This window comes from Putridiphycobacter roseus (assembly GCF_003234935.1).
Lineage (GTDB): Bacteria > Bacteroidota > Bacteroidia > Flavobacteriales_D > Crocinitomicaceae > Putridiphycobacter > Putridiphycobacter roseus.
Map to the genome: position 1 here is coordinate 1 of NZ_QKSB01000008.1, position 57,671 is coordinate 57,671.

Consider the following 57,671-nt stretch of genomic DNA (forward strand, 5'->3'; position numbering starts at 1 on the left):
TTTGAGTTGATGCGTAGGATGAAAAAAGCAAGAATTAGGGTTCCTGAGCTTGCCGAAGGATCCCCGCTACTTAAAAAGCATTTATCGAAAGGTAGATGCTTTTTTTTTGATAAACTTTTTTTTTAGAAACAGGACGAGAACCTATGGTTGAAAAAATGAATTGTTTTGAGTTTATGCGTCGGATGAAAAAAGCAAGAATTAGGGTTCCTGAGCTTGCCGAAGGATCCCCGCTACTTAAAAAGCATTTATCGAAAGGTAGATGCTTTTTTTTGTGATAAACATTATTTTTTGGAGACAGGACGAGAACCTATGGTTGAAAAAATGAATTGTTTTGAGTTGATGCGTAGGATGAAAAAAGCAAGAATTAGGGTTCCTGAGCTTGCCGAAGGATCCCCGCTACTTAAAAAGCATTTATCGAAAGGTAAAACTAAATGTATAAAGTTGTTATTTTAAAATAAAAAAGCCCTTCAATTCGAAGGACTTTTCATTGGAACATCATCCATTATTATTTTTCTAAACATAATTTAATGACAGCGACGATAGTTTCCATTTCAAAATTTATAATTTATAATTTATTTTATCATAATGAATTAATATGAGTTGCTAAGTCAATTAACTTATTAGAGTAACCTACTTCATTATCGTACCAAGCTATCAATTTGAAAAAAGTCGAATTTAATTCAATACCTGCACCAGCATCAAAAATACAAGTATGCTTATCTCCCACAAAATCTTGAGAAACAACCTCATCTTCAGTATAAGAAAGCACCCTCTTTAACTCTTCGTTTGCACTGGACTTGAATATTTTCTTTATCTCATCATAACTCGTTGACATATTCAACTTTACAGTTAAATCAACTACTGAGACATTTGTTGTTGGCACACTAAAAGCCATTCCTGTTAATTTGCCAGTCAAGCTTGGAATTACTTTTCCAACTGCTTTTGCGGCACCAGTCGTAGAAGGAATTACATTGTTCATGGCAGATCTACCCAATCGATAATTATTCTTTGCTGGAGTATCGACGGTAAATTGTGTAGACGTCGTGGCGTGAATCGTTGTCATTAAAGCTTCTTTAATTCCAAAATTATCATTTAATACTTTTGCAAGCGGTGCTAAACAATTAGTTATGCATGAAGCATTTGATACAATTTGATCTTCTTTTTTTGCCCTTCCCGACCATAATATATCTTTTATTGACATACCTATACATAACCAAAATGATAATTCATTATTCGTAACGGGTAATTTTCACAAATTAAAACATAAGATAGTCTGAATACACAAAATTTTCCCTATTCAATTGCTTAAACTAAAACGCAATATAGTTAAGAAGTCCTACTAGGAAATGTAAAATATAAGAGCATAAGGGACAACTACAAAATGCAAATTATTTGTATTTGAGAAACTATAAAAATTTTTATTAAATTTTATTATTACTGTTTAGTGATTTACATGTACTATTTACTTTAAACAACTACAAAACTTAAATTTTAATCTTCCTTATTCTTTTTCACCAGACTTTGCATATCTACTATTTTATCAGTTTCATCTATTATTTCGTACCCTAAAATAGTTTCCAGTAAGTCTTCCATAGTAAGCACGCCGGTAATACTACCATAGGTATCTTCCACAACAAACATATGGGCCGTTTTATCGTAATTACTTTTAAAAAAATCCGCCAAAAACATATCTTCGCTCACACTAGAAAGTGGTCGAACCAATGCTTTTACTTTCATCTCTCCCTTTTTCTGTACGAGCTCCCAAAGCACTTCACTTTTAAGTACCATCCCTATAATCTTCTCTTTATTGTTATCGAAAATTGGAATTCTTGAAAATTGCTTAAAACGTTCGTCTTGTCTTAACTCGTCTAACGTTTCATCCTCCAAGGCAGTATACAATACAGAGCGAGGTGTCATAATATCATGAATGGTTGTATTGGGTAAATTCAACACGTTTTGAATCACATTGGTTTCAGAATTACTCAATTGCCCTCCTTCATTTGTCGCTAAAGTAAACGCCATCAAATCTGCACGACTCAAAACACTTTTATTTTTATCATTTTTAAGCTTTTTGGTTATTAATTGACTCATCCAAACCAAAGGCATCAAAAGTTTCATTAATACTTTTAGTAAATTAACCGTTGCAGGAGCTAATTTCTCCCAATAATTTGCCCCCAATGTTTTTGGAATAATTTCACTTAAAACTAAAATAGCGAGCGTCATGACTGTTGCCACAATGGACTCAGCAGATATAGATAAGGAAAAAAGCTTAAGTTCAGTACTACCAAAAACAACTGCAGCTTGAGCACCGACACCAATAGCCCCTACCGTATGCGCAATTGTGTTTAAAGTTAAAATCGCAGATAAAGGTTTGTCAATATCTTCTTTAAATAAGTTTAAGTCATTATACAGAGGAATATTTGCATCTTTCTGTTTCCTTATATAAGAAGGCGTAATACTCAAAAGTACCGCCTCAAGAATAGAACATAAAAATGAAATACCGATACTTAACGCTAAAAATAAAAATAACATTCCCATAATTAATCTTTTCTTTGTGGATACAACTGTATTATACAGTCATAAAGATATAAATATTCCGTTCTTGTCTTAATTTTCTAATCAAAAAAGCTATCAAAATACAATTTCTCTAATATCTGTGACCTAAAATTGAGATAACCAATAGAAAATTAAAAACTTTAAAAAATATTATGAAACAATAATACAAACCATAAATAGACAAAAAAATAACCATTATTTATCCACCTGTTTTAAAACAAACGGACTAGTGAATAAAAACGACTTTTTATCAAAAATCTGACAAAAATCATTTGTTTTTATTTACCGTATTTACTTTTATAGGATTAAATTAGATACTTCAAATCCTTTGAAAACTATTTAAATCGACTATGCAAAATATTATCACAGGCACGGGTAGTTATATCCCCACTTTAATTAAAAGAAATAAAGACTTTCTTGAATATGAATTCTATACGGAAAAGCAACAAAAACTTCCCAATTCAAATGAAATTATTATCAAAAAATTTAAAGCCATTACTGGCATTGAAGAAAGAAGGTATGTTGAAAAGGATTTAAAGAATAGTGATATCGCAACTTTTGCGGCACAAAAGGCTATAGAAAAAGCAAATATTAATCCAGAAGAACTTGATTATATCATTTTAGCTCAAAATTTTGGAGATGTGAGACATGGTTTTACGCAATGTGACATGCTTCCGAGTATTGCGGCCAGGGTAAAACATAACTTAAAAATAAAAAACAACAATTGTGTAGCTTATGATGTTGTATTTGGCTGTCCCGGATGGATCCAAGGAGTTATTCAAGCGGATGCATTTATTAAAGCAGGCTTAGCTAAAAAATGTCTAATTATTGGCGCAGAAACACTCTCCAGAGTTGTCGATCCTTTTGATAGAGACTCTATGATTTATTCGGATGGTGCAGGAGCTTGTATATTGGAAGCTAATGAAGGCCAAGAAAGAGGCATTATCAGTTTTGCTAGTCAAAGTTTCACATTAGAAGAAGCTTACTTTCTTTTTTATGGCAGTTCTTACAACCCAAATGAAACACAAACTACCAATTATATTAAAATGCATGGTAGAAAAATTTATGAATTTGCCTTAACTAACGTTCCAATAGCAATGAAAACTGCGTTAGATAAAAGTACAATTAATATAAGCCAGATAAAAAAAATACTTATTCATCAAGCTAACGAAAAAATGGACGAGGCCATTATCCAACGGTTTTATGAACTTTATAATATGGAAGCACCGGAAGGAATAATGCCTATGAGCATACACAAACTAGGTAATAGCTCTGTAGCCACAGTACCAACCCTTTTTGATTTAATTTTAAACGATAAAATTGAAAACCATAAAATTAATGCGGGAGATTATATTTTATTGGCTTCGGTTGGTGCCGGAATGAATATCAATGCCATTGTTTACCAGTATTAATTTCAAAATATTAAAGCCAAATTCAATAGTAGTATTAAACTAGCAGGAATTAGTAAGCAAAAACATGGATTTTAATACCTGTAAAATGGATTTATGGCGGCTATAAAGTCTCGTAAAAAAACAGAACAAAAACGAATTTATCAAACTATAAACAAACTCAAAACAATTAACTTAACAAAGGAAATATAACTTTATAGAAGTATAAAAAGTGGGTTTAAAAATCCATTTTTTATACTTAATTTTGACACTACATAAACTGTTTCCATTGCATTACTTCAAAAGCCTACTTCTATATTTATTCATTTTGCCTGCATTTTTCTGCTATGGACAATCTGCCATCTATAAAAAATTCGGTATTAATGAAGGATTACCTAGTTCCGAAACATACGACCTATATCAAGACTCTTTAGGCTATATATGGATTACAACCGACAGAGGACTTAGCCGATTTGACGGAGAAACCTTTACCAATTACAACGTATCAGAAGGACTACCAAACGAAGTTGTATTTCATTTTTTTGAAGAATCAAACCATAAATTATGGTTTAGTGCAAAAAATAAAAAGCTCTATTATTTTGATCCGTTAAAGTACCCAATTAAATTTAAAGCTTTCGAATTCAATCACCTTCTAGATAGTTTTTACATACAATCACCGCTTGCTGGGCATATCAAAAGATTTAAACAAGTTGGCGATACTTTCTACATTTCCTATCCCAACATCCCTGGCTACTTGGCACTGAAAACAAACAATTCCTTCCATTTTTATCATGATAAATTCAAAAATAAAGAAACGAATAACCTACCCAATACAGAAATTCATATTGACCCCAATTTTTCATTTACAAAACTTAATTTATCGACCATTAAAAATGATTCTATACTCGTTTACAACCACAGCGACCATAAAACATACCGTACTATTCATCAAATTAAAACACCATTAGATATTGAAAAAATCGAATTAATAAAATGTAATTATTCTCCTAATGAAACCGTCTTAATTTTACATAAAGAATTAATTATTCTAAAAGCTGGTAAATTAATAGTGAAAAAATTAAATGGCAGCGGTAATGATATTAAAAGACTAAGTAATCACCACTTATTGGTCGCTACCGACCTTGGCTTATTAGAATATGATGCAGATTATAATTTGATACATCACTTTTTCCCACAACAATTTATCACCTCAGTCCTGATCGACCAAAACCAAGGGATTTGGGCCACCTCCATACAAAATGGCATTTACCACATTCAAAACACAAACATTTTAGAATTGACCGTAGATGGTCGTAAATTTCCAGGTCGTAAACTAACTTTTAATGGGGACTATTTATTTATCATAAATGGAAAATTTAACACCTCCATTTTTAAAAACAATCAACTATTACACCAAACCAACAAAACTTATTTTACAAAAAGAAATGATTTTATAGCTGGAAACGATAAAAAACTAAATGCGATACTTGGCCCAAACTTCCCCTTCTATATTAACACCAATAACGAATCTTTAAACTCATATTATGTTGGAACCTCCAAGGATAAATATTTTGTGAGTGCCAGTGGAAAATATTTAGGCGTTAAAACGAATACACAAAAGGTTCATTTTGAATTTATCTCCGCATTAGAAATATATGAAATTGTTGCGCTTAATGATTCCATTATCTATCTAGCAACTGATAATGGTTTTTACACTTATAATTACAATAGAAAAACTATTCTCGAGAAATCAGCAAATGCAGACTCCTTTTTCCATAAACCACAAAGAATTATTCGCACTTTTAATGACTATTATATTGCTGGAAGTGAAAGTAATGGATTAGCCATTTTTAACGATAGTGTTTTCTTCAAAATTAACATGCAAGACGGACTTCTAGATAACCACCCAACAGGTATAGCCCTTATCAATGACTCGGTATTTTGGATGAGCTCCTATAGTGGACTAAACAAAGTAACTTGCAGATTCAAAACCAATACATTTAACATACAATCATTTACGCAGTCTAATACTGGCTTCTTGAGCAATGAAATCACAGACATCAAACTCAACAAGGACACCTTATGGGCAACGACAAAGACAGGTACATTTTGTTTTCAAAAAGACATCAAAGTAAAACAAAACAAAACGTATTTCAACATAGATTCGATTAGTATTGAAAATACCAAAATCTTACCACAAGAAGCTATTTATGCAGAAGTTAACGAAGTAATTAGTATTTATTATCAATTTATTGATTACAGAATCGGTAAAAAACAAGACATTGAATACCGTCTTTCCAATAAAGAAAAAACCCCTTGGAAAAAAGTAAATGCGAATCAATTATTCCTACAAAGCAATAAATACGGAAAATATCACCTACAAATTCGTACTAAAAATGACCAGCGTATAATATATGAGCATGTTGTTTTCATCATGAAACCCTTTTGGGTAAAATGGGATTTTATCCTTTTAGCAATTATTCTTTTGTGTCTTGTTTTGTATATGATCATTCAAGTATTTGTATTTATCAATGATAAAAAAAGACAAAGGGAAATTGATAAAATAAAATTAGAAATCAAAGCTATAAATGCGCAAATGAATCCGCATTTTACATTTAACACCATCAACTCCATACAACACTACCTCATTCAAAACGATATAGTTGGAGGTATTAATTACTTAAACGACTATGCGAAAATTGTTAGAAAATCATTGGAATTTTCTAGAAGAGAAATCATTTCACTGCAAGAAGAAATTGATTTTTTATTTTTATACGCTAATCTAGAAAAGAAAAGATTTGAAAAAAACTTCAATTTCAAATTTGTATCTAAAATTAATTTAGAACCCAGCGCCATTTTCATCCCTTCCTTACTGCTGCAACCTATTATTGAAAACGCAATTATTCACGGCATAAACGCTATAGAGTACAAGGGAGAACTCGTTATTGGCATCCATGAAGAAAAAAAATGCTATCTTATTGAAATCATTGATAATGGTCTAGGATTCGACCATACAAACGTAATGCATAGCACCAACTCATATGGCTTAAAAATAGTGAATGAACGGTTAAACATATACAACGAAGGATTAAAGATAAAACAACCCATTACCTTTGAATTCAAAGATCCAATTAATCAGACAGGAACCAAAGTAAGTATAAGAATTAACAAGCATATTAAAAAATGAAAGTGATACTAATTGATGATGAAAAAAAAGCGAGAGAGGTATTGAGTTATCACATTCGTGAATTTACCGAAAACACTGAAATTGTAGGTAGTTTTTCAAACATCAATGATGCCAGTGCTGCAATTTCCAGTATCGATTACGACCTCATTTTTTTAGACATAAGTATGCCTGGTGGAAATGGATTCGACTTTATCGAAAGAAACAATTTAATAGACAAGCTTATTGTTTTTGTCACCGCGCACGAAAAATACGCCATTGATGCTTTTAAAGTAAATGCTTTTGACTACCTGCTTAAACCAATAGATATAAACGAACTAAAAAGGATTTCAACCAAAGCGCAAGAGTACCTTAAATCTGACCATTTGACAAAAAGGAGATTGATACAATTCAAAGCTGGCTATCAAAATGTAATCCTTAATGAAGACGATATCTTGTACATCTCATCTCAGGGTAACTACTCTACAGTTTACACCGTGAATAATGAGTCATTTATGATCTCCAAAAATCTAAAAAAAATAGCCGAACTGTACTTTTCATCCGCTAATTTTATTCGAATCCATCAATCACATATTATTAATTTGAACAACGTCGTAGAATTCAATAAAAATTGCATTTTAATGACCGACAAAAAAGAAATTCCATTATCAAAACAAGGTCATAAAAAAATAATGGAAAGACAAAAACAGGGCTAAAATGTCCAAATTTTAATTATTTCAAGGCAAACTTTAATTATTTTCTAAAATCTGGAATTCTACTTTTATATTTGAAACAGAATTAATAACTATTTAATTTTAATCGTAAAAAAAATGGTAGGTCGTCATAACGCCTACCATTTTTTATTTAAACTACTTTTATACTTAATAAGCACGTTCGTTACTTCCTTCTATATAATTAATAAAGGCTTTGTTTACTACTTTATTCCCTCCTGGGGTTGGATAATTACCTGTAAAATACCAATCTCCTGTATGATTTGGACAAGCAATTTTCAAATTCTCTACAGACTGGAAAATAATTTTAACATCCGATTTATTATCTTCTGGCTTCAATAATTCAGCCACCTTATTAGATATCTCTTCGTCCGTGTATATGGCATATAATTCTTTAACATAATTCTTAATTTGCTCTTTAGGCAAACCTTCCTGCTCCTTACACTTCTTGTACACTTCGTCAATCACGTTTTGTTTACCTTGCTCTTTTAACAACTCTATTGTTGCTGTAAAAGCGATAAAATCTCCCATTTTTGCCATATCAATACCATAACAATCAGGAAATCTGATTTGAGGTGCACTCGACAAGACTACAATTTGTTTAGGATTTAAACGATCTAGAATTCTAAGAATACTTTTTTTCAAGGTTGTCCCTCTAACAATAGAATCATCAATGACTACTAGGTTATCTTTATTTTCATTTACAGTACCGTAAGTAATATCATAAACATGTTCCACTAAGTCATCCCTACCATCATCTTGCGTAATGAAAGTTCTTAATTTAGTATCTTTAATTGCAATTTTTTCAATTCGTGTTCTTCTCGAAAGAATAGACTTTAATTCTTCATCACTTAAATTACCACCTTTTTCCTTTAACAAGTCAAATTTGACTTCATTTTGATAATCTTCCAAACCTTTAATCAGTCCATAAAAAGACGTTTCTGCAGAATTGGGTATAAAAGAAAACACGGAATTATCTACATCATTATCAATATGCTTCAATAATTGGGGCAGCATCAATCTTCCTAATTCTTTTCGCTCTTTATAAATATCTTTATCTCCTGGTCGTGAAAAATAAATTCTTTCAAAAGAACATTGTGTTACTTTAGTGGAAGGATTAATTTCCACTTCTTTTACGTCACCTGATTTTTTAATAATTAAAGCATGCCCTGGCTTTACTTCTTTAATATCCTCAATTGAAACATTAAAAGCAGTTTGAATAACAGGTCTCTCTGAAGTAACCACACAAACTTCATCATCTTCATACCAAAAAGCTGGTCGAATACCATTAGGATCACGCAATACAAAAGCGTCTCCATGACCTATCATTCCAGCCATTACATAACCACCATCCCAATCTCCAGAAGAACGTTTTAATATATCTTCAATATTAATTTGATCTGCTATGGTATTATATACATCACGATTCGAGTAACCAAGTGGTTTAAACTTTTCGTATAAACTGGTATTTTCTTCATCCAAAAAATGTCCGATTTTTTCTAAAACCGTTACTGTATCGGATTTTTCTTTAGGATGCTGACCAATTTTGAGTAACATATTAAATAGTTCGTCATTATTGGTCAAGTTAAAGTTACCCGCCACCAACAAAGATCGGGTCATCCAATTACTTTGTCTTAAAAAGGGATGACAACTTTCAATACTGTTTCTACCATAAGTACCATATCTTAAATGTCCCAAGAAAACCTCTCCCGTAAAACCTGCATTACTCTTCAAGTAATCCAAATCTTTCAATAAAGCTGGATTTTCTTTCTCAATCTCTTCAAATCGTGCGTTGACGTTTTGAAATATTTCTTGAATTGGTTTCTGACCATTGGAACGAACCCTACTAATATAGCGTTCACCTGGTTCCATATCTAACTTAATATTTGCCAATCCAGCACCATCTTGTCCCCTATTATGCTGTTTTTCCATAAGGAGATACATTTTATTTAGACCATAAAATGCCGTTCCGTATTTTTTTAAGTAAAAATCTAATGGTTTTTTTAACCTTAAAAGGGCTATACCACATTCGTGTTTTAAAGGATCACTCATATTGCTGTGTAGCTATAAATATATATATTTACAAAATTACAAAAAGCATTTGTAGGCGACCTAAAAAAATAAGAAAATAATTTTTTTTCAATATTCTTTGTTAATAAATATGAAGTTCGTACATTTGCACCCCCATTTTGGGATAATTATATATTAACTAAAAAGATTAATATTGTGGATACATTAAGCTACAAAACGATATCAGGTAATAAGGAGACTGCGAATAAGCAGTGGTTATTAGTTGATGCAGAAGGACAAACACTTGGTAGATTAGCAAGTAAAGTAGCATTTATGATTAGAGGTAAACATAAAACGAATTTTACCCCTCATGCTGACTGTGGAGATAACGTAATTGTTATTAATGCAGAAAAGATTTCTTTAACAGGAAATAAATGGGAGGATAAAACTTATATTCGTCACACTGGTTACCCAGGCGGTCAGAGAATGCTAAGTGCAAAAGAATTAATGGCAAAAAGACCAATTAGAATGGTTGAAATGGCTGTTAAGGGAATGCTTCCTAAAAACAAATTAGGAAATGCAATTTACAAAAATCTAAAAGTGTACGCTGGGACAGAGCACAATCATGACGCTCAAACACCAGAAAAAATCAATTTGGATTCAATTTTAAACAAACAGTAAGATGAGTGTAATTAATACATTAGGTAGAAGAAAAACATCTGTTGCTAGAGTTTATCTTTCAGAAGGATCTGGGAAAATCACAGTTAACAAAAAAGACTTGAATGTTTATTTCAAAACACCAATGCTTTTAGAAAAAGTGAACCAACCATTTAACATTACCGACAATGTTGGTAAGTATGATGTAACGGTAAACGTTGACGGTGGTGGAACAAATGGTCAAGCCGAAGCAATTAGATTGGGTATTTCAAAGGCATTAGTAGAAATTGATGCTGAGTACAAACCTGCTTTAAAAGCGGAAGGTTTAATGACTAGAGACCCAAGAATGGTTGAGAGAAAAAAACCTGGACAGAAAAAAGCGAGAAAGAAATTTCAATTTTCGAAACGTTAATATTCTATCTAAGAAAGTTGGTTTAGTATCTAAGTTAATGAGACTACAATTTTATTGTACTACTCATTAATTGGTTTTCACCAATAAGCGCAACGAGCGTTGAAAAATTAAAAAGAAAGTAAACAATTAAAAAAATTACAAAATGGCAAGAGCAACATTTGATGAGCTTTTAGACGCCGGAGTTCACTTCGGACATTTAAAGAGAAAATGGAATCCATATATGGCTCCATATATTTTTGCAGAAAAGAGAGGTATCCACATTATCGATCTAAATAAAACAGTTGCACAATTAGATATCGCCTGTGCTGCATTGAAACAAATTGCAAAATCAGGTAAAAAAATCTTATTTGTAGCGACAAAAAAACAAGCAAAAGAGATTGTAGAAGAAAGAATTAAACCTACCAAAATGCCTTTCGTAGTTGAAAGATGGTCAGGTGGTATGTTAACAAACTTTGGTACAGTTAGAAAAGCAATCCGTAAAATGACATCTATTGATAAAATGGGTGAAGACGGAACTTTAAAAACTTTGTCAAAAAGAGAACGTTTACAGTTATCTAGAACGAGAGCGAAATTAGATAAGAATTACGGTACTATAGCTGACATGACAAGAATGCCTTCAGCAGTATTCGTAGTAGATGTATTAAAAGAACAAATTGCAGTAAGAGAAGCTAACAAATTAAGCATCCCTACTTTTGCAATGGTTGATACAAATTCTGACCCTAGAAATATCGACTTCGTAATTCCAGCAAATGATGATGCTACAAAATCTATTGCCAAAATAATGGACATAGTAACAGGTGCTATCATGGAAGGTTTAGCTGAAAGAAAAGACGCTAAAGAAAAAACGAAGGAATTAAAAGAATCCAAAGAAACGAAAGAAGCAACTGAAGCTCCTAAGGCTGAAGCTGATGCTGAAAAATAATTTTTAAAAAGAGTGTACAAATGAAAATAACTGCGTCTCAAGTAAACGAATTAAGACAAAAAACTGGTGCTGGCATGATGGATTGCAAGAAAGCATTGGTTGAAGCGGAAGGTGAAATGGATGCTGCTATTACAATCCTTAGAAAAAAAGGACAAAAAGTAGCGGCTAAGAGAGGGGAAAACGAAACTTCAGAAGGTTTAGTAATCGCGAAAACTTACAACAATGACCAAACTGGTGTTGTTTTATCTTTAAGCTGTGAAACAGATTTCGTAGCAAAAAATTCAGATTTTTACACATTTGTTGAAAGCTTAGTAGATATTGCTGCTAAAAATAATGCTGCTACAGTTGAAGCTTTAAACAATACGCCTTATAACGATACACAATCAGTTGCTGAAAAGATTATAGAGCAAGTTGGTGTAGTTGGTGAAAAATTAGTTTTATCTAATTATGCATTGTTAAGCGGAGAAGCAGTGGTAGCTTATAATCACCCAGGTAACCAAGTGGCTACTATGGTGACATTGACAAAATCTACGGAAGAAGCAAAAGATGCTGGTAAACAAGTTGCAATGCAAGTTGCTGCCATGACACCAATTGCTTTGAATAAAGATGGTATTGATGAGGCTACTATTCAAAATGAAATTGAAATCGGTAAAGAATTAGCAATCAAAGAAGGGAAACCTGCTGAAATGGCTGAAAAAATTGCAATGGGTAGATTAAACAAATTCTTTAAAGAGAATACGTTGCTATCGCAAGACTTTATTAGAGACAATAAAAAATCAGTAGAGCAATTCTTAAAGGATACGGACAAGGACTTAACCATAACCGACTTTAAAAGATTCGCTTTAAAATAATTTAAAAAAAAGAGAAATTAAAATTTCTCTTTTTTTTTGTTTTAATTTTAAGAATACATGAAATATAAAAGAGTTTTACTAAAACTAAGTGGTGAAGCCCTTATGGGCGATAAACTTTTCGGAATTGATAATAACAGAATTGCTGAATATGCAGCTGAAATAAAAAAACTTTATCAAAACGTTGAATTGGCTATTGTAATTGGTGGAGGAAATATATTTAGAGGAGTTCAAGCTGAAAAAGGCGGTATGGATCGTACCCAAGGAGATTATATGGGGATGTTAGCTACTATGATAAATAGTATGGCTTTACAAGCTGCCTTAGAAAAAGAAGACATTAAAACAAGATTGGTTTCCGCAATAGAAATGCGTGAGATAGCAGAACCATTTATTAAAAGACGTGCCGTTCGACACTTGGAAAAAGGTAGAGTCGTTATCTTTGGAGCTGGAACTGGTAATCCATATTTTACCACAGATTCTGCTGCTGCGCTGCGCGCAATAGAAATGCAAGCTGATGTTATACTTAAAGGAACTAGAGTGGACGGTATTTATACTGCCGATCCAGAAAAAGATCCAGATGCAACAAAATACGATACCATTACTTTTGACGAAGCATACAATAAAGGTTTAAGTATTATGGACATGACTGCATTTACCCTGTGTAAAGAAAATGATGTACCTATTATTGTTTTCAACATGAATACCAAAGGCAATCTTGAAAAGGTTGTAAATGGTGAAAAAATTGGTACTTTAGTAGCTAATAAATAATATTTAAATCATTCAAAATGGAAGAAGAAATTGATTTTATTTTCGATTCATTAAATGAAGCCAACAATGGTGCCATTGAACACTTATCCGAATCGCTAGTAAAAATTAGAGCTGGTAAAGCATCACCAAGTATGGTTAATGGCGTTAGTGTTGATTACTACGGCTCCATGACACCTCTAAGTCAAGTAGCTAATGTAAGTACATTAGATGCTAGAACGATTAGTGTTCAACCATGGGAAAAAGCTATGTTGGATGAAATTTCAAGAGGAATAACCAACGCCAATTTGGGACTTAACCCACAGAATAATGGTGAATTAATCATTATTAATGTACCAATGTTAACCGAAGAAAGAAGAAAAGATTTAGCAAAAAAAGCAAAATCTGAAGGGGAACATGCAAAAATTAGCTTAAGAAACAATCGTAAAGATGCGATTGATGAAATAAAAAAACTTAAAGAAAATGGCTTGTCCGAAGATGCTCAAAAAGGGTTAGAAGAAGACGTCCAAAATATAACCAGTTCATTTACCACAAAAATTGATGAACTCACTGCAAAAAAAGAAGCAGATATTTTAACCATTTAATAAAACTAACAGTCGAAAAAAAATCTGTCGATTCAAAGACAGATTTTTTTTTCTAAAATAATTAAATCATGGGTGATAATTTTTATAACAAGCAATCTGACAACTTAGAAAACGATATCGTTTTTGGCGTAAGAGCAGTAATTGAAGCTGTTCGAGCAGGGAAAGAAATTAATAAAATTATGATTCAAAGGGGGATGCAAAAAACCCTTTTTAAGGAATTAAAAGAAGAATTGGCAGATAAAAAGTATAACTTACAATTTGTTCCTATTCAAAAATTAAATCGCTTAACCCGTAAAAACCACCAAGGTGTTATTGCATTCATTGCCCCAATTCAATACCAAGATATTGAAGCAATCACTACCCGTATATTTGAAGAAGGTGGCGTCCCAAATTTCTTGATTTTAGATAGTATCACAGATGTTAGAAACTTTGGTGCTATTGCAAGAACTGCAGAATGTACAGGTATTGATGCTATTGTAATTGTAGAAAAAGGAGGTGTATTGGTGACTTCTGACTCTATTAAAACATCTGCAGGTGCTTTAATGCGTATTCCTGTCTGTGTTGCAAAAGATTTATCTGCTGTTGTCTCCTCTTTAAAGAGTAGCGGTGTACAAGTAGTTGCTTGTACCGAAAAAACACAAACTTTTATTCAAGATGTAGAACTTGATTTACCCACTGCTATTATCATGGGGTCTGAAGAGGATGGTATTTCTAATGAATTACTTGCTGCTGCATCTTACAAAGCTAAAATACCAATGCAAGGTGATATTGCCTCACTAAACGTTGCTGTAGCTGCTGGAATGATTATGTATGAATCCTTAAGACAAAGATTAGGGTAATCTACCCTATTCTTAAAAATTCAATTTTTAAAATATTAAACAAAAAAAAAGACAGTGTTTCCACTGTCTTTTTTTTATGCTTTTAAAGAATTAGTTTTTCATAAACTGTTTTCTCACTGTACCATTTTCTGTATTCAATTCAACAATGTATGAACCAGAAGCTAATTCAGAAACATCTACTTGATTAGAAGTATTTGCTAATGTACTTACCAATTGTCCGCTTACATTATAAATATTTACTGTATTTACAGTTGCCATATCTACATTTCCTAATGTTAAAACATCCAATGCTGGATTAGGATATACCGTTAAAGCAGCTAATTCACTGTTATCAACACTAGCGAAATCTCCACTACCACCAATTTTGAATGAAAGAGATTCCCATGCCAAACCTAAACTAGTTAATGGTGTCCAAGAAGTTGCTCCAGCATCAAAAAAGTTCAAAGGATCAATTAACAAAGCACCTGCACCATTTCCTGTAGTCGCTAAACCACTCCAATTCCATCTAGATAATGAAGGCGTTGCTCCAACTACAGACAACCAATATGTTCCACCTGATAAATCCAAAGTTGAATTTAATACAATGTTTACTGCAGTATCACTTACAGGGGATGGGATAGGAGTAATTGTATGCTCTTCTGAATAAAGTGCTGTTGCCGCTGGCACACCATTTGCATCTGCAAATATTTCAACTTTCATACTAGTCATATCCACATCAGCATTATTTCTAAAACCTCTAACAGTAATATTAGTTACATGCCATACATCATTTGCACCAACCGTAAAATCATCTGCACTGGATACCGTTGTATCTGCAAGATCCGTGTATTTGTTACTCACAATACCACTTCCGTTGTTACCATTAGTTTGATTGTACAAATCTTGCGCAAATACAGACGTAGAACCCAAGATTGCAAAAAGTAAAATTTTCTTCATAATAATTATTTTTTAGTTTAGACTAAATTAGAAAAAATTATGCATACTCACTTATATTAACAGAATAAATATTTAAAAAGTTATCTTTATCCAATGAAAAGGAACCAATATATACTAATAATTATCATCCTTATTGGTTTAGGGTTGAGACTTAGTGTATCCTACACACACACATATACCAATGATGAATTAAGTGCTATAAAAAGACTTAGCTATAACACTTTTAGTGATCTAATCACAAAGGGGGTAAAGATTGGTGACATGCATCCCGCAGGTGTTCAATTATTCATGAAAATTTGGAGTGAAATCGTTGGTACATCTTCTTTTTTAATGCGTTTACCTTTTGTATTATTTGGTACAGCCGCAATTTGGCTTGTTTACTTAATTGGCAATATTTTTTCGAAAAAAACTGGATTATTGGCTGCTGGTATTTGGTCTTTTCTCCTTTTCCCTATTTTACAATCGGAACTAGCAAGACCGTATGCTCCGGGGTTATTTTTCACCTTACTCACTGGATTATTTTTAATCCGCCTATTATTTCTACAGAAAAACAAAAAGCAACTATTTAAAACTAGTTTATTTATTGGGCTGAGTATGGCTGCGGCCATGTATACCCATTACTTTGCCTTTTTAATGGTCGGTTTTATGGGATTAAGCAGTCTCCTTTTCATCAAACAATACAACTTAAAATACTTGATCTTTGCTGGTCTATCCGCCATTATATTATATGTTCCGCATGTATCTATTACGCTATACCAAACAGGTATTGAAGGAGGTATTCAATGGCTAGCTAAACCACATGCATTGTGGCTATTCGATTTTCTATATTTTGCTTTTAACGAATCTCTTCTACTAATAACTATTCTTCTTATCCCATTTCTTATCGGTGTTTTTAAACCGTCTATACCTGCATTAAAAAAACAAACCTTATTGCTCTTTATCTGGTTTTTTGGAATCTTTCTGGTGGGCTATATTTTATCTTATGTACAAACACCGATTTTAAAGTTTCCTGTCATGTTATTTTCATTTCCCTTTTTTGTGATTCTAATTTCTTATTACATTCAAAAAGTAAGTCCAAAGGAAGATAATTTATTACCAATATTTATCAGTATACTAGTATTGCTATCTACCATTATCCAAACAAAACCTTGGAGTAAATACCATGCTGAAGTATTACAAGAGCTACATCAAACTGCTTTTCAATGGCAAGAAGATATTTCTCCCAAAAACTTAAGCATTGCTATGAATGTAAATGACCCATTCTATATCAATTTTTTTGGTCAAGTCAAAAACCAAACTCTTGAATTCATTATTGATGAACTTAATTATGAAGATGAATTAAAATGGAAAACCACATTAGACACGCTGTCTACCGACTATCTAATTTTCGGTTATGCTGCAAGAACGACTCCTGTCTATTTTTTTAGTATTGCCAATCATTATTATCCTTATGTCAAAAAGTATAAAAAATATAATAATAGTGGGGTGTATTTACTATCTAAAAAAGCAAGGGACCAGGCAGTCGTTTTAAACAAAAAAATCATTGCTGACTTTCCTGTCAATACCAAAAACTGGATTTTCAAACCTACCGCTTTAAATCAACTCCATTATCGAGTAGATTCCACAGAAATGTACAGTCCACAAATATTACTGAATGTCACCCAAGAAATGGCTGCAAATAAAGTATATCTTTCTTTTGATATAAATAGTGTTAATATAGACTCGGCAGCACAATTTACCTTAGTAATAGCACCTGAAAATAATTCCCTGCAACCCATACTAGATGCCAATGGAAACCCCATTTGGATTGGCTTAAATTTAGAAACAGCTTTAATCGAAAATCAACATGCTTATTTTTCAATAAATTGTCCGACCCAGGTGAAACAAAACGACAAGTTAAAAATATATATATGGAATAGAAACCAAGCTAATATGACCATTGCCTCCATCAAAATTGAAGCAATTGAAAATATTTGGAACTAATTAACAATATTTTAAAATGAATAAAATATTCTTCTTTATATTATTACTACCTTTTTCAATTCATATTTTTTTGACAACACACCCATGAAATACTTACTCCTTTTTCTCCTCTGCCTCTCCTATTCTGTTTCCGCTCAGGTAAACCAAAAAAGTTTACTTTGGAAAATTACTAGTCCAGAAAGTGAAAAAACTTCCTATCTATATGGTACAATGCATATCAGTGGTAGATTAGCTTATCACCTAGGAGAAGAATTTTTTAATGCAATTGAATCGGTAGATGCCGTTGCCTTAGAGTCTAATCCTATTATATGGTTAGACGAAATTTTTAACTCAAAATATGCCAACGATTATTTGGGGAAATTTGGATTTCAAAGCCAAACATATAAAGGTTTTTACCAAGACGCCTTTAAATTAGAACGTCCTACCAATAAATTACTGAAACAATATATTGCCAGTGACCATTACTTGAGTAATTGGATGCTTTACCGTGAAAATAAAAGTCAACTTGATTTTGAAGAAGAAACATTTTTGGATCTATTTATATACCAAACGGGTAAAAAGCAGCAAAAAAACGTCTACAGTCTAGAGGATTTTAAAGCGACTACCAACTTAAGCAAGATGGGAAATTTACCAGACCCAAATAAAAAAGAAAATAAAGCTTGGTTTGAAAAATTAACCAAGGACAAAAATGCTAGAGATTTAATAGAAGATGCCTACAGAAATAAAGACGTCATGTTGCTAGACTCATTACATGGTCAAATAAATACCGATAACTTTTTAAAGTACATGCTTGATGTCCGCAATGATTTAATGGCAGCAAAAATAGATTCATTTATTCGTAAAAAAGATATCAGTCTATTTGTAGGTATTGGTGCAGCACACTTAGCCGGAGAAAAAGGGGTCATCCAATTTTTAAGAAACAAAGGCTACACCATAGAACCAATGACAACAACCATTACCGATAAAGCCAAGTCGATTAAAACGGTGTACGACCAAATGACGACTAAACTCGACTTTAATAATACCTATCAGTCCGATTTATTTTCGGTTAAAATACCTGGTAAAATGTATGAAACACCCCCAGAGACAAACAACCAACGCCAATTTTTCTCTCCAGAACTTACAAATGGCACTTATTTTTCTATCAAACAAATAAGCACTTATGGTCTTTTAAAAGGAAAAAGCGCAAAAAATTATGAAACCAAAATAGATAGTTTACTCTTTGAAAGTATTCCTGGGAAAATTATATCCCGTAAAAAAATTCAAAAAAACGATTTTAATGGCGTAGATATCCTTAATAAGACAGCCAATGGAAATTATCAACGGTACCAAATTTATTATACGCCCATTCACGTTTTTATTTTCAAAATGGGAGGAAAAAACGAACTAGTAAAAAACCAAAGTGATGCATTTTTCAACGCCATTCAATTAAAAGAAATAAAAACAGATTGGACAACAACAAGAAGTTTAAATAATGATTTTTCTACGGCCACTCCTTCTTATTATCACTTCAAAAATAACGATCGTATTACCTCACTCTATAATCACCCAGAACTGGAGGCTTTTGACCCAAAAACTAAATCTTATTATTTATTAAAAAGAGCTAGTCTACATGATTTTGGGTTTATTGAAACGGATGTCTATGAACTGCAGAGACTTACAGCTAAATTTTTAAAATCCAATGAAATAGATACCTTTTCCATTTCTTACCTCCAAAACTCTACCTACCCCTCCTCTATTACAAAAGCAAATAATGCCAATGGAGATTTTATCACACTGAAAATAATTATTAAAGGGCCATATTATTATTTACTAATGCGTACCACCCCCACAGAAACACCAATAGACTCATTCTTTACTGCGTTTAAATTTAACCAATTAGAGTACCAGTACCCATTTGAAAAATATGACGACTCTACCCTATTGTTCTCTGTAAAATCTAATTTTCTATACCCTTCTGCATTCAACGACCTTTATTCAAAGGCATATGCTATCAAGAATAAAAACCTTAAAAAGAATAAAACAGATAATAGTTATAAAAGTAACACCGAATCAAGAATATATTACTCAGAAAACTACGAAAGAGTTTATGTAGAAGCTTTTAAATATCATGACTATGCCCATTTCGATAAAATTGACTCCTTATGGGCGGAAGAAAAAAATTATTATACAAAGACTAAAAAATTGGTTATCCAACAAGAAGCATCAAGTAAAGATAACCAACAATATTACATGCAATTATCGCTTACAGATACTAATAGTAGCAGAATGATTTGGGTGAAAGAAATCTTACACCATGGAACATTATACACTTTAAAAGCTAATTTAGACACCCTTTCCACTCCCTCACCATTCATTCAAAATTTCTTTGATTCATTTAAACCCTTTGACACCTTAATTGGTGAGTCTGTCTTGGAAAACAAAGCCGATTTATTCTTTAAAAACATCCATAGCAAAGACAGCCTTGTTAAAGCGCAAGCCATTACTTCTGTAAAGGATTATATAACTTTTGAGGATAAAGATTTTCAAGCGCTAAAGGAAGTAATAAGTAATTATCTATTTTCAGAAAAACAAATGGATTATAAAAAACAATTAATTGAGGAAATAGGAAAATTAAAAAACCCCTTAATTTACGATTACTTGGTCTCCATTTATGAAAAATATGAAGATACGGCCAGTTACCAGTTGGCAATTTTACGTGGACTTACGAGCCAAAATACGAAGAAAGGAAATGATTTATTTTTAAAACTTTTAGAAAAAGACACGCCATTATCCAACAACAACTATGAGATTTACTCCATCATTTTTCCATTATTTGATTCGTTAAGTTTGGCCAGTAATCTTTATCCTGAATTACTGAATTATAGTTTTATCAAACAATACAAAACCCCAATCTACATGCTACTTTCTAGCTTAGTTACCGCTAAAAAAATTAAACCTAAAAAGTATAAACAAAATTACAAACAACTGGTAAGGGAGGCAAAAATTGAATTAAAAGAACAAATTAGTTATGAGCAATACGAACAAGGTAAAAAGCCTTCGGGCTACGGTTATGAATCTTATAAAAACCAAGGAAATGATTTACTCTCTAATTACATAACCTTATTGAAACCGTTTGAAAAAAAATCAGATGTTGCTTATTTCTTTCATAAATTAAGTCTAGTTCAAGACTATATCGTTCAAACAAATATTGTCCTTAATCAAATACAAGTAAAAGAACCGGTAAGCGATTCGGTATTGACATATTTGGCCGCAGATTTAATCAACCGTGAATACCTATATGGCCAATTAAAAGGCATGGATAAATTAACATATTTCCCAAAAAAATACAACCACCAAAATGCCCTTGTCGAATCCATTTTATACCAGGATAATTTCAACCAAGAAACGGATAGCATGATTTTTATAGAAAGAAAATGGCTTGAAATGCAAAACGATACTGGATATGTTTATTTTTACAAGAGTAAAAGGAAAAATGAAGACAATTGGGTACTAGACTATATTGGATTACAACCATTAAATGAAAACGAAATAAACTTAGATCCCCGTTTTATCACAGACGGGATAAAAATTGAAAAATATAAGGACCTTGAGGAAATAATTAAAGAAGAAGTAGCGTCTATTTTATTAGAAGGTCATAAAAGAGCTAAAAAAGAAACAACAGGATACGATTTAGATTGGTATTTTTAGTCCATACAAATGCAAGAAGCGATAATAAACATATTAATTTTCAATAACAATGACCAAGAAATTGAGTTATTAAAAGAATATCTTATACAACCGAGTAACAATATATTTATTGCCAAAACAGAAACCGAAGCGAAGTTGATATTGGATACAAAACATATAGGTATTGTTTTGCTTTCTACGGATATCAGTGACATCAATCATCTAAAATTTATAGATGAGATCAGTAATATCAACCAAAATAAGGATTGTTTTACAATTATTACTGGAACGGTAACCGATAGTGCTTTACACTTGGTGCAGGGGTTAAATAAAGGTGCAGTTGACTTTATTACCTTACCGTTTATGAAAAACATTGTTATTGCAAAAATAAATGTTTTTAAACGATTGTATTTTAAGAATAAAACCATTTTATCACTCCTTGAGAATATTTTACCAGAAGCGGTTTTAACGGAGTTTAGACAAAACAATAAATACACCCCAAAACGGCATTCAAATTGCGCCATTTTATTCACCGATTTCATTGGATTTTCAAAAAAAGCCCGAGATTATTCTCCACAAGAATTATTGAAAGTACTAGACTATTATTTCTCTAATTTTGACCTAATTTTTCAAAAATACAATATCGAAAAAATTAAAACTATTGGAGATAGTTATATGGCTGTTGGTGGCTTGAACGCAAATGAAGATGAAACGGAGTTAAAGATGACTTTAGCTGCCTTAGAAATTAAAGCATTTGTTAAAGAAGATATTAAAAAGAGAAAACAAGCTGGCAAAGATTTTTGGGAAGTACGCATTGGCATACATTCTGGTGATTTAATAGCTGGTGTTATTGGCAGAAAAAAGTTTGCTTTTGATGTATGGGGAGATTCAGTAAATGTTGCTTCTAGGTGCGAAGCGTTAGCTCCCCCAAATGAAATTAATGTTTCAGAGCATTTTATCCGTAAAATAAAAGATTTCTTCAACTGTACAGAAAGAGGTCCAATTGAAGTAAAGAACATGGGAAAGATTAACATGTTCCTTATTAACGACATTAAGCCAGAATTTAAATTAGACCAACAAGGCTTATTTGCCAACTTAACCTTACGTGCTAAAGCGCATTTGTCAAAAATTGACTTTAACGGCATTCGATCTTATATTATTGACAAGTTAACAAAAGAGCTTCCAAAAAATTTAGTCTATCATTCATTAGATCACACACTAAATGTAGAACAAGCAGTTATTAAATATGCTAACCTTGAAGGAGTAGATGAAGAAAAGATCATACTCCTAAAAACTGCCGCTTTATTTCACGATTCCGGATTTTTAGTGAAATATGAAAAAAATGAAAATATTGGTGTACAATACTTTAAAGAAGTGGCAAGCACCTATGGATACGCTAAAGCGGATATAGAATTCGTATCGAGAATTATTATGGCCACAGCCAGACTAAGACAACCTATTGACATCTATGAAAATATCATTTCGGATGCAGACCACGACTATTTAGGCAGAAGAGATTACCATATTACCGCGCAAAAGCTAATTCAAGAAATGGCAGCATATGGCTATGTTTTGACCGAAATTGAATGGTTAGAAAAACAGATTGATTATCTAGCGCATACGCATCAATACTATACCACATCTGCAAAAAACATTAGAAAAAAGGGAAAACAAAAACGAATTAATGAACTAACTACTTTACTAAAGAAAAAGCAAGTCTAATCATTATTTTACTTCATAAAACAAGTCTGAAAGGCCCATTATCTCTTTTACCTGGTAAACGATTTCAAGTACTTTAGCTGCATTATTACTCTTGTCTCTTTTTTTCCTCACGTTTGCAACAACTACATTCTCTAAAGAAACAGCATTACTCGTTTCCTTTAATTGATTTCGACTTTCCTTCCCACTCGACACTTCATTATAATCTGTTGTAGTAACCACTTCTTCTAAGTCTTGAAAACTAGCTTCAGCATCTTTCTCCAGGGAAAGACTTGGGCTAATCGCTAAGTCATCTTCCATTTCATCCGATTCAGGCGCTGTACTAATCATTCTTGGTGCTTCTGCTGCTATATCAAAATTTTCAACAGCTATTGGTGCTAATTTGCTTTTATTGGCTAAATCGTCGCTTACAGCTATTTTTTCTAATTCGGTTTCTGGTGGTGTTAATTTTGTATCTGGAAAAAAAACAGAAGAAGAGTCCAATACCGTACGCTCACTATTTTCTACTATTTTATTAGGTAATAATACCTCTTCCACTTTTGAATTTACAGCTAACTCCTGTTTTTGAATAGGAGATTCAAACAGATTGAATAATCCAAAAAGGAGTAGCGCCAAACCAGTAAATTGTATAGCGGGATATTGGTACCAAGGTTTTTCAGTTGGAAATAAAAAAGTAAAAAAAGAATGCCTCCAACTTGTACTTACCTGTTCAACACCGTGCAGTTCATGCATGAATTTTTCTTGCAAGTTTTCACTAGCTACAATTTTTTGATCTTGAACATAAAGCGCAGTTTGCCCTAGAAACTGTTTCAACTGCTCATATTCCTTTTCATTTGTAGCCATATCCTTTATCATATCAAGTTCTTCTACACTTAATTCATGATAGGCCTTATATTTTATCCATTCCTCTACACGCATCATTTTGCAATTAATTTTTGGTATACCGCTAATTGCTCGGCTAAATATTTGGTGGCATAATGTAAACGAGATTTTACTGTACCTTCATTCAAGGTTAAAACTTCAGCTATCTCTTTCATACTTAATCCATCTTCATGTCGCAACTTAAAAACTTGACTATGTTTTTCGTTCATCTCTGCCAATTTCTGCTTTAATTTTTGCCCAAAATCTTGTTGGTCATATAGTTCATCTGCAATAATATTCGAATCTTTTGGCTGATAATTGTCCTCCGGTTCTTCCCTTACATTTTTTCTAACCTCCTGTTTTTTATATTCATTTTTACAGCGATTAAAAGCAACAGAAAAAACCCATGTTTTAAAATTTTTACTGGCATCAAATAAAGCGGGCTTTTGAATCAGTTTTGAAAATATGTCCTGTGTGGCATCTTCCGCTTTTTCTCTATCTTGCCACAATTTATTATAAAAAAAATTGACTAAATGATTGGCATATCTATGGTAAATTTGTTCCAAGGCTTTCTTATCCCCTTTTTGAAAAAGTAGCATTAATTCTTCATCAGAATAGGTTTTATAGTCCTTTTTAAATAAACGCATTAAAATTTAATCATTTTCAAGTATTTCCTTTACTTCTTTTTCAACCAATAACTTTTTTGCCAATTTTAAAATATCCTTTTTTAAGGTAGTTAAATTACGATTCGTTTTATACAGAGTTATTAACGGAGGAAGCATATTTTTATATAATAATTTATCCGAATTTGTTAAGGACATTCCAATGACATTTGCATCCAAATAGGCTTGATAAAAAGCCATTAACTTTTGGTTAGTACTTTTATTTTGCGCCGCCACTGTAAGTCCATTCAAATAGTAATCTCGCCAATAAGACTGCTTAACCGTGGTACTGATAACTGCAGCAGGGTATTTTTTTAATACATAAAGGAGGTTACTCCTAGCCTCTCCTTTTTTTAATTTCAATTGTAGTGAGTTATTCACAAAGTTGCGGTATGCCTCTTCATCCATTAGTTTTAAACTAATCACATTAATGTCTGTTCTGTTTTTTTCTAGAACTTGAAGTATTTGAATTGGGTAAGTATCATTTTCAGCATTTGTAATTAATAGGCTATTTAAAGGCAGATTTTTTAATAGCAAGCGATAATAAGCAAAAGTAGCTGCATTGTAATAAGGAGCCAATGCCTTTGCCTTTTCTTGTAATACCGTGGGAGCATCTTGTTGACAAACAGCCAATTTAAAAGCATTTTTTTCTAAAGTCTGGCCAAAGAGTACTTGCGTCAACATAAAACACATAAAAGCCAATCGATATCCCATATTCCTCTTTTTTATTTTATGTACAATTTACTTTGAATAAAGTTCAAATTAATTTTAAAAAATACGATAACCAACTTTAAAAGCTCCCCAAATATTACTATCACTGTTCTTGTTAAATTGATAAGCAACCTCCAAAGACCAAGAGAATTTATTTCTTTTTATTTTATGTATACCAATAGGAAAGTATAGATTATGTTGGTATCCTTTACCGTCCTTAAAGAAAAAAGCATCCATAGCACCAAAATAAAAGGTAGACCCCATGATAAACTTACCCGCTAAATGGTATTTTGCTCCAGCAAAAAAAGAATAAGGATGTATACCATTTGTTTGAATCCCCATACCTCCTTCTAAATCTAATTTGGAATCAATAAAATAATCGGCCGATACAAATCCCCAGCCTGTAGGACCTAATATTCCTACATTTAGACCAAAAGGGTGTTTTTTTCTTCTATTTTTTAACCAATCCGGTTTTTCAATATCCGCAGCACTTAAAGTGCTCCATGGTCCAAGCGCCAATAATAAAACACCGACTAATAATTTACTCATTTTTGCTTTCATACTGCATTTAACGTAATTCTTATGCAAAGTAACAAAAATCAAGCCTTAAAAACGCCATGAAAGCGCGATACTTGGCATAATAGGCAATTGATAAACTGTTTCTGCAGTCACCCTATTGATGTAAAATATATTTTCTTGGCTATAAGCATTTGTAACACCAGCAATAATTTCCCAACGCATGCGCTCATGTTTTTTAGATTCAATAGTCTTTTTAATATTAATGTCCAATCGGTGATAAGCTGGTAATCTACCTGTATTTAGGTTTTCATACAATAAAGTCAAATCTGAATTATTAGCAGTCACATAATTATCACCTACGGTACTTATGGTTGGTACGTCTCCTACACCTGTCGTTTTCTTAAAAGGTAAGCCCGAACCTAAATTCCATCTTACACTTGCTTCCCAAGAGCCATCTTTACCAAAATTATAAGTGGAAATTACATTTACATTATGTCTTCTATCAAAAACAGGGTAATACGTATCAAATCCATTCCAACGGGTAACTTTCCCTAAAGAGTATGCTGTCCAAAAATAAAACTTTTTAGTACTATATTTAAATACAAAATCAACCCCCATTGCTTGTCCATTTTCAATGATAAATTCTTTTTTAAATAAATCACTTTCATTGGCATTTTCAAATGTGTCTTCAAATAATTTATTTGGATTCAAATTCGTTAATTGAGTAAACCATTTATAATAACCTTCAATATTCAAGGACATTTTTTTAGTCAGATCATACTCTGTTCCAAAAATCAAATGATATGCTTTTTGTAATCCATTTTCAATATCTACAGTTTCGCCATTACTTTTAGTAAATTCTTTAGGATAGTTACTTGGTGAATTTAAAAATCCATAAAATAAGTTTACCACATCTCGATCCGAAGTTGTACTTACATAATTTTGGGTGAAATATCCACCCGCCATTTTAATTCTCCAGTCTTCAGTTAAGTTATATTTAGCACCTATTCTTGGTTCTGGAGAGATAACATTCCCTTCAGGATATATTTGCAGACGTATACTAGGTTCAAAAACAAATCGGCCAGACACTTTTTTATAACTCAAATACAAACCTGCTTCCGGTTCATTATTTGTAAGCTGAATTGTTTTATTCTCACTATTTGACGTCTTATAATCTGTCAAGAAATAATTAAATTGAAATCCAAAATCAATCTGACTTTTCTCCTTTAAAAAGTAAGTAAAATCAAAAGCCATTTCAAACCCCTTAATTGCGGAGTAACGTTCTGGTAATTCTAATTCATCTAGGGTAATATCATACTGGGAGTAATTTATTCTACCTTTCAAATATATTTGAGAAGATTGGGGTACAAAAGCAAAATTTGTCCCAACCCCATAACTGTTCCAATTTAAATCACTTACTGCTTGGTATTTCACTTGGTCATTAAAGGAAAAACCAAACACATTAAATTGGTTCCCACTGCTTCCTGCAAAAGAAACTTTGCCATACAGATCCATAAAATTAAATGGAAGTCCGTCCCCATCATTCACATATGGATAAATTGCTTTGGATGTTTGTTCTAAAAGCGACATTTTAGAGGAAAGAATAAAAGAAACATTATCTTTTTTAGACAAGGGGCCTTCTAATAAAACTTTAGTGGTAAATGGTGATAAACCAACCAATCCTGAAAGTCTTTTACTGTTCCCATCTCTATATTTAACATCCATAATAGAGGAAATTCTTCCACCATATTTTGCATTAAACCCACCAGTATAAATATCTGCAGAACGAATTAAGTCGGTTTCAAATACTGAGAAAAACCCAATGGAGTGAAACGGGTTATAAATGGTCATTCCATCTAATAAAATTTTATTTTGAATGGGTGTCCCCCCTCTTACGTACACTTGTCCACCTTGATCTCCCGTAGAAACCACTCCAGGTACGGTTTGAAAGTAAGTCGCAATATCTGCTTCCCCTCCTGTTGTTGGGACTCTTAAAATATCTTTCTGTGTTATTTTAATCACGGAAGTCTGCACGGAAGTCTTTTTTTCTTTTTGTGCACCACTCACTTCCACTGTTTTCAGAAATTTCCCTAAATCTAAATCAATATTTAAATTTAAAATTTTATCTTTTTCAATAACAATTGTTTTTTCAAATTCAACAAATTCAACATTCGTCGCCGTTAGCGTATAGGTCCCAACTTTTATTTTTGGGATAGAATAAAAGCCATTAAAATCCGTATTCACTCCTAATTCTAATTCTTTAATATATACCCTTACAAATGGTATTGCGTTCCCATCTTCATTACTTTTAATAAATCCACGAACAGTTCCTGTTTGTCCAAATATTTGCAATGAACATAAAGTAATGCTTAAAAAAATAAATATTTTTACCATAAATTAACTTAAAAAGTCAAATATAGCATTTATATGTTTTATGCACACATTTTTTATCCTTCACTGAGTGATGTGTATTATTTTATATATTATCGGTAAAAAATAAGTGAATATCATTAGCTTTATACCTTAATTCGCACCATGATTGAACAACTTGAGCGCATAGACAGAAGCGTTTTTCTTTTTTTAAATGAGTTGGGACACCCATATTTAGACATGCCAATGTGGTATATCAGTTCCATTATTTTGTGGGTACCATTGTTTATCTTCTTCTTATACTATGCTTATAAAAAAGCTGGTTATCCATTTGTTTTGTATATCTTTTTTGGAATGGCATTTTGTGTTTTACTATCGGATAGAATTTCAGTTGAATTTTTCAAAGAAATTTTTCAAAGAGTTAGGCCAACACATAATGAAGATATTCAGCATTTAGTCCATACTATTATTAAACCAAATGGGCATGAATATAGAGGCGGATTATACAGTTTTGTATCATCTCATGCTACCAATTTTTTTGCCATTGCTACCTTTCTTTTTTTTAATTTCAAGCAGTATAACAAGTTTTGGTGGTTAATTTTCCCTTGGGCTATTCTTATTGGTTATAGTAGAATATATTTAGGTGTACATTATCCAGCAGATATTATTGGTGGTGCTATTTTAGGCTGTACAATTGGCATTTTCCTTTACAAAATTGGTAAATACGCTTTTAAATCGAAAACATGGTTAAAATAATACTCTATATATTTTTAGGAGGTGGCTTAGGTAGTTTATCTCGTTTTGCTTTGAGTAAATCTACCTTTACTAGTCTACATCCTAAATTTCCAATTGGTACCCTTTTGGCTAATTTATTTGCCTGTCTGCTACTTGGACTTATCATTTATTTGTCCAGAGAAAAACTGGATCAGAATATATTCTTAAAATACTTTTTAGTGATTGGATTTTGTGGCGGCTTCTCTACCTTTTCTACTTTTGGATACGAAACAGTTCAATTGATGAAACAAGGCATGTATCTTTTAGCGTCTCTCAACATAGTATTAAGCTTGGGACTAGGATTTACGATACTATGGGCTTTAGTAAAAGCTTAGCTTTTTGCCAATTTCTTAATCCTATCTTTTAATAAACGCCACAACAATTTAGCATCCTTTTCATTTAATTTTTTTCCAAATCCAATGGATTTTCCATTTGCATCAAATATCAAAGCATCCGTTCCTTGGCGCCAGAACGCATTTTCATAATCGAAACCAAATGAAAAGGTTTTGTGCTCCACTAAATCAAAGTTTTTCACATTATCAATAAAATATTTATTGGCTTTTCCATAAGAGAAAATCCCATGTTTAATGGTAATTTCATCTTTTGTGATTTGTATTAATTCCTTTCCTTTCCAAAGCCATAAAAAACCTTTGAGTACTTTAAATTCAAAATACATCCAGAAAGCAACAAAAACTAATAAATAAATCTTTTGATTTCTTAAAACCTCGGTAATATCTCCTTCAATTTGTGAATTATCAATACTATCCATTCCAAAGAACAACAAATAGATCATATAAAAACCGATAATGGTAAAAGCCATTAACCAAGCAAACAACAATGCTTCTTTCCATCTTTCTTTCAGCGGACTTATAATTACCTTACAATTGTCTTTTTCATCAATAACCAAAATTCGATTCCCAATTGATTTTTCCATTTTGCAAAAATAAAAAAAGGGAAGACCTAACTTCCCTTTTTATTAAAATATATTTCTTATGCGGTTATTTCATCATCAAGATTGTGCCTTTAAAATCGTATCTATTATCATTTACGATATCTTTTGCATCAATAATCCAAACATAATTTCCGTCGGGTACTAACTTTCCGTTATTCCCGTATGTTCCGTCCCATTCTCCATCTTTATCAAAAGATTCAAACACCAATTCTCCCCATCTATTATAAATGGTTAGGTGAAAATCGTACACATCAATACCGTCAATATAAACACGCCATGTATTATTAAATTGATCCCCATCTGGCGTAAAAATATTAGGTGCATATACATTCACATCATTCAAAACAGATATGGTACCGGTAGTAGCATCTGTACAGGCATTTTCATTCCAAACTTGTAATTCAATTGGAAATATACCAGGAACTCCTTCTGGATATTTAATCACTGGGTTTTGATCTCCACTACTAGAAGGTATTGGTCCCCCGGTAAAGGTCCACAACCATGCTGTAGGATCCCCTTGAGAAAGATCTGTAAAAGTTGCGACTGTGCTAAATATTGACAATGAATTTGGGGATGCCATAAACTTAGCTACTGGTAATTCAAAAACTTCAATATTATTATTAATGTCTCCATAATAATTACAACCATAATCCGAGGTCATTTCCACCGAAACACTATAGATACCAGGTTGCTCAATACTATGTTCTAAATTTGCAGCGCCATTGGTTGTTTTTGTTGCATTCCCTAAAAAATCCCATTTAGTGGAAACCAAACTACTAACCGGGCTTTGGGCAGTACCATTACTATAACTTACATTATTAATTATAAATTCTAACTCAGAACATCCTTCCACTTTATCTTTTCCAGTTGTATTGTCAAAATAATAATCAAATACAATTGGTGCAGGTGTTGAAATCACAACAAAAGTATCAATAGAAGGAGACCCACAAGCTTCGGACATATTAACAAATAAAGTATCCGTATTTTGAGGCACATAATTTACCGCAATACCAGTTCCTAAACCATTACTCCAATTAAAAGTATATGTTCCATTCCCTCCAGTTCCGGCTACTGAAAGTGCAATTGGTTCATCTGGACAGATAACTTCTGGTGGTGAGATATACGTAAAGGACAAAGGATCAGGCTCACCTATTATTACAGTAGTATCCGCTGTACATCCCGCACCATTCAAACCACTAGCGAGCACTAAGTCATAGGAACCTGCAAACAAACCATTAAAATTCATCATACTTTGAAAAGTCAACCCGCCATCATTAGAATATGAGTTCGCACTTGGTGAAGAAAGAACAATTGAACCTGTATTAAGTGTATAACAATCTACATCCGTTAAAACAACATTGATTGGCAATGCAATAATCGTCACATTAACAAAAGCAGACAAGGAACAAGTTAAACTATCAATTCTGTACTCATATAAACCAGCAACCATTGTACCTGGATCAACAGGCATGGCAATTGGGTTTCCACTTGGATCAAACCAATTCCCAGTATTCATTGGCGTACCAGCTAAGTGAGTAAATAAATCTTCCGGCATTCCATCCAAACAAAAACTAACCATAGTATCTTGACCTGGATCTAGAACTGGGCCTAAAAATACTTCCACATCATCTGTAGTTATACAATCAGGATGTCCAACTGGATAAGAAGTCAAGGTATAAGTGGTTTGAACTGGTGGATCCACTACTGGATTCACCACATTTGGATTTCCTATAATATTTGCAGTAGGTGTCCAAGAAAAATTAAAACCACCATAACAATCAGCAACCACACTTTGTGGATTAGTATTTGGAAATCCAATCACGCCATCAGAGTAAATTAAACTGCCATCAGGTGCATATAAATAGATTTCACATTCACCAATAAAATTCCCCGTATTGTTAAAATCGAGTGTTATCGTTTCACCATGTGTCATTGGCAATGTAATCCAAATAGAATCTGCGGGTGGACCAGGATAGTTAACTGTACCACCAGCCACTGTAGTAATATCAATAGTATTTCCATTCCAAGAATCCCCAAATGAATCAAATAATAACAATCTATAATCGCAAGGATCATCTGTTGGTCCAATTGCGATTGGAGAGCCACCACACATAGTAGTATCTAACCCAGCTGAAATATAAGTTAAACCATCCACTGTAATTGTAATCGTAGAATCAAAAGTACATCCAAAGTTATTGGTTGCAAAATAAGTATAATCGTAAGACCCTGCAATGGTTGGCGTAACTGTAATTGTATTTAGGTCTGCAGAGTTTGACGCAATATAAGGACTAGATAAATCCCAATAAGAGGAATCTGAATTACCACCTGTTGTAGGGGTAAATATAGTAGCAGGTGGATACAAAGCGGGATCAAAATTAATCGACCACCCAGGTATTGAACCATCATCTCCGCCCCATAAATCGGTAAATAGTAAATTCCATGTTCCGTTAATTGGACAACCATCTAGAGCTGCAAAACCAAGCGGGTCAACAGGTAAGTAATTTCCAGATGGAATGGAAGTCCCACCATTTGGATTTGCTACTGTATTTCCATTTGCAACAGCTTGAACCCATGTTTCTGTAGACGTTGCATCAAAACAGTAATTCCATGGCACACCAAAAGTTGTTGGATCTACACAGTCAATGGCGCTAGACGTTACCGGGCTACCCAAGTCTATTCCGCCGCCACCTTGCTGGTGTAAGGTCATGATTTGACCCGTTGGACATTGTACTTGCAATACAAAATCACCAATAAAAGAATGTTCAATATCTACACAAACACTAAATACATCTGGATTAGCATTATCTAATATTATATTTGAAAAACCAGTAATTGCCAAAGGCGTTGGTTGAACCACCCCAGTTACATCTTCCATACAATTATCACTATTCTGCACACTGAGTGGAAAACCAGACCATGTGGAATCATAATAAGTAGGATTTGCATTTAACGTAATGGATTCTCCAATACAAAGTGTAGTATCAAAAGGAAAAGGGATAAATGTAGGATAAGTTGAAACATAAACTCGAATGTCAGTAGCATTTGAGTTTACGCATCCATTATCATCTAACACCACTAATTGAACAATATACTCTCCCGGATTTGAAAAATAATGTGTAATTGGACCACCGGTACTTATGGTATCATTATCTGTTCCATCTTGCCATTGCCAAATCCATTTCTCTAAAGTAAAAAGTCCACTCGGACCAGCAGTAGAACCATTATCTTGGAAAGTAACTGTTTCCCCAACACAAATGGCGATAGAATCTCCAGCTGCATTGTCGGCATTTACAATCATGCCAATTGCATTTGGCGGATCACATGGTGTTGCACATGAGACCGTACAAGAAAAATCGCCAACCCCTTGATTATTGGAATTAAAAACTATGGTTAAGCAACCATTACCAGCAGGATTTAAAGCTAAATTTGCTCCAAAAACATCTCCAGCAGATAAATCTCCAGCATAATAAGTTCCTAAGGTAAAAGCTGGATCTGCTGTTGCAGCATTATAAATGGTAATATTATCTGCATTCGTAGTATTAGGAACAGTACTCGTATTTGTTCCATCAAGTGAAAAAATAGTCCAAACTAGAGAAATGTAATCTCCTGGTGTATTAGGACAAATGGTTAGCGTTTGATTTTCATTAAGACCGTAAGGGCCTCCAGCACCTGTACCCCCTGAATCAAAGACAGTTTCCTGACAAGTTGTCGAGTTAAAAGTTGTCCCCATAATGAGTTGGCCGTACGAATCCAACACAAAAAAGATGGAACAAAATAATAAAAATAGGTATTTCATGATACTAAGATAACAGTTTTATAGCAAAAAGACGAGACATTTTACAATCAGTTGCCAACAACGTGTTATAAAATTACCAAGAAATGAATTCTAAGTTATAATTTTTATAGGCAATGATACAAACCGCAATATTTTCTTTGCCATCCATTGGTGTGACAGCAGAAAACTCAAAATTATTTTGAACCAGATCTAATTGGTGCTGTGCCAAATAATTATCAAAATTTTCACCATATAAATAAAGGGCACTCAAAAAGTAATACCCAATATCAAACCCTTGCACACCTGAGACCGTTGGATCAATACCATATTTTTTTCTATATACAATATTTAAATTATTTACCTCATTGGAATCTTCGTTTAAGAAACGATAGGAAGCGTAATGCTGCTGTGTTCTCATGCGGTGTTTCATATCAATATCATCAATTTTATTCCAATCCTCCAATCCACAAACAATTACCTTTAAATTTTTTGCATAAGTATTTGAATTTAAAAAATTATTTAGTTGTGTAAAAACTGAAGTCACAAACGTCACATCAGTAGATGGTACAATAACAATATTTACGGTATCTTTTCTCAGTTTATAATTAAATTCTTTTCCGCTACTAGAAACCATATTAATCTCAACCAAAGTCGCAGAATTGGTTCCTGGTTTTTTAACCGCAGCATTATATCTTAATTTAGTATGTTCATACAAGGCCATATCCGAATCCAAATTAGGCTTTACAATGGCAATATGATACGGACTATAACTATCCACAATATAATCCACCATTCCATCCATCTGTGACATGTGTGAACCAGTAGTTTTATAAATAAATGGATTGCGATACAAAACTTGATTGGTAGTATTTACCGGTAACACCATAGGCACTTTATGGATTTTGCAATAGTTTGCTACAATATCAATAGAGCCAGAAAAGAAAGGCCCTACGATCATATCCATATCTGTAAATTCACTTTTCTTCAATATAGATTTAACCACTGTAGTGTCTCTTTTTGTATCATACACGTAAATTTGCGCGTTAAGTCCTGCTTTTGACAAAGAGTCAGCCGCCAATAAAAACCCATGGTAAAAGTCAGCTGCAATCGCCGTAATTGGATATAGTTTTTCTAATTCTCCAATCTTAATTGGCTTGTTCATATAAGACTTATTTACTTCGGTCATTAAAGGAAGCAATAAGGCTATTTTATAAACTGGTTTTTTAATTATTTCTTTTGAACCTATTGGTTTTGGAGAAAAAATAAAATTTGTATCCACAAGATTCGCATTAATATCATAATTCACCTTTTTGACGGGTACAATTATTACATCTCCCACTTTTAAATTTTCGACAGATTTTTTATTTAACTTTCGAATATCATCTGGCGTAACCATGTATCTTTTTGCAATAGCATACAAAGTTTCGTGCGCCAAAACGACATGCTCCACCAAGGTATCCTCCTTAAATGTGCTTAAGTCTTTTTTAGCGGTAACTTCAGGATCATCCAGTAAAACTTCCTTTACCTCCTCGATTTCACTTGACTCATTTTGTTTTGGCAAAATAATTATCTGTCCAATAGCAATATCACTTTCTTTCAAGGATGGATTAATATTTTTTAAAACAGGAACACTGGTATTATATTTAGCAGCAATCCGGTATAAAGTCTCCCCTTTTAAAACGACATGTTTTTGATAATATTTCTTATTATCATAGGATACGGGAACCAATAATTTTTGACCAACTTGTAGTCCGTTATCAATCCCCTCGTTTGCAGCCGTAATTTCTTCAATAGGCACATTGAATTTTTTATGGATACCATACAAAGTTTGCTTTTTCTCAACATAATGAACAAAATATTTCTTTCCATTAATTGTTTCTACGCTTTGCTGTGCAAACCCTGCAAGACTTATACTGATTAAAAATACTACTAATAATTGTTTCATTCCCATTCTATAGTTGCTGGCGGTTTAGAACTGATATCATAAGTCACCCTATTAATACCTTTCACACCATTAATTATCTTGTTTGATATCTCCGCTAAAAAGTCATAAGGTAGATGTACCCAATCCGCAGTCATACCATCTGTTGATTCTACTGCACGCAAAGCTACCGCTTTCTCATAGGTTCTTTCATCCCCCATTACACCAACAGATTGTACCGGCAATAGAATAACTCCTGCTTGCCAAACCTTATCGTATAAATCCCATTTTTTCAACCCACTAATAAAGATATGGTCAACCTCTTGCAAAATCCGTACCTTTTCTTTCGTGATATCGCCTAAAATTCTAATTCCAAGTCCTGGACCAGGAAATGGGTGACGACCAATAATTATTTCTGGAATTTCTAAAGAACGTCCTACTCTTCGCACTTCATCTTTAAATAATAAACGTAAAGGCTCTACCACCTTTAACTTCATAAAATCAGGCAAACCACCTACATTATGATGCGACTTTATGGTCGCTGAAGGTCCACCGGTAGCAGAAACGGATTCAATAACATCTGGATAAATAGTTCCCTGACCTAACCATTTAGCACCTTCTACTTTATGAGATTCTTCATCAAAAACTTCAATGAACATTCCCCCAATAATTTTTCTTTTCTTTTCTGGATCAGACTCTCCGACTAAGGCTTCGTAAAATCTATCGGCAGCATCTACTCCTTTTACATTTAAACCTAATCCTTTATAGGATTCCAACACGGTTGCATACTCATCTTTTCTTAACAAACCATTATCCACGAAAATACAATGTAAATTAGTACCAATCGCTTTATTTAATAGAAAAGCCGCAACAGATGAATCAACACCACCAGACAAGCCCATGATCACTTTATCATTACCCAACTTTTCTTTTAAAGCCTTCACTGTTGATTCCACAAAAGCATCAGGTGTCCAATCTTGTGAACACTTACAGATACCTACAATAAAATTCTCTAGTAATTTTTGACCATCTAAACTATGGTATACTTCTGGGTGAAATTGAATCCCATAAGTCGCTTCATCTTTAATTTTAAACCCTGCAAACTCCACATCATGGGTACTACAAATCTTTTCGAAATTAGCTGGCAACTTCGCTATGGTATCCCCATGACTCATCCAAACTTGTGAATTTGATGCGACACCTTTCATCAAGCTATCCTCACTAACAAAGTTTAAATTTGCACGACCATACTCTCTGATTTCGGAAGGCAACACTTCGCCACCAAAATTTTGGGCCAAATACTGGGCTCCAAAACAAACACCTAACAAAGGTATTTTTCCTTTATATTTTTCAACTTGCGGTTTTGGCGATTTCTCATCTCGTACTGAAAACGGACTACCTGACAAGATAACCCCCTTTACAGCATCATCCAAATCAGGTGCTTTATCCCAAGGATGAATTTCACAATAAACATTAAGTTCTCGTAATCTTCTAGCAATTAATTGCGTATACTGAGAACCAAAATCAAGGATTAAAATTGTTTCTTTCATTGGGCAAAGATAAAATAAGTATCATATTTTGACACTTAAATTTATCTAAAAAAACAAAGGATTATCAACAAATAACAAAAAGTGATAAAATTTTAGATTCAAATATCAAAACTCTGCACTAACCAATCTTCTAGATTATCTTTTTGAGGCTTTCCGTAAAACTCATTTAAATAAGAGGTTATTTCTCTTAACCTATCTTCTTTTGGTTTATCCCCACCTTCAGCAATAATAATATGCACTTCTGACTTTAAAATATCTAAATCAGGAAATACGGGCGTAAACTTTGCCAATTTCTCACCAGTTGCTTCATCCATATAATACAAAGACATCTCTAATTTCTGAACAGGTATCGCCTCATTGTCAATTTTAAAAATATTATCTCTATCCAAAATAACCTTGTTACCTGTAAAAGGCAGTTTTTTTCGAATAACTTCCCCTTTATATTCATACGCTAAATAAAAAAAACTTTTTTCATTTTGGGGGTACGCTTTTTCACTGATCTCTAGCGCTAACTTTTCTAGCACCAAATAATTCCCTGAAAAATGATTTTGTAGGTCAATTTTATTAATCAGCGCTCCTGATCTTGAAGCAATATTATTAGTTGCAGGCAACACAATAGGCTTACCTTTTTTGGCTTCTGACAAGACAAATCGCCCTCTAATTTTATTAATTATAGCAGCCCTTGCTTGTGCAGAGTTAAACTTTATTGGCGTACCTTCTACATAAGCATCACCTTGTTTCATATCTGATGCTGTTTTCACAAACATAATCTTCCCATTCACCCGAATTACTTTATAACTATTTTCCGTTAACGATTTCAAGGACTCTTGCTGATTCATCATTGAAAAAGCGCCTAATCCAAAGACTGCAATTGCAATTAAGTTTAATTTTGTTCTCATGGTCATCATCATTTAAAATTAATATTTTTATCTAAGCCCAGCGCAAACTCTTTTTCTAGCCAAGCATTTAAATTATCTTTTTGCGGCTTGCCATAAAATTCAGTTATAAATGCCGCTACTTCATCAATCTGTTTTTCTTTTGTTAAATCTTTCACTCCTTCTAACAGCACTGTCACTTCCGTATTCAAAAGTGCTTCCTTTGGAAAAACTGGATAAAAGGTACTTAATTTAGTCACGCTTTCCCCCTTCTTATAATACAACGTCATTTCCGTCTCAAAAGTTGCGACACGTTTGCCATCTATCTCAAAAAGCGAAGCTTCATCCAATAATACCGTCTGCCCATTCCTCATCAATTTCTTTGCTATACGTTCTTCACCATATGGATAAGTCACATATAAAAAATGGGATTCATTCAACGGAAAAGTCTCCTTACCCAGTTTAACATTTACAGGCCCAATAAAAACACAAGTATCTGAAAAGAAATTAACCACATCTAAATAGTTAATTAATGCACTTCCACCTGACCTCGGCTTAATATTATTTGTAGCAGGCAATACTATCGCTTTACCTTTTGGACTTGGCTGAAGAATAAATCTCCCCCTAATGCCATTCACTATCGCTGCCCTATCTCTTTTTGTCGAAAAACCAATTGGTGTTCCCTCCACATAAACGCCTCCAGTTTTTAAATCAACACCAGAACTAATAAAATAAATATTTCCATTCACTTTTATTATCCTAAATGCGGTTGCATCATAGGACTTTTCAGACACTGTTCGTTGCATGGACAACACTAGCACAACAGTCAAAAGCAAGCCAATAAAATTAACAATTCTTTTCATTCCAATAACCTTATATCAAATATCATTCCACATCAACCTTTAAAGCCAAGAGTTTTAACTTTAATTTCTCTAGTCTTTCCATCACCTCTAAATTTAAAGGAAGTTTTTCATTTTTCTTTGACAATTCTTTTTTTGCACCATCTAAAGTAAATCCTTTATGCTTAACCAATTGATATATCTTTTCAAAATTTCTTATATCATTTGGCGTAAACATCCTATTGCCTTTTTTGTTTTTCTTTGGTTTAATAACAGAAAATTCTTTTTCCCAAAACCTTATCAATGAAGCATTCACATCAAACATATCGGCTACTTCACCAATAGAATAATACAATTTAGTCAATTCAATGTTTGCAATTTGCATAATATCAAAGATAAAGAAATTAGGTGGATTCCCATAATTTTGCAACTCAAATTGAATAAAAATCTGTTTAAAAACCACTTACAAAATAAAAATGTCACTTTTTTACATTTTTCAATCCAGATTGGTGCTACTTTTTTTTCGTCAAACAAAGAAATGTGAACAAAAGACGTACATATTATACTGGAAAGCCAATAAGTTTAAATAATTTTGCAAATTAAATTCCTGCAATATGTCCACATATAAATTTAGGGTATTATTAGACAACTCAGATCACGAAGAAATTTTCAGAGATATTGAAATTGACGGTGAACATAATTTTGAAAATTTTTACCAAAAAATAATTGAATCTTTTTTCTTTCAAGGTGACCAAATGGCGTCGTTTTACGTCAGCAATAATGATTGGGACAAAGGAGAAGAAATTGGTTTGTTTGCACTTGAATCGGAAGATTCTTTCGAACCTTACCACATCATGCAAGAATCAAAAATCAAAAACTTTGTCGATAAAAAAGACCAAAGATTCATTTTAGTCTATGACTTCTTAAAAATGTGGATTTTCTTAATTGAACTAATTCACATTGACGAGACAGCAACACTTGCTGCACCAGAAATCATTCTCTCGATAGGTATTGCACCTAGAGAAGCGTCAAGAGAAATTGACTTTGGTTTGCCTTCCACAGATTCTGGAGATGATTTTGGACTAGGCAATGACTTTGATGATATATTCTCGGAATTTGAAGACGAGGAAGACTTTGAAGGTTTTGATAATATTGACGATTACGACATATAATATGTTTGACAAAGACCCGATTGGAAGAGCCATACAAGAATTCGAAAAAAATAACATTCTTGAGGATATTATAGTGCATTCAGATTTATGTGAGGATGATTTCATGAGCGTCCCTTATTTATTTCGTTCTTATGAAGAAATGCCACCAATTGAAAAAAAAGCTTTAGACCTTTGTAAAGGTAAAATATTAGACGTAGGTGCTGGAGCAGGCTGCCACAGTAAATACTTAAGCCAGCAAAACATGGATGTCACAGCAATAGACACATCCGCTGGAGCGATTGAACACCTCTTGGCATCAAACATACATGCTATAAATATTGATTTTCACCATTTAAAAAATGTGAAATTTGACACGGTCTTAATGTTAATGAACGGTATTGGTATCGCAGGGAAATTAGACCACTTAAATCAATACTTAACCCATGCTAAATCCTTATTAAACCAAAACGGTCAAATAATATGTGATTCTACAGACATCCAGTACTTATACGAAGACGAAGAAGGCGGTACCTGGATAGATTTAAACAGCCATTACTATGGCGAAATGGAATTTCAAATGTCATATAAAGACACAAACTCTGACTGGTTCAACTGGCTTTACGTTGACTTTGAAACCCTTACGGAAGCAGCTAACAAAGTTGGATTGAAAACTGAAAATTTAATCGACTCCGAAAACGGTCAATACCTTGTAAAATTAACCATGTTATGAAAGCAATAATCATCCCCATTTTCCTCTTATTATTCATCTTTTGCAGCTGTACCACAAAACCAAAAATTAAAGTCGCTAACAATGATAACTCTTTGTTATGGCGCGTGAGTAAAACGGGGTTTAAAGATGCTTATATTTTTGGCACCATGCACATGATCGAAGCCGAATACTACGACTTCACGAAGAACATGAAAGCCATGATTTTAAATAGTGATGCAGTAATCATGGAATTAGACGGCATGCCCAACCCCATTCAAGCCATTCTACTGTTAAAATTAAAGACAGGGACGCTATCAGATTATTTCACACCAGAAGAATGGTCAAAAATAAAGCAGTTTTACGAGAAAGAATTCGGATTATCCGAATCAAATTTTTTAGCTACTTACGAGAATTTTAAACCCTTCTTTCTATTTCAATCCATGACACAATCCTTTTTTGAAGGAGAGACAGAGTCATACGACATGAACATCATGACGTTGGCAAATAAAAATAAAATTCCAATCATAGGTCTAGAAACGTTTCAAGAACAAATTGGCTTTTTTGACTCGATTTCCAAAGATGAAATGTCCAACATTGTAATGGAAAGTCTAGCTTCCTTTGAAAAAGACAAACTTGAATTTAAAAAATTACAAGCATTATACGCCGCGCAAAACATTTCAGAAATGATGCCTTTAATGAAAGAACAATCACCTGAGTTTATGAAATTCGAAGACTTATTTCTAACCAATAGAAACAAATCCTGGATACCAAAGTTAAAAACTGAATTTGAGTCAAAAAGCTGTTTTGTAGCAGTTGGTGCGGCGCATTTGTTCGAGAAAAATGGCCTATTAAACCTTTTAACACAAGAAGGATTTAAAGTAACTCCTATTCACAAATAATGTTAATTATTCAATTATTTTATTAGCTTTAATCCCTGAAAAGAATAATTAAATTATAAACTGACAATTATCATGCTTTTTAGTGGGCAAATTCATTTTTAGTTTTCCACTTGATTGATATTTTTGTCGCAAATTAGATTTGTTATGCAAATTATATTCTTATTAATAGCTGTAAGTACTTTATTGGCCTTGTTTTTTTTAGTTTCCTTCATTTGGGCAAACAGAAAGGGACAGTTCGAAGACACTTATGGTCCTGCAGTAAGAATGTTGTTTGATGATGAAGATAACATCAAAAAGGATAAATAATGGAATCAGAAAAATTTTATTACGACAATAAAATTGTCAAGTATTTTTTAATCGCGACAGCGGCTTGGGGAATTACCGGTATGCTGGTAGGGTTGACGATAGCCTTAGAGTTAGTGTGGCCATCTATTAACATTACCAGTTGGTTAAGTTTTGGTAGATTAAGACCATTACATACAAATGCTGTAATTTTTGCTTTTGTTGGGAATGGGATTTTTACAGGGGTATATTACTCCATGCAAAGGTTACTAAAAACGAGAATGTTTTCAGATAAACTGAGTTATATTAATTTTTGGGGTTGGCAATTAATTATCGTTGCCGCAGTCATTTCTCTTCCTATGGGCTATAATACTTCCAACGAATATGCGGAGTTAGAATGGCCAATTGATATTGCCATTACTTTACTCTGGGTAGTTTTTGGAATTAATATGGTAGGAACCATTATTGTAAGAAGAGTTAAACACATGTACGTTGCCATTTGGTTTTATATTGCCACGTTTGTAACTGTTGCTGTTTTACATATATTCAGATCATTCGAATTGCCATATTCTTGGTTCAGTTCATACCCTGCATTTGCGGGTGTTCAAGATGCACTAGTACAATGGTGGTATGGTCATAATGCAGTAGCATTTTTCTTAACTACACCATATTTAGGTTTAATGTATTATTTTGTACCTAAAGCAGCTAACAGACCTGTTTATTCGTATCGTTTATCTATTATTCACTTTTGGTCATTAATTTTCATTTATATCTGGGCTGGACCACACCACTTATTATACACAGCTTTACCAGACTGGGCACAATCCTTAGGTGTTGCTTTTTCTATTATGTTATTGTTCCCATCTTGGGGTGGTATGTTAAACGGTCTTTTAACACTAAGAGGTGTTTGGGATAAGGTAAGAGATAGCGCGGTATTGAAATTTATGGTTGTAGCAATAACATGTTATGGTATGGCTACTTTTGAAGGACCAATGTTATCTTTAAAAAATGTAAGTTGGATTGCACACTATACGGATTGGATTCCTGCACACGTTCACATTGGTGGACTTGGATGGAACGGTATGTTAACCTTTGGTATGATGTACTGGTTAGTACCAAAAATGTGGAAAACGGAACTTTATTCAAAAACATTAGCGAATACGCACTTTTGGATTGCCACTTTAGGGATATTACTTTGGGCTATCCCAATGTATTGGGCTGGTTTTACACAAAGTTTAATGTGGAAAGATTTTAATCCTGATGGCACTTTAACACACCCTAACTTTTTAGAGACTGTTACACAATTACGTCCATTTTACATGATGCGTGCATTGGGAGGATTATTATATATTACTGGTGTAATATTAATGTCTTATAACTTAATTAGAACTGCAAAAATAGGGAACTTTGTTCCAAATGAAGCAGACGCTGCTCCGGCATTGCTTAACCCTAAAAAAGGTAACAAGGGAGAGCACTGGCACTCATGGTTAGAAAGAAGACCTGTACAATTTGTTGGTTTAAGTTTAATTGCCATTCTTATTGGTGGTATTGTTGAAATAATCCCAACCATGATGGTAAGTTCAAATGTTCCAACCATTAGTACGGTTAAGCCATACACACCATTAGAATTGGAAGGTCAAGGTATATACATTAGAGAGGGATGTAATAATTGTCATACACAAATGGTTCGACCATTTAGGGATGAAGTATTAAGATATGGTGGTTCAGAAGGTTCTCCTTCAAAAGGTGGAGAGTTCGTTTATGCGCACCCACACTTATGGGGATCTAAAAGAACTGGTCCAGACTTAGGTAAGTCGGGTAAAGGAAACGCATACAACAGGGGAGAATCTTGGCATTACAAGCACATGATTGATCCAAGAATTGTTTCTGAAGGTTCTATTATGCCTGCTTATCCATATTTAAAAAACCCATTGGATTATTCAAACTTAGAAAGTAAAATTAGTACTTTAAGAAAACTAGGTGTTCCATATCCAGAAGGGTTTGAAGCAGAAGCGGAAGGTTTATTAAAAACACAAGCGGAAGAAATTTACCAAGCAATTATCAGTCAAGATACTGAGATTAAAATGGCGAATCCTAACATGGAATTAATAGCGCTTATAGCTTATTTAGAGCGATTAGGTTCTGATGCAACCAAAGTGTTAACAACGGATATTCAAGTTCAATAAATAATAAGGATATGTTAAAATATATAAAAGGACATTTAACTTCTATTGATGGCATTGAAATTTACCCCATCATATCGCTAATCATATTTTTTGCATTTTTTGTGGGATTAATATGGTACATCATTAAGTTGGATAAAAATAAGATAAAGGAATTAGAAAACATGCCTCTAAATGAGGACTAAACAATATAATATGAAATTAATAAATATGTTAAAATCTAGTTTAATTTTAAGTTTTATTACTTTATTTAGCTTTATTGGTAACACACAAGAAGCAGCGCCTAAGGAAACAGCGCCTGTTACATTACCGATTTATGAACAATTAGGCATCAGTCCAACTATTCTGTTTGGAATCATGCTTGCTATTTCTGTATTATTAGTAGCGGCATTAATTTCCATGCTTAACATTACAAAAAATGTTTACTTTTTTAAGCGCATGAAAAACGGAAAAAAGGCAAAGATGCTTTTGGCTTTATTAGGTTTTAGCTTTTTTGCATCTGCTGCATCAGTAGAATCTCCTCTAAAACCGGAATACTTAGTTTCCTTTCCAGACAGTGCTTTTTGGGCATTCGTGATTTTTGACGTAATTGTACTTATGATTATGCTCTATTTTGTAGGCTTAGTAAAAGGTACAATGGTTGATTATGCACCAGAGAAAAAAGAAAGTAAATTTTGGAAAAGATGGAATAAAACACTAACCAACCCAGTTGCTATAGAAGACGAAGATTCTATTCTACTTGACCATGATTATGATGGCATTAAGGAATTAGACAATGACTTACCACCTTGGTGGAAATATGGTTTTTACATCACTATCGTTTGGGCAGTAGGTTACTTGGCATTTTACCATGTATTTAAAATTGGTGACTTACAAGGAGCTGAATATATTGCTGAAATTAAACAACAAGAAAAAGATGTAGCAGCATACAAGGCATTGAATCCAAATTTAGTAACCGAAGAGACGGTAACTTTATTGACAGAAGGAAGTGATTTAGCCAAAGGGAAAAAAGTTTTTGAATCGAACTGTGTAGCTTGCCACGCCATCAATGGTGGCGGTGGAATTGGACCTAATTTAACTGATAAAAATTGGATTTACAATGGCGACATTAAAGGGGTATTTCATACTATTTCTGAAGGTGCAAACAATGGGATGGCTTCTTGGAAAGATTTGTTAAGTGGAGACAAAATGCAAGCAGTTGCAAGTTATGTGCTTTCCTTACCACCAGCGGAAGGTGGAAAAGAACCACAAGGAGAAAATATATTTGAATAAAATAAGATGGATGCAAACGACTCAAATAAAGATGAATCTTTTAGAGATGCCATAGCTACTGTAGATAAGGACGGTAAAAGAGTATGGGTTTATGCAAAAAAAATAAAAGGTAAGTGGTTTAATAAACGACAGTACTTTGGGTACGCCCTTTTGGCTTTCCTATTTGTTGCACCTTTTATTAAGATTAAAGGTGAACCTTTAATCATGCTTAATATTCTTGAGCGAAAATTTGTTTTATTTGGCAAAGTATTTTGGCCAGAAGACTCTCATCTTTTTGCAATAGGTATGATGGCGTTTGTCATTTTAATTATTGTTTTTACGGTAGTTTTTGGTCGACTTTTTTGTGGATGGGCTTGTCCACAAACTATATTTTTGGAACTCATTTTTAGGCGAATTGAATTTTGGATTGATGGAGACTGGAACCAACAAAAAAAATTAGAAAAACAACCTTGGAACGCAGAAAAAATCAGAAAAAGGCTAATAAAATGGACGATCTATTGGATTGTTTCCTTTTTAATTGCTAATATTTTCCTAGCCTATATCATAGGGATTGATGAATTATTTAATATTATTACAGACTCTCCTAAAAACCATTTAGGCGGTCTTATTTCCCTATTTATTTTCACATCTGTATTTTTTGCAGTATTCACTTGGTTTAGAGAACAAGTTTGTATCGCAGTTTGTCCTTACGGAAGACTGCAAGGCGTATTGTTAGATGAAAACTCCATTTTAGTGGCTTATGACTATAAAAGAGGAGAAAGAGAAAAAGGTCGTTCTAAATTTAGAAAAAATGAAGACCGTGAAGCGTTAGGAAAAGGCGATTGTATAGATTGTCACCAATGTGTAAATGTTTGTCCTACTGGAATTGATATTCGAAATGGTACACAGTTAGAATGCGTTAATTGCACTGCCTGTATGGATGCCTGTGATTCTATCATGGAAGGTGTAGGCCTAGAAAAAGGCTTAATTCGTTATGATTCTGAAGCAGGAATTAAGACTGGCGATAAATACTCTCTATCTGGAAGAGCTAAAGCGTATATCGTATTAATGGTTGGTATTTTAACATTGTTAGTCGTATTATTAGCTACAAGAGCAGATATTGAAGTCAACTTTTTAAGAGAACGTGGTACATCTTATCAAAAAACAGGAGAAGATGAATATGCAAACATTTATAACTTACATCTTATTAATAAAACCCAAGACACCATTCCAATTTACTTGGAGGTAGAAGGAAACAATGCGAGTATTGACATTATAGGTGGACCAATCACCTTAGCTCCAGGTGCTCAAATCAAAAGAAAAACTTTGATAAAAATGAATGTAACCGAATTAAAAGGTACGAAAACACCGGTATTAATTGGTATTTATGAAAATGACAAAAAAATTGAAACCGCTTCAATAACATTTAGTGGGCCAGGGTTTTAAAAATTGAGATTATGAAATTTAATTGGGGACACGGTATCACATTGGCAATTTTGGCTTTTATGACCTTTATTATTTATATTGTGGTTCAAACTTTTCAGCTCAATGCCGATTTAGTGCAAGATGACTTTTATGAAGCCGAAACGCAATTTGATGAAAACAAACTTGCAAAGGAAAATTATATTAGCTTACAAGACCCTATCCATATTTCACAAAAACCAGAAGGCATTATTTTTGAATTTCCAAAAAACTTAAAAAATATTGCCGGTACTATTTTGTTTTATAGAAGAGATAATAAAAGCTTAGATAAACTATTCGACATTAAATTAAACCCTTTTCAGCAACAATCATTAGATTATACTCATTTTCAAAAGGGCGTTTACGATATCAAAATTAATTTCAAAAATAATCAAAAGGCTTACTCCTACCAAGAAAAAATTGCCTTTTAGTGTTATTGTCAGCATTTATATTAGGACTTGCTGGCAGTGTACATTGCATTGGCATGTGTGGCCCTATAGCCCTCATGATTCCCACCGGCAAGCATAATAATAAATTGGCTGGCATTTTATTTTATTCCTTTGGTAAGCTTTTAACATATCTTATTATCGGTAGCCTATTTGGTTTAATCGTCAACAGCATTCGACAATTTAATTTCCAATCAATCCTATCCATAATTAGCGGTATTCTATTGATACTTTTTGCTGTTTTACCACAGTTATTAAAAAAGCTAGAACAAAAAGGATACGTTCTATTCTCTGGACTTTTAAAATTTAAGTCGAAACTTACCCGCGCTTTGGATAAAAACAAATTAGAGTTTAGTTTTTACATTGGATTTTTAAATGGTTTTATCCCATGTGCTATGGTTTACAGTGCTGCCGTTGCGGCATTTGCACAAAATTCATTTATGGAAAGTGTCGGGTTTATGTTGTTTTTCGGTTTAGGAACCATTCCCTTAATGATCCTTTTTTATTTCACTGCACAAAAGGTAAAATCAAAACTAATGAAATACACAAATATTTTTCAAACGCTTGCTTTACTAGGGGTTGGATTATTTTTAATATGGAGAGGTTACGCTCATTACAACGAAGTCATACCCGCTTTAAGAGAAGGGGCAATTTACAAACTTTGCTTACCCTTCCAATAATCTACTTAGTCTTTTCCCTTTAATATTAGTAGAAAGTGTCACCAATAATACCACAGAAATAGAACTTAAGGGCATTAAAATAGCAGCAATTAAAGGTTGTAAATTACCCGTTATGGCAAACGACAGTCCTACCAAATTATAACAAAGAGAAAAAACATAACTCCATTTGACTATTTTTTTCCCACTTTTTGAAAAAGCAATATAATCCATTAAATATTTTAACTTACTCCCTTTCAATATGCCATCCGAAGCTGGTGAAAATGCATAAACGTCATCTACCACACTAATACCAAAATCTGCCTGCCTCAATGCTCCTGCATCATTTAAACCATCCCCCAACATCATTACATTCTTTCCATCTACTTGTAATTTTGAAATATAACTTAACTTATCTCCTGGACTTTGATTAAATAAATAAGTGGTACCATTAGGCATAAATGATTTTAAATTATTTATTTCGCTATCATTATCACCAGATAAAACATGTAAGCGATAAGCATTGCTATTTAACCGCTGCATTAAATCTTCCATCCCAAAACGGTATTGATTTTCAAACACAAAGCTACCTACCTCCATTCCGTTTATTACAACATAAACACGTGTTGCATGATCAGAACTATTTAAGTTTAACCAATTGGCCGAACCCACTTGAACGATATTCCCATCAATTTCTCCTTGAATACCTTTTCCCGATAATTCTTCAAAATTATGTATTGCCAATTTAGTATCTCCTTTCCAATAATCAGTAATCTGTCTACTTAAAGGGTGCGCGGAATGTTTGCACAATACATGAATTGCAGACTTAAGTGGTAACGTTAATGCCTTCCCTTCAAAACGGATACTATTTGCATTGTTTTTAGTTAAGGTACCTGTTTTATCAAATACTATGTCGGTCACCTCTGTGATTGGCTCCAAACTATTTACAGATCTTAAATAAAAATCATTTCTTCCAAAAATTCTTAATACGTTACCATAGGTAAAGGGCACGGAAAGGGCAATAGCACATGGACAAGCGACAATTAAAATAGATACAATGATAAAAGCAGTTTGAGAACGATCATAAAAAAACCAAAATACACCTGCTAAAAAAGCTACTATTATTAAACCTAAAGTGAACTTCCGACTAATCACATCCGAAAGGGTTTCTTTCTCACGATTACGATCAAAAATAGGGTTATTCCATAGCTGGGTCAGATAACTGTTTTCAATTTTACTCAAAACTGAAATTAGTATACTTTCTCCAACTTGACGACCACCAGCATACAGTTTCGACTGCAAGCCCTTATGAATTGGATTAGACTCTCCGGTAACAAAGCTATAGTCAATATTTCCAACGCCATCCAACAAAATAGCATCTGCGGGTATCAATTCATTATTCCTAATCCTTAATATGTCACCACTCTCAATAGATTGTAGTGGCATCATCTCTTCTTTATTACTTTTTAACACCTTACTGACAGCCATTGGAAAATAGGACTTATAGTCTCTTTCGAAATTAATTGCAGCATAAGTTTGTTGTTGAAACCATTTACCTAGTAATAAGAAGAATATTAATCCAATAAAGGAATCGAAATAACCTGCACCTGTACCAAAAACAACCTCATATAAGGAACGAAAATACAACGCAAAAATACCGATTGAAATAGGTACATCAATGTTAACTTTTTTAATTCTTAAAGATTTGAATGCAGAAATTAAATAATCTGACGCACCATAAATCAATACAGGAATAGATAAAAGTAAGTTGATATAATTAAAAATAGTTTGAAAATTTTTGTCTTGTTCATTAATTCCCAAATATTCAGGAAAACTCATTAACATGGCATTTCCAAAACAAAATCCAGTCAATCCTATCTTAAAAATTAAAGACTGACTAGTCTTTTTTACCTTTTTTTTATCATAATCTTCCAAAGTAATTGATGGCGGGTAGCCAATAGAGGCTAACAATTCCACTAAATTTCTTAAGGATATTTTCGATTGATTAAAACTGATCGTTGCTTCTTTTTTCACGAAATGAACCTGTGAAAATAGCACACCTTCATTTAACTTATCTAATCTTTCTAACAGCCATAAACAAGACGAACAGTGAATTTGAGGTAAAAACAATTTCACTTTAATGATATCGCCATCTTCAAACAAAACCATTTTCTCTTTAAATTCCGCTAAATCTAAAAAGTTATACCTTCCCTTTAATTGATGATCCGTTTTAATTCCTGGATTGGTAACATCTACCTTGTAATAAGAAGTTAAATCAGCGCCATTTAAAATCTCAAACACCATTTTGCAACCTTGACAACAAAAGGATTTATCTGCAACATGTATTTCTTCGATACAAACATCCCCACAATGGAAGCAATTTTTCATGAATATTAAGTAAATATTAAGTACAAATTTAGGTAAGAATTTTTACCTTTAACCTATCAAACATCAGCTTTTATAATGATAAAGTCAATACCTATAAATTTTGAAGAAAACAATCACTTTTTTAAGTTGATTTTTAAGAGTATTGAAGAAGGATTAATTATCACAGATTCCAAAGGTACAATACAGTTTCTTAACTTTAGGACACAGGAATTATTTGGCTATACTAGTGAGGAATTAATCGGAAAAAAAATAGAAGTCTTAATTCCAAATAAATACCACGAACACCACGAAAAATATCGTGATAACTATGTTAAAAAACCCAGTAGAAAAACCATGGGTAGTGGACGTGTTTTGGAGGGGCTAAGAAAAAACGGGAGTTTATTTTATACTGAAATCAGCTTAAATTATATCTGCATTCAAGAAGTAACCTATGTAGTAGCTTTAATTTCAGACATTACAAAGAGAGTTTTAGCAGAACAAAAAATTGTCCAATTAAATAGTGAATTAGAAGCTAAAGTTTTAGAAAGAACAGGTGAACTACAAGAAAGTCAATTTTTATATACTGCGGTTGCACAAAACTTTCCAGATGGTATTATCAATGTATTTGACAAAGATTTGAATTACATTTTTGCCGAAGGAAAAGAACTTTACAATCTTGGTATTACCTCTAAGAAACTTTTAGGTACAAGTTATTTAAACAGGTTACCGACAGAAGTCCGTCCAATGATTGAAAGCGCCTTAAAAGAAGTATTTAATGGCTCAAAAAAAGATTTTGAATTAAATTTAAAAAAGCAATTTTATCATATTAATGCAGTACCATTAAGGAATGAAAAAAATGAAATTGATAAGATATTGGTCGTAGAGAAAAATATAACTGCCCAAAAAGTTATCAGTCAAAAATTAGAAGAATCATTGAGAAAAGAAAAAGAAATCAATGAAATGAAATCTCGTTTTGTTTCCATGGCTTCACATGAATTCAGAACTCCTTTGAGTACCATTTTATCTTCTAATTCGCTAATTGACAAATATCTTAAGATTGGTCAGAAAGATAAAACAGAGAAGCACATTAAAAGGATAAAAAGTGCCGTACTGGGATTAACGGACATTCTAAATGACTTTTTATCTACCGACAAGTTAGAAAATGACATTATTCAAGTAAAGAATATACTTTTTGATTATGCGGAATTTGTTGAAGAAGTAACAGAAGAGTTACAATTGATGTGTATTGATGATCAAAATATAAAATCGTTTATAAAAAGTGATGTTAAAAATATTATTGCAGATAAGAAGTTATTGAAAAATGTTTTATACAATTTATTATCAAATGCCATTAAATATTCCAAAGATGGACAAGATATTACTTTTAACAGTTTCATCACAAACAAAGAATTAAAAATTGAAATAAAGGATAAAGGTATTGGTATTCCCTTAGCCGACCAAGCACAATTATTCACTAGATTTTACCGTGCAGAAAATGCAATCAATATAAAAGGAACAGGGTTGGGATTAGTGATTGTAAAAAGTTATTTAAATTTACTCCATGGAAGTATCGATTTTAAAAGTATTGAAAACGAAGGAACCACATTCACCTGTATAATACCGATTGAAAATGAATAAAATAGTACTCATTGAAGACAATAATGAAATGCGTGAAAACATTCAAGAGATTCTTGAATTAGCAGATTATGAAGTCCACACCGCGCAAAATGGCAAATTAGGCGTAGAATTAATTAAACAAGTAATGCCTGATTTAATTCTTTGTGACATCATGATGCCAGAATTAGATGGTTATGGGGTACTATATGTAATTAGTAAAAACAAGACTACTGCCAACATTCCGTTTATTTTCCTTACGGCTAAATCTGAACGAGAAGACTTCAGGAAAGGTATGAATATGGGGGCAGATGATTATTTAACAAAGCCTTTTGACGACACACAGTTATTGGCTGCAGTTGAAAAAAGACTAGACCGAATAGCTGTCTTTACTGAAACCAACAAAGGGCAGAATGATTTTAAAAGTTTCTTAAAAAATGGAGAAGGCATAGCTGAATTAGAAAACTTATCGAAAAGTAAAAGAATAAAGAAGTACGCCAAAAAGGACACCATTTTTTATGAAGGAGATAGTCCGAATTTTTTGTATTACATTAATAGTGGTAAAATAAAAACACACAAGATGAATAAAGACGCCAAGGAATTGGTGACTAATTTATATTCAGCTGGAGATTTTTTAGGCTACAAAACCTTAATAAAGAATGAAACCTATAACGAAACGGCTACAGTTATGGACGCTGCAGAAGTCTCTTTAATTCCAAAACAAGAATTTTTAAACCTGCTTTTCTCTTCCAAGGAAGTATCTATGAAATTCATTAAAATTTTAGCCGGCTCTATAGACACACGACAAGATGAATTACTTAATTTAGCCTACGACACGGTTAGAAAAAGAGTGGCAGATTCTTTAATAAAATTAGAAGAAAAATACAAAAATGAAGAAGACGAAAACAATTTTACCATTGCCATTTCACGAGACGATTTAGCAGCTATGGTAGGAACGGCTACAGAATCAGTTATTAGAACACTTTCCGAATTTAAACACGACGGTTATATTGCCATAAAAGGTTCGAATATTACCATATTAAATAAAGAGAAATTAAAAAATTTTAGATTTTAAACAACACAATTTATGAAAAAAACAATGTTATATGCTGCCGTTTTATTATTGGCAAGCTGTGGAAGTAAAGCAGAAAAACTAGACTACACACCCACGGATTCCGATCAAGAAATTGCTACATACTTAGAAGACAAAGAATGGGAGCCAGTAAGAGAAAAAAGTGGTTTATACGTTTATACGGAAAAAGAAGGTGGTAGTGAAAAACCAAAAGCAAGTGATTTTGTGACGATATTTTACAAAGGCTATTTGTTAGACGGAACTGTATTTGATGCGACTGAAGAAAATCCTATCACTTATCCTTTGAGCGGGTTTATACCTGGTTGGAAAGAAGGTATTCCTCATTTTGGAAAAGGTGGAAAAGGAAAAATTATTGTACCACCATCTTTAGGATACGGTAGTGTTGATAATGGTCCAATTCCAGCAAATTCAGTGATGATATTTGACATTGAATTGGTTGATTTCAACGGTGCACCACCAGCACCGAAATTAAATAATACGGCAGATTATTCGGCAGAAATAAAAGCTTATTTAGCTGAAAATAATTTAAAAGCGAAAGAAACTGAAAGCGGTTTATTTATCATTATTGAAGAAGAAGGCGGTAAAGAGAAACCTACAGTAAACCAATTCTTGACATTAAATTATGAAGGCTACTTAATGGATGGTAGTTCATTTGATGGTACAAAAGGCACACCAACTACCTTCCCTTTCCCTATGACACAATTAATTAAAGGTTGGCAAGAAGGAATTCCATACTTTGGTAAAGGTGGAAAAGGAAAATTAATCATACCTCCTTATATCGGATACGGAGAAAGAGGTTCTGCAAAGATACCTGCAAATTCTATCCTGGTATTTGATATTGAATTGATCGATTTTAAAGACTAATTAGAATATTTTTTTTAAGCCCATTTACTTAGCTGTAAATGGGCTTTTTTTATGCTCATTCCTCTCCCCCAATATTATTTTAAAGAGGATTTCTAACAATTGTTAGTTTTTTAATAAAGCACAAACAGTACCTTTGCAAAAACATTGAATATGTACTGGAAAAAATTACCTTTTAAAACCATCAAGTCAAAAATATTTGAGGCGTTAGAAAATAACTTAAATTATAAAGACGAGCCAATATTAGGTTTACCAGCAACATATTTAGACCAAGAACAGTTTTATTTTAATGCCCCATTCTTAAAAGACGCACCTTTCTTGTCTACATTAATATCCAACCCAAATCACATAGGCTGTCACACATATAGCAAAGGTGAGTCCTATTTCTCGGGAACACAAGCTGTAGAAGTGGATGTTTTAAGGATATGTGCCGAAGAGATTTTAGGGGCTGAACCAAACTCCTATGATGGCTATGTTGCACCCGGAGGAACGGAAGCCAACATTCAAGCACAATGGATTTATAGAAATTACTTTGTAAAAGAAAAAAAAGCCAAGCTAGAAGAAATTGGTTTAATTTTTTCTGAAGACGTCCATTATTCTGCCTTTAAAGGGTGTAACATTTTAAGTATAAAACCCATCACCATTAAAATTGATAAGGACAGAAATTGGGACTTGGTTGATTTAGAAAAACAATTAATTACACAAAAGCAATTAGGTATTAAATACCTAATCGTCCATTTAACCATGGCTACTACCATGTATGGGAGTATAGATGTGCCAGGACCAATTATAGAAACCATTAAAGCGCATTTTGAAGACTACTTTGTCCATGTAGATGCTGCATTCGGTGGCTTTATTTATCCATTTACCAATTCCGAATGTCAATTGACGTTTAAAAACGAATCTGTAAGCTCCATCACATTAGATGGCCATAAAATGCTACAAGCACCCTATGGTACCGGTATATTTTTAGCTAGAAAAGGATTGATGGAATACGCCCAAACAGAAGAGGCATCTTATGTTCAGGGTACGGACTTTACTTTATGCGGCAGTCGTTCTGGAGCAAACGCAGTCTCTATGTGGATGATATTAATGTCACATGGGTCTGCCGGTTGGCAATATCAAATGGAAAGATTAATTGATAGAACAGACGGGATTTGCGAAAAATTAGATGAATTAAACATCCCTTACTATAGGAATCCTTATATGAACATAGTAGCCATGGATGCAAAATACATACCGATTGAAGTAGCAAAAAAATACCATTTAGTTGCCGACGATTTTAATAATCCAAAATGGTGGAAAATTGTAACCATGATGCACGTAAAAAAACATGTTATTGATAAATTTTTAATAGATTTGCAACAAGCATCCACAGTGTTTCATAATTAACCACTTTAAAAAATTATTGTATGAATTTAAGAGTTACAAAAATATTTGATTTCGAAACAGCCCATGTATTATGGGGTTATGACGGAAAATGTAAAAACATTCACGGCCATTCTTATAAACTAACCGTCACTATTTCGGGACCATTAGTAAACGACTTGAAAGAAGTCAAAAATGGCATGATCATAGACTTTAGTGATTTAAAAAAGATTGTAAAATCCAACGTTGTAGAACCTTTTGACCATTGTTTATTGGTAAATGGTCAAACTCCACATAAAAAGTATACAGAAGTTGAAAATGGTTTTTCAAAAATCATGTTATGCGACTATCAACCTACAGCGGAGAACATGCTTATTGATATGGTGCAAAGAATCAGTACCAATTTACCTGATCATGTACAATTAAAATACGCCAAATTACAAGAGACTGAAAATAGTTTTGTAGAATGGTTAGCAGAGGAAAATGGGCATTAAGACCTAATTTTCTTTTCCGTTTTTATTTACTTTATCTTTTACCTTATCAAAGAGATTAGTTTTAATGGTTTGCACCAATGAATCTACCAATTCATGCAGATTTTTAATCAAAATTACAGTATCTGAATAGGTCAGGTGCTCATAATCTTTACCCAATTCAATTTCAATTACTCTTTCTTTTAAAGATTCGTTGAATACATTTTTGAATTTAGAATTTTTTGGGATTTCTAATCCTTTTTTCACGCCTGCTTTAAATACTACTTTGTATTTATCAGAAACCATTACATCTTCAATTTCACCAATTTGTAAAGCATCCAAATAGATACCACTTCCAATGGAAAGCCCATTAGCTGATGAAGATTTAATAAAAAAACTATCATTTTGATTACAAGCCGTTAACAACAAAATGAAAATGGTAAAAATTAAACTTCTTGATTTCATAATTAGTGCTTTAATTTCCATAAATTTAATATAATTTCGATAAATTAGACTTTATTTTTAAAGATACATGCAAACTCAAGTACAGCCATTAAAAATTTACAATGCTTCTGCCGGTTCTGGTAAAACCTATACCTTGGTCCAAGATTATTTAAAAATTGTATTACACCATAAGGATCCTTTAAAATTTCGCTCTATTTTGGCCATGACTTTCACCAATAAAGCAGCAAATGAAATGAAGGAAAGAGTATTGTCGGCACTTATAGATTTAAGTAAAACAAATCACTTGAAAACGCCCGAACAACTTGATTTTTTAGAGAACACCGCAAAAAATATAAAATTAGCACCTGACATTATTGAAATTAGAGCGAAGGCAATTTTAAATAAAATATTACATAATTACAGTAGCTTTTCGGTAATGACTATTGATAAGTTTACCCATAAAATCATCCGAACCTTTGCCAAAGATTTAGATATTTCCATTGATTTTAATGTCGAAATGGACACTACTGGATTTTTACAAAGCATTACCGATTTATTAATGGATGAAATTGGTAGAAATCAAAAACTAACAGGTCTTTTATTACGTTATACCAACCACAACTTGGACAATGAAAGGTCGTGGAATATTAAAAGAGATATTTACGAGTTTACCACATTACTTTTGAAAGAAGATGCGTTGGAGGCCATTGAACATTTAAAAGACTTGAATGAAGAAGACTTTATCAGCATTGGCGAAAATCTAAAAAAAGAGAATGCGATTATATTACAAGAATTGACTTCAACCGCCGAGGCTGCGATTCACCTCATTAAATCTTACCATTTAGAAGATGAAGATTTTGCTAGTAAATCGAATGGGGTTTACGGTTTTTTCAAACGTACCTTAAGCAGGGTAGACGCATTGAGTAAAATGACTCCGCCATCAAAAACCATTTTGAAATATACCGAGAGCAATGAATTTTCCCATAAAAAAAGCCCCCACAAAGCAACTATTGATAGCATAAGTGACTTACTTGGTAAATATGTCCTACAACTCAATCAAATTATTACTGTAAGCGTACCTCAGCTTAAATTAAATAAGGAGATCAATAAAAACTTGAATAACTTGGCGATTCTTAAATATATTTTAGCCTTAATTGAAAAAGTTAAAGCGGATGAAAACATTCTACTTTTATCTGATTTTTACAAAGAGATTGCAGCCATAATAACCAGAGAGAGAGTCCCTTTTATTTACGAAAGACTAGGCATTAGATACCAACATTTTTTATTGGACGAATTTCAGGACACTTCACAAATGCAATGGGTTAATCTAATACCACTGGTACATAATTCACTTGCACAACAGCATGAAAACTTGATTGTTGGGGATGGAAAGCAAGCCATTTACCGTTGGAGAAATGGAGAAGT

At 33.0% G+C, this 57,671-nt stretch carries 48 protein-coding genes and 1 pseudogene (1 of these 49 running past the window's edge); 31 read left to right on the plus strand and 18 right to left on the minus strand.

All coding sequences use genetic code 11. The features are described 5' to 3' along the window. Nucleotides 1-580 precede the first annotated feature (580 nt). Nucleotides 581-1,165: pseudogene (locus DNU06_RS12595) on the minus strand (type I glyceraldehyde-3-phosphate dehydrogenase); the annotation flags it as partial. Between the two features lie 326 nt (nt 1,166-1,491). After that, the gene (locus DNU06_RS12600) at nt 1,492-2,538 is read right to left on the minus strand and encodes a CNNM domain-containing protein (RefSeq protein ID WP_111063757.1); all 1,047 of its coding nucleotides are present in this window, start codon (nt 2,536-2,538) and stop codon (nt 1,492-1,494) included. 368 nt (nt 2,539-2,906) lie between these two features. Between DNU06_RS12600 and DNU06_RS12605 the strand changes: the two genes are divergently transcribed. The 3 genes from DNU06_RS12605 (at nt 2,907) to DNU06_RS12615 (ending at nt 7,823) form a co-directional block, all read left to right on the plus strand. Then, nucleotides 2,907-3,968: a 3-oxoacyl-ACP synthase III family protein gene (locus DNU06_RS12605; protein WP_111063758.1), complete on the plus strand. Its 1,062-nt coding sequence runs from the start codon at nt 2,907-2,909 to the stop codon at nt 3,966-3,968. A 304-nt stretch (nt 3,969-4,272) separates the two neighbouring features. Next, nucleotides 4,273-7,131, plus strand: a complete 2,859-nt coding sequence (locus tag DNU06_RS12610) for a sensor histidine kinase (RefSeq protein WP_111063760.1) — start codon at nt 4,273-4,275, stop codon at nt 7,129-7,131. Further along, a complete protein-coding gene (locus DNU06_RS12615) occupies nt 7,128-7,823 on the plus strand; it encodes a LytR/AlgR family response regulator transcription factor (RefSeq protein ID WP_111063762.1) in 696 nt (231 codons plus the stop codon). The genes DNU06_RS12610 and DNU06_RS12615 overlap by 4 nt, the downstream gene beginning before the upstream one ends. A 165-nt stretch (nt 7,824-7,988) precedes the next feature. Here DNU06_RS12615 and DNU06_RS12620 read toward each other — a convergent pair whose 3' ends face one another. Beyond that, on the minus strand, nt 7,989-9,890 hold the full coding sequence (locus DNU06_RS12620) for an amidophosphoribosyltransferase (protein WP_111063764.1): 1,902 nt from the start codon (nt 9,888-9,890) through the stop codon (nt 7,989-7,991). 174 nt (nt 9,891-10,064) lie between these two features. On the opposite strand from DNU06_RS12620, the gene rplM reads away from it, so the two are divergent. From rplM to rlmB, 7 genes are all read left to right on the plus strand, one after another. After that, entirely contained in the window at nt 10,065-10,529 is a 465-nt protein-coding gene (rplM, locus tag DNU06_RS12625) for a 50S ribosomal protein L13 (RefSeq protein WP_111063766.1), read from the plus strand. Between the two features lies 1 nt (nt 10,530). Next, the gene (rpsI, locus tag DNU06_RS12630; RefSeq protein WP_111063768.1) at nt 10,531-10,917 is read left to right on the plus strand and encodes a 30S ribosomal protein S9; all 387 of its coding nucleotides are present in this window, start codon (nt 10,531-10,533) and stop codon (nt 10,915-10,917) included. A gap of 142 nt (nt 10,918-11,059) precedes the next feature. Then, on the plus strand, nt 11,060-11,839 hold the full coding sequence (gene rpsB / locus DNU06_RS12635; protein WP_111063770.1) for a 30S ribosomal protein S2: 780 nt from the start codon (nt 11,060-11,062) through the stop codon (nt 11,837-11,839). A 20-nt stretch (nt 11,840-11,859) separates the two neighbouring features. After that, nucleotides 11,860-12,690, plus strand: coding sequence for a translation elongation factor Ts (gene tsf / locus DNU06_RS12640; RefSeq protein ID WP_111063772.1), 831 nt, complete (start codon nt 11,860-11,862; stop codon nt 12,688-12,690). Between the two features lie 57 nt (nt 12,691-12,747). After that, nucleotides 12,748-13,455 carry a UMP kinase gene (gene pyrH, locus DNU06_RS12645; protein WP_111063774.1) on the plus strand — a complete coding sequence of 236 codons (708 nt, stop codon included), beginning with the start codon at nt 12,748-12,750 and terminating at the stop codon, nt 13,453-13,455. Between the two features lie 17 nt (nt 13,456-13,472). Beyond that, the gene (frr, locus tag DNU06_RS12650; protein ID WP_111063776.1) at nt 13,473-14,036 is read left to right on the plus strand and encodes a ribosome recycling factor; all 564 of its coding nucleotides are present in this window, start codon (nt 13,473-13,475) and stop codon (nt 14,034-14,036) included. 68 nt (nt 14,037-14,104) lie between these two features. Next, a complete protein-coding gene (gene rlmB, locus DNU06_RS12655) occupies nt 14,105-14,875 on the plus strand; it encodes a 23S rRNA (guanosine(2251)-2'-O)-methyltransferase RlmB (RefSeq protein ID WP_111063778.1) in 771 nt (256 codons plus the stop codon). A gap of 90 nt (nt 14,876-14,965) precedes the next feature. Here the strand turns inward: rlmB and DNU06_RS12660 are convergent, their stop codons facing one another. After that, the gene (locus tag DNU06_RS12660) at nt 14,966-15,811 is read right to left on the minus strand and encodes a T9SS type A sorting domain-containing protein (RefSeq protein WP_111063780.1); all 846 of its coding nucleotides are present in this window, start codon (nt 15,809-15,811) and stop codon (nt 14,966-14,968) included. Nucleotides 15,812-15,904: 93 nt separating this feature from the next. Between DNU06_RS12660 and DNU06_RS12665 the strand changes: the two genes are divergently transcribed. The 3 genes from DNU06_RS12665 to DNU06_RS12675 all read left to right on the plus strand — a co-directional run bounded on the left by DNU06_RS12665 (nt 15,905) and on the right by DNU06_RS12675 (nt 23,185). After that, a complete protein-coding gene (locus tag DNU06_RS12665; RefSeq protein ID WP_111063781.1) occupies nt 15,905-17,794 on the plus strand; it encodes a glycosyltransferase family 39 protein in 1,890 nt (629 codons plus the stop codon). Nucleotides 17,795-17,878: 84 nt separating this feature from the next. After that, nucleotides 17,879-21,484 (plus strand): TraB/GumN family protein, encoded by a 3,606-nt coding sequence (locus DNU06_RS12670; protein WP_111063783.1) that lies wholly within the window; start codon nt 17,879-17,881, stop codon nt 21,482-21,484. Nucleotides 21,485-21,493: 9 nt separating this feature from the next. Then, complete coding sequence (locus tag DNU06_RS12675; RefSeq protein WP_111063785.1) at nt 21,494-23,185, plus strand: adenylate/guanylate cyclase domain-containing protein; 1,692 nt, start codon at nt 21,494-21,496, stop codon at nt 23,183-23,185. A gap of 3 nt (nt 23,186-23,188) precedes the next feature. On the opposite strand, the gene DNU06_RS12680 is transcribed toward DNU06_RS12675, so the two are convergent. The 5 genes from DNU06_RS12680 to DNU06_RS12700 are packed head-to-tail and all read right to left on the minus strand — an operon-like array spanning nt 23,189 to nt 28,329. Further along, entirely contained in the window at nt 23,189-24,103 is a 915-nt protein-coding gene (locus DNU06_RS12680) for a hypothetical protein (RefSeq protein ID WP_111063787.1), read from the minus strand. Next, entirely contained in the window at nt 24,100-24,690 is a 591-nt protein-coding gene (locus tag DNU06_RS12685) for an RNA polymerase sigma factor (protein ID WP_111063789.1), read from the minus strand. The genes DNU06_RS12680 and DNU06_RS12685 overlap by 4 nt, the downstream gene beginning before the upstream one ends. A gap of 6 nt (nt 24,691-24,696) precedes the next feature. After that, complete coding sequence (locus tag DNU06_RS12690) at nt 24,697-25,419, minus strand: hypothetical protein (protein ID WP_146239237.1); 723 nt, start codon at nt 25,417-25,419, stop codon at nt 24,697-24,699. 54 nt (nt 25,420-25,473) lie between these two features. Then, complete coding sequence (locus DNU06_RS12695; RefSeq protein WP_146239238.1) at nt 25,474-25,965, minus strand: hypothetical protein; 492 nt, start codon at nt 25,963-25,965, stop codon at nt 25,474-25,476. A 57-nt stretch (nt 25,966-26,022) separates the two neighbouring features. Continuing rightward, nucleotides 26,023-28,329 carry a TonB-dependent receptor gene (locus DNU06_RS12700; protein WP_111063795.1) on the minus strand — a complete coding sequence of 769 codons (2,307 nt, stop codon included), beginning with the start codon at nt 28,327-28,329 and terminating at the stop codon, nt 26,023-26,025. A gap of 141 nt (nt 28,330-28,470) precedes the next feature. Here DNU06_RS12700 and DNU06_RS12705 point away from each other — a divergent pair, with 141 nt between their 5' ends. Both DNU06_RS12705 and crcB read left to right on the plus strand, forming a co-directional pair. Beyond that, nucleotides 28,471-29,061: a phosphatase PAP2 family protein gene (locus DNU06_RS12705; protein ID WP_111063797.1), complete on the plus strand. Its 591-nt coding sequence runs from the start codon at nt 28,471-28,473 to the stop codon at nt 29,059-29,061. Continuing rightward, nucleotides 29,049-29,414 (plus strand): fluoride efflux transporter CrcB, encoded by a 366-nt coding sequence (gene crcB / locus DNU06_RS12710; protein ID WP_111063799.1) that lies wholly within the window; start codon nt 29,049-29,051, stop codon nt 29,412-29,414. The genes DNU06_RS12705 and crcB overlap by 13 nt, the downstream gene beginning before the upstream one ends. On the opposite strand, the gene DNU06_RS12715 is transcribed toward crcB, so the two are convergent. The 7 genes from DNU06_RS12715 to DNU06_RS12745 form a co-directional block, all read right to left on the minus strand. Then, nucleotides 29,411-30,013: a hypothetical protein gene (locus DNU06_RS12715; protein ID WP_111063801.1), complete on the minus strand. Its 603-nt coding sequence runs from the start codon at nt 30,011-30,013 to the stop codon at nt 29,411-29,413. The two genes, crcB and DNU06_RS12715, sit on opposite strands and share 4 nt — an antisense overlap. Before the next feature lie 64 nt (nt 30,014-30,077). Continuing rightward, nucleotides 30,078-33,827 (minus strand): PKD domain-containing protein, encoded by a 3,750-nt coding sequence (locus DNU06_RS12720; protein WP_111063803.1) that lies wholly within the window; start codon nt 33,825-33,827, stop codon nt 30,078-30,080. A gap of 73 nt (nt 33,828-33,900) precedes the next feature. Further along, on the minus strand, nt 33,901-35,751 hold the full coding sequence (locus DNU06_RS12725) for an amino acid ABC transporter substrate-binding protein (protein WP_158526890.1): 1,851 nt from the start codon (nt 35,749-35,751) through the stop codon (nt 33,901-33,903). Then, nucleotides 35,748-37,277, minus strand: a complete 1,530-nt coding sequence (guaA, locus tag DNU06_RS12730) for a glutamine-hydrolyzing GMP synthase (RefSeq protein ID WP_111063807.1) — start codon at nt 37,275-37,277, stop codon at nt 35,748-35,750. The genes DNU06_RS12725 and guaA overlap by 4 nt, the downstream gene beginning before the upstream one ends. 98 nt (nt 37,278-37,375) lie before the next feature. Further along, on the minus strand, nt 37,376-38,176 hold the full coding sequence (locus tag DNU06_RS12735) for a hypothetical protein (RefSeq protein ID WP_146239239.1): 801 nt from the start codon (nt 38,174-38,176) through the stop codon (nt 37,376-37,378). Between the two features lie 8 nt (nt 38,177-38,184). Continuing rightward, a complete protein-coding gene (locus DNU06_RS12740; RefSeq protein ID WP_111063811.1) occupies nt 38,185-39,015 on the minus strand; it encodes a hypothetical protein in 831 nt (276 codons plus the stop codon). A 22-nt stretch (nt 39,016-39,037) separates the two neighbouring features. Next, the gene (locus DNU06_RS12745; RefSeq protein ID WP_111063967.1) at nt 39,038-39,376 is read right to left on the minus strand and encodes a MerR family transcriptional regulator; all 339 of its coding nucleotides are present in this window, start codon (nt 39,374-39,376) and stop codon (nt 39,038-39,040) included. Between the two features lie 229 nt (nt 39,377-39,605). Between DNU06_RS12745 and DNU06_RS12750 the strand changes: the two genes are divergently transcribed. The 10 genes from DNU06_RS12750 (at nt 39,606) to DNU06_RS12795 (ending at nt 48,053) form a co-directional block, all read left to right on the plus strand. Beyond that, a complete protein-coding gene (locus DNU06_RS12750) occupies nt 39,606-40,163 on the plus strand; it encodes an IS1096 element passenger TnpR family protein (protein ID WP_111063813.1) in 558 nt (185 codons plus the stop codon). Nucleotide 40,164: 1 nt separating this feature from the next. After that, nucleotides 40,165-40,872 carry a class I SAM-dependent methyltransferase gene (locus DNU06_RS12755; protein WP_111063815.1) on the plus strand — a complete coding sequence of 236 codons (708 nt, stop codon included), beginning with the start codon at nt 40,165-40,167 and terminating at the stop codon, nt 40,870-40,872. Next, nucleotides 40,869-41,750 carry a TraB/GumN family protein gene (locus DNU06_RS12760; RefSeq protein WP_111063817.1) on the plus strand — a complete coding sequence of 294 codons (882 nt, stop codon included), beginning with the start codon at nt 40,869-40,871 and terminating at the stop codon, nt 41,748-41,750. The genes DNU06_RS12755 and DNU06_RS12760 overlap by 4 nt, the downstream gene beginning before the upstream one ends. 144 nt (nt 41,751-41,894) lie before the next feature. Then, nucleotides 41,895-42,056 carry a cbb3-type cytochrome oxidase assembly protein CcoS gene (gene ccoS / locus DNU06_RS12765; RefSeq protein WP_111063819.1) on the plus strand — a complete coding sequence of 54 codons (162 nt, stop codon included), beginning with the start codon at nt 41,895-41,897 and terminating at the stop codon, nt 42,054-42,056. After that, nucleotides 42,056-44,218 carry a cytochrome-c oxidase, cbb3-type subunit I gene (gene ccoN, locus DNU06_RS12770; RefSeq protein WP_111063821.1) on the plus strand — a complete coding sequence of 721 codons (2,163 nt, stop codon included), beginning with the start codon at nt 42,056-42,058 and terminating at the stop codon, nt 44,216-44,218. The genes ccoS and ccoN overlap by 1 nt, the downstream gene beginning before the upstream one ends. Before the next feature lie 11 nt (nt 44,219-44,229). Beyond that, a complete protein-coding gene (locus DNU06_RS12775; RefSeq protein ID WP_111063823.1) occupies nt 44,230-44,400 on the plus strand; it encodes a CcoQ/FixQ family Cbb3-type cytochrome c oxidase assembly chaperone in 171 nt (56 codons plus the stop codon). 10 nt (nt 44,401-44,410) lie between these two features. Then, nucleotides 44,411-45,487, plus strand: a complete 1,077-nt coding sequence (locus tag DNU06_RS12780) for a cbb3-type cytochrome c oxidase N-terminal domain-containing protein (protein WP_158526891.1) — start codon at nt 44,411-44,413, stop codon at nt 45,485-45,487. 6 nt (nt 45,488-45,493) lie between these two features. After that, nucleotides 45,494-46,912 (plus strand): cytochrome c oxidase accessory protein CcoG, encoded by a 1,419-nt coding sequence (ccoG, locus tag DNU06_RS12785; protein ID WP_111063826.1) that lies wholly within the window; start codon nt 45,494-45,496, stop codon nt 46,910-46,912. 11 nt (nt 46,913-46,923) lie between these two features. Further along, a complete protein-coding gene (locus DNU06_RS12790) occupies nt 46,924-47,358 on the plus strand; it encodes a FixH family protein (RefSeq protein WP_111063828.1) in 435 nt (144 codons plus the stop codon). Between the two features lie 5 nt (nt 47,359-47,363). Continuing rightward, nucleotides 47,364-48,053, plus strand: a complete 690-nt coding sequence (locus DNU06_RS12795) for a sulfite exporter TauE/SafE family protein (protein ID WP_146239240.1) — start codon at nt 47,364-47,366, stop codon at nt 48,051-48,053. Here the strand turns inward: DNU06_RS12795 and DNU06_RS12800 are convergent. Further along, entirely contained in the window at nt 48,039-50,417 is a 2,379-nt protein-coding gene (locus DNU06_RS12800; protein WP_111063832.1) for a heavy metal translocating P-type ATPase, read from the minus strand. The genes DNU06_RS12795 and DNU06_RS12800 overlap by 15 nt on opposite strands. A gap of 75 nt (nt 50,418-50,492) precedes the next feature. Between DNU06_RS12800 and DNU06_RS12805 the strand changes: the two genes are divergently transcribed. The 5 genes from DNU06_RS12805 to DNU06_RS12825 all read left to right on the plus strand — a co-directional run bounded on the left by DNU06_RS12805 (nt 50,493) and on the right by DNU06_RS12825 (nt 55,826). Continuing rightward, entirely contained in the window at nt 50,493-52,034 is a 1,542-nt protein-coding gene (locus DNU06_RS12805; RefSeq protein WP_111063834.1) for a sensor histidine kinase, read from the plus strand. Continuing rightward, nucleotides 52,027-53,085, plus strand: a complete 1,059-nt coding sequence (locus DNU06_RS12810; protein WP_111063836.1) for a response regulator — start codon at nt 52,027-52,029, stop codon at nt 53,083-53,085. The genes DNU06_RS12805 and DNU06_RS12810 overlap by 8 nt, the downstream gene beginning before the upstream one ends. 12 nt (nt 53,086-53,097) lie before the next feature. Further along, nucleotides 53,098-53,967 carry an FKBP-type peptidyl-prolyl cis-trans isomerase gene (locus tag DNU06_RS12815; protein ID WP_111063838.1) on the plus strand — a complete coding sequence of 290 codons (870 nt, stop codon included), beginning with the start codon at nt 53,098-53,100 and terminating at the stop codon, nt 53,965-53,967. A gap of 150 nt (nt 53,968-54,117) precedes the next feature. Then, nucleotides 54,118-55,356: a pyridoxal-dependent decarboxylase gene (locus DNU06_RS12820; RefSeq protein WP_111063840.1), complete on the plus strand. Its 1,239-nt coding sequence runs from the start codon at nt 54,118-54,120 to the stop codon at nt 55,354-55,356. A 20-nt stretch (nt 55,357-55,376) separates the two neighbouring features. After that, nucleotides 55,377-55,826 carry a 6-pyruvoyl trahydropterin synthase family protein gene (locus DNU06_RS12825; protein ID WP_111063842.1) on the plus strand — a complete coding sequence of 150 codons (450 nt, stop codon included), beginning with the start codon at nt 55,377-55,379 and terminating at the stop codon, nt 55,824-55,826. Between the two features lie 3 nt (nt 55,827-55,829). Here DNU06_RS12825 and DNU06_RS12830 read toward each other — a convergent pair whose 3' ends face one another. After that, entirely contained in the window at nt 55,830-56,267 is a 438-nt protein-coding gene (locus DNU06_RS12830; protein ID WP_146239241.1) for an MCE family protein, read from the minus strand. A gap of 67 nt (nt 56,268-56,334) precedes the next feature. Between DNU06_RS12830 and DNU06_RS12835 the strand changes: the two genes are divergently transcribed. After that, nucleotides 56,335-57,671, plus strand: partial view of a UvrD-helicase domain-containing protein gene (locus tag DNU06_RS12835; RefSeq protein ID WP_111063846.1) — the beginning only. Its footprint extends 1,777 nt past the window's final position; only the first 1,337 of its 3,114 coding nucleotides appear in the window; the start codon lies at nt 56,335-56,337; its stop codon lies beyond the right edge, outside the window.

Coding starts and splice junctions, on each gene's coding strand:
- DNU06_RS12600 (WP_111063757.1), bottom strand. CDS start 2,538: ATGGGAATGTTATTTTTATTTTTAGCGTTAAGTATCGGTATTTCATTT.
- DNU06_RS12605 (WP_111063758.1), top strand. CDS start 2,907: ATGCAAAATATTATCACAGGCACGGGTAGTTATATCCCCACTTTAATT.
- DNU06_RS12615 (WP_111063762.1), top strand. CDS start 7,128: ATGAAAGTGATACTAATTGATGATGAAAAAAAAGCGAGAGAGGTATTG.
- DNU06_RS12620 (WP_111063764.1), bottom strand. CDS start 9,890: ATGAGTGATCCTTTAAAACACGAATGTGGTATAGCCCTTTTAAGGTTA.
- rpsI (WP_111063768.1), top strand. CDS start 10,531: ATGAGTGTAATTAATACATTAGGTAGAAGAAAAACATCTGTTGCTAGA.
- rpsB (WP_111063770.1), top strand. CDS start 11,060: ATGGCAAGAGCAACATTTGATGAGCTTTTAGACGCCGGAGTTCACTTC.
- tsf (WP_111063772.1), top strand. CDS start 11,860: ATGAAAATAACTGCGTCTCAAGTAAACGAATTAAGACAAAAAACTGGT.
- pyrH (WP_111063774.1), top strand. CDS start 12,748: ATGAAATATAAAAGAGTTTTACTAAAACTAAGTGGTGAAGCCCTTATG.
- frr (WP_111063776.1), top strand. CDS start 13,473: ATGGAAGAAGAAATTGATTTTATTTTCGATTCATTAAATGAAGCCAAC.
- rlmB (WP_111063778.1), top strand. CDS start 14,105: ATGGGTGATAATTTTTATAACAAGCAATCTGACAACTTAGAAAACGAT.
- DNU06_RS12660 (WP_111063780.1), bottom strand. CDS start 15,811: ATGAAGAAAATTTTACTTTTTGCAATCTTGGGTTCTACGTCTGTATTT.
- DNU06_RS12665 (WP_111063781.1), top strand. CDS start 15,905: ATGAAAAGGAACCAATATATACTAATAATTATCATCCTTATTGGTTTA.
- DNU06_RS12670 (WP_111063783.1), top strand. CDS start 17,879: ATGAAATACTTACTCCTTTTTCTCCTCTGCCTCTCCTATTCTGTTTCC.
- DNU06_RS12675 (WP_111063785.1), top strand. CDS start 21,494: ATGCAAGAAGCGATAATAAACATATTAATTTTCAATAACAATGACCAA.
- DNU06_RS12680 (WP_111063787.1), bottom strand. CDS start 24,103: ATGATGCGTGTAGAGGAATGGATAAAATATAAGGCCTATCATGAATTA.
- DNU06_RS12685 (WP_111063789.1), bottom strand. CDS start 24,690: ATGCGTTTATTTAAAAAGGACTATAAAACCTATTCTGATGAAGAATTA.
- DNU06_RS12690 (WP_146239237.1), bottom strand. CDS start 25,419: ATGGGATATCGATTGGCTTTTATGTGTTTTATGTTGACGCAAGTACTC.
- DNU06_RS12695 (WP_146239238.1), bottom strand. CDS start 25,965: ATGAGTAAATTATTAGTCGGTGTTTTATTATTGGCGCTTGGACCATGG.
- DNU06_RS12700 (WP_111063795.1), bottom strand. CDS start 28,329: ATGGTAAAAATATTTATTTTTTTAAGCATTACTTTATGTTCATTGCAA.
- DNU06_RS12705 (WP_111063797.1), top strand. CDS start 28,471: ATGATTGAACAACTTGAGCGCATAGACAGAAGCGTTTTTCTTTTTTTA.
- crcB (WP_111063799.1), top strand. CDS start 29,049: ATGGTTAAAATAATACTCTATATATTTTTAGGAGGTGGCTTAGGTAGT.
- DNU06_RS12715 (WP_111063801.1), bottom strand. CDS start 30,013: ATGGAAAAATCAATTGGGAATCGAATTTTGGTTATTGATGAAAAAGAC.
- DNU06_RS12720 (WP_111063803.1), bottom strand. CDS start 33,827: ATGAAATACCTATTTTTATTATTTTGTTCCATCTTTTTTGTGTTGGAT.
- DNU06_RS12725 (WP_158526890.1), bottom strand. CDS start 35,751: ATGAAACAATTATTAGTAGTATTTTTAATCAGTATAAGTCTTGCAGGG.
- guaA (WP_111063807.1), bottom strand. CDS start 37,277: ATGAAAGAAACAATTTTAATCCTTGATTTTGGTTCTCAGTATACGCAA.
- DNU06_RS12735 (WP_146239239.1), bottom strand. CDS start 38,176: ATGAGAACAAAATTAAACTTAATTGCAATTGCAGTCTTTGGATTAGGC.
- DNU06_RS12740 (WP_111063811.1), bottom strand. CDS start 39,015: ATGAAAAGAATTGTTAATTTTATTGGCTTGCTTTTGACTGTTGTGCTA.
- DNU06_RS12745 (WP_111063967.1), bottom strand. CDS start 39,376: ATGCAAATTGCAAACATTGAATTGACTAAATTGTATTATTCTATTGGT.
- DNU06_RS12750 (WP_111063813.1), top strand. CDS start 39,606: ATGTCCACATATAAATTTAGGGTATTATTAGACAACTCAGATCACGAA.
- DNU06_RS12755 (WP_111063815.1), top strand. CDS start 40,165: ATGTTTGACAAAGACCCGATTGGAAGAGCCATACAAGAATTCGAAAAA.
- DNU06_RS12760 (WP_111063817.1), top strand. CDS start 40,869: ATGAAAGCAATAATCATCCCCATTTTCCTCTTATTATTCATCTTTTGC.
- ccoS (WP_111063819.1), top strand. CDS start 41,895: ATGCAAATTATATTCTTATTAATAGCTGTAAGTACTTTATTGGCCTTG.
- ccoN (WP_111063821.1), top strand. CDS start 42,056: ATGGAATCAGAAAAATTTTATTACGACAATAAAATTGTCAAGTATTTT.
- DNU06_RS12775 (WP_111063823.1), top strand. CDS start 44,230: ATGTTAAAATATATAAAAGGACATTTAACTTCTATTGATGGCATTGAA.
- DNU06_RS12780 (WP_158526891.1), top strand. CDS start 44,411: ATGAAATTAATAAATATGTTAAAATCTAGTTTAATTTTAAGTTTTATT.
- ccoG (WP_111063826.1), top strand. CDS start 45,494: ATGGATGCAAACGACTCAAATAAAGATGAATCTTTTAGAGATGCCATA.
- DNU06_RS12790 (WP_111063828.1), top strand. CDS start 46,924: ATGAAATTTAATTGGGGACACGGTATCACATTGGCAATTTTGGCTTTT.
- DNU06_RS12800 (WP_111063832.1), bottom strand. CDS start 50,417: ATGAAAAATTGCTTCCATTGTGGGGATGTTTGTATCGAAGAAATACAT.
- DNU06_RS12805 (WP_111063834.1), top strand. CDS start 50,493: ATGATAAAGTCAATACCTATAAATTTTGAAGAAAACAATCACTTTTTT.
- DNU06_RS12810 (WP_111063836.1), top strand. CDS start 52,027: ATGAATAAAATAGTACTCATTGAAGACAATAATGAAATGCGTGAAAAC.
- DNU06_RS12815 (WP_111063838.1), top strand. CDS start 53,098: ATGAAAAAAACAATGTTATATGCTGCCGTTTTATTATTGGCAAGCTGT.
- DNU06_RS12820 (WP_111063840.1), top strand. CDS start 54,118: ATGTACTGGAAAAAATTACCTTTTAAAACCATCAAGTCAAAAATATTT.
- DNU06_RS12825 (WP_111063842.1), top strand. CDS start 55,377: ATGAATTTAAGAGTTACAAAAATATTTGATTTCGAAACAGCCCATGTA.
- DNU06_RS12830 (WP_146239241.1), bottom strand. CDS start 56,267: ATGAAATCAAGAAGTTTAATTTTTACCATTTTCATTTTGTTGTTAACG.